At 58.2% G+C, this 53,277-nt stretch carries 45 protein-coding genes, 1 pseudogene and 1 riboswitch; of the genes and pseudogenes, 17 read left to right on the top strand and 29 right to left on the bottom strand.

The features are described 5' to 3' along the window. From GSQ94_RS21400 to rpsL, 4 genes are all read right to left on the bottom strand, one after another. Positions 1-92 (bottom strand): GTP-binding protein (locus tag GSQ94_RS21400; protein WP_216843074.1); only part of this gene is annotated, 92 nt, incomplete at its 3' end. 67 nt (positions 93-159) lie between these two features. After that, positions 160-2,253, bottom strand: coding sequence for an elongation factor G (gene fusA / locus GSQ94_RS11015; protein WP_158943904.1), 2,094 nt, complete (start codon positions 2,251-2,253; stop codon positions 160-162). Between the two features lie 95 nt (positions 2,254-2,348). Then, positions 2,349-2,819: a 30S ribosomal protein S7 gene (gene rpsG / locus GSQ94_RS11010; protein ID WP_158943903.1), complete on the bottom strand. Its 471-nt coding sequence runs from the start codon at positions 2,817-2,819 to the stop codon at positions 2,349-2,351. A gap of 111 nt (positions 2,820-2,930) precedes the next feature. Next, the gene (gene rpsL, locus GSQ94_RS11005; protein WP_014263802.1) at positions 2,931-3,314 is read right to left on the bottom strand and encodes a 30S ribosomal protein S12; all 384 of its coding nucleotides are present in this window, start codon (positions 3,312-3,314) and stop codon (positions 2,931-2,933) included. A 678-nt stretch (positions 3,315-3,992) separates the two neighbouring features. On the opposite strand from rpsL, the gene GSQ94_RS11000 reads away from it, so the two are divergent. Further along, the gene (locus GSQ94_RS11000) at positions 3,993-6,068 is read left to right on the top strand and encodes a S9 family peptidase (protein WP_158943902.1); all 2,076 of its coding nucleotides are present in this window, start codon (positions 3,993-3,995) and stop codon (positions 6,066-6,068) included. A gap of 217 nt (positions 6,069-6,285) precedes the next feature. Beyond that, positions 6,286-8,730 carry a hypothetical protein gene (locus tag GSQ94_RS10995; protein ID WP_158943901.1) on the top strand — a complete coding sequence of 815 codons (2,445 nt, stop codon included), beginning with the start codon at positions 6,286-6,288 and terminating at the stop codon, positions 8,728-8,730. A 392-nt stretch (positions 8,731-9,122) separates the two neighbouring features. On the opposite strand, the gene nusB is transcribed toward GSQ94_RS10995, so the two are convergent. Next, positions 9,123-9,545: a transcription antitermination factor NusB gene (nusB, locus tag GSQ94_RS10990; protein WP_158943900.1), complete on the bottom strand. Its 423-nt coding sequence runs from the start codon at positions 9,543-9,545 to the stop codon at positions 9,123-9,125. After that, entirely contained in the window at positions 9,545-10,426 is an 882-nt protein-coding gene (gene ribH, locus GSQ94_RS21395) for a 6,7-dimethyl-8-ribityllumazine synthase (protein ID WP_158943899.1), read from the bottom strand. The genes nusB and ribH overlap by 1 nt, the downstream gene beginning before the upstream one ends. Positions 10,427-10,477: 51 nt before the next feature. Here ribH and GSQ94_RS10980 point away from each other — a divergent pair, with 51 nt between their 5' ends. From GSQ94_RS10980 to mctP, 3 genes are all read left to right on the top strand, one after another. Then, on the top strand, positions 10,478-11,266 hold the full coding sequence (locus tag GSQ94_RS10980) for an enoyl-CoA hydratase/isomerase family protein (RefSeq protein ID WP_371417495.1): 789 nt from the start codon (positions 10,478-10,480) through the stop codon (positions 11,264-11,266). A 77-nt stretch (positions 11,267-11,343) separates the two neighbouring features. Beyond that, a complete protein-coding gene (locus GSQ94_RS10975) occupies positions 11,344-11,910 on the top strand; it encodes a hypothetical protein (protein WP_254063794.1) in 567 nt (188 codons plus the stop codon). Between the two features lie 99 nt (positions 11,911-12,009). After that, the gene (mctP, locus tag GSQ94_RS10970; RefSeq protein ID WP_305794717.1) at positions 12,010-13,521 is read left to right on the top strand and encodes a monocarboxylate uptake permease MctP; all 1,512 of its coding nucleotides are present in this window, start codon (positions 12,010-12,012) and stop codon (positions 13,519-13,521) included. Between the two features lie 64 nt (positions 13,522-13,585). Here mctP and guaA read toward each other — a convergent pair whose 3' ends face one another. The 5 genes from guaA to leuS form a co-directional block, all read right to left on the bottom strand. Then, the gene (guaA, locus tag GSQ94_RS10965; RefSeq protein WP_158943897.1) at positions 13,586-15,145 is read right to left on the bottom strand and encodes a glutamine-hydrolyzing GMP synthase; all 1,560 of its coding nucleotides are present in this window, start codon (positions 15,143-15,145) and stop codon (positions 13,586-13,588) included. A 141-nt stretch (positions 15,146-15,286) separates the two neighbouring features. Continuing rightward, positions 15,287-15,481 carry a hypothetical protein gene (locus GSQ94_RS10960; RefSeq protein ID WP_158943896.1) on the bottom strand — a complete coding sequence of 65 codons (195 nt, stop codon included), beginning with the start codon at positions 15,479-15,481 and terminating at the stop codon, positions 15,287-15,289. Positions 15,482-15,597: 116 nt separating this feature from the next. Next, on the bottom strand, positions 15,598-15,768 hold the full coding sequence (locus tag GSQ94_RS20975) for a hypothetical protein (RefSeq protein WP_174240920.1): 171 nt from the start codon (positions 15,766-15,768) through the stop codon (positions 15,598-15,600). Between the two features lie 50 nt (positions 15,769-15,818). After that, positions 15,819-16,769, bottom strand: a complete 951-nt coding sequence (locus GSQ94_RS10955; protein ID WP_254063793.1) for a hypothetical protein — start codon at positions 16,767-16,769, stop codon at positions 15,819-15,821. After that, entirely contained in the window at positions 16,769-19,351 is a 2,583-nt protein-coding gene (gene leuS, locus GSQ94_RS10950) for a leucine--tRNA ligase (RefSeq protein WP_254063792.1), read from the bottom strand. Before leuS ends, GSQ94_RS10955 begins: the two co-directional genes overlap by 1 nt. A 126-nt stretch (positions 19,352-19,477) precedes the next feature. Between leuS and GSQ94_RS10945 the strand changes: the two genes are divergently transcribed. The 3 genes from GSQ94_RS10945 (at position 19,478) to GSQ94_RS10935 (ending at position 23,294) form a co-directional block, all read left to right on the top strand. Continuing rightward, on the top strand, positions 19,478-21,070 hold the full coding sequence (locus GSQ94_RS10945) for a carboxylesterase/lipase family protein (RefSeq protein WP_158943894.1): 1,593 nt from the start codon (positions 19,478-19,480) through the stop codon (positions 21,068-21,070). 146 nt (positions 21,071-21,216) lie between these two features. Beyond that, complete coding sequence (locus tag GSQ94_RS10940; protein ID WP_158943893.1) at positions 21,217-21,786, top strand: isoprenylcysteine carboxylmethyltransferase family protein; 570 nt, start codon at positions 21,217-21,219, stop codon at positions 21,784-21,786. A 128-nt stretch (positions 21,787-21,914) separates the two neighbouring features. Further along, positions 21,915-23,294: an FAD-binding protein gene (locus GSQ94_RS10935; RefSeq protein ID WP_158943892.1), complete on the top strand. Its 1,380-nt coding sequence runs from the start codon at positions 21,915-21,917 to the stop codon at positions 23,292-23,294. 14 nt (positions 23,295-23,308) lie between these two features. Here the strand turns inward: GSQ94_RS10935 and GSQ94_RS10930 are convergent, their stop codons facing one another. Further along, entirely contained in the window at positions 23,309-24,178 is an 870-nt protein-coding gene (locus tag GSQ94_RS10930; protein ID WP_158943891.1) for a deoxyribonuclease IV, read from the bottom strand. A 152-nt stretch (positions 24,179-24,330) separates the two neighbouring features. Here GSQ94_RS10930 and GSQ94_RS10925 point away from each other — a divergent pair, with 152 nt between their 5' ends. Beyond that, positions 24,331-24,771 carry a DUF6526 family protein gene (locus tag GSQ94_RS10925; RefSeq protein ID WP_158943890.1) on the top strand — a complete coding sequence of 147 codons (441 nt, stop codon included), beginning with the start codon at positions 24,331-24,333 and terminating at the stop codon, positions 24,769-24,771. Positions 24,772-24,861: 90 nt separating this feature from the next. Here the strand turns inward: GSQ94_RS10925 and GSQ94_RS10920 are convergent, their stop codons facing one another. Further along, positions 24,862-25,491, bottom strand: a complete 630-nt coding sequence (locus GSQ94_RS10920; protein ID WP_158943889.1) for an FMN-dependent NADH-azoreductase — start codon at positions 25,489-25,491, stop codon at positions 24,862-24,864. Between the two features lie 119 nt (positions 25,492-25,610). On the opposite strand from GSQ94_RS10920, the gene GSQ94_RS10915 reads away from it, so the two are divergent. Together GSQ94_RS10915 and GSQ94_RS10910 are read left to right on the top strand one after the other, a co-directional pair. Further along, positions 25,611-26,240, top strand: coding sequence for a TetR/AcrR family transcriptional regulator (locus tag GSQ94_RS10915; protein WP_158943888.1), 630 nt, complete (start codon positions 25,611-25,613; stop codon positions 26,238-26,240). An 848-nt stretch (positions 26,241-27,088) separates the two neighbouring features. Continuing rightward, the gene (locus tag GSQ94_RS10910; protein WP_158943887.1) at positions 27,089-28,264 is read left to right on the top strand and encodes a sulfite reductase flavoprotein subunit alpha; all 1,176 of its coding nucleotides are present in this window, start codon (positions 27,089-27,091) and stop codon (positions 28,262-28,264) included. A gap of 75 nt (positions 28,265-28,339) precedes the next feature. Here the strand turns inward: GSQ94_RS10910 and GSQ94_RS10905 are convergent, their stop codons facing one another. From GSQ94_RS10905 to GSQ94_RS10885, 5 genes are all read right to left on the bottom strand, one after another. Continuing rightward, the gene (locus GSQ94_RS10905) at positions 28,340-30,055 is read right to left on the bottom strand and encodes an AAA family ATPase (RefSeq protein WP_158943886.1); all 1,716 of its coding nucleotides are present in this window, start codon (positions 30,053-30,055) and stop codon (positions 28,340-28,342) included. Next, positions 30,052-34,404: a cobaltochelatase subunit CobN gene (locus tag GSQ94_RS10900; protein WP_158943885.1), complete on the bottom strand. Its 4,353-nt coding sequence runs from the start codon at positions 34,402-34,404 to the stop codon at positions 30,052-30,054. The genes GSQ94_RS10905 and GSQ94_RS10900 overlap by 4 nt, the downstream gene beginning before the upstream one ends. A 115-nt stretch (positions 34,405-34,519) precedes the next feature. Further along, positions 34,520-34,714, bottom strand: a riboswitch (cobalamin riboswitch). Between the two features lie 72 nt (positions 34,715-34,786). Beyond that, complete coding sequence (locus GSQ94_RS10895) at positions 34,787-35,452, bottom strand: 3-oxoacid CoA-transferase subunit B (RefSeq protein ID WP_158943884.1); 666 nt, start codon at positions 35,450-35,452, stop codon at positions 34,787-34,789. Then, positions 35,449-36,153, bottom strand: coding sequence for a CoA transferase subunit A (locus tag GSQ94_RS10890; RefSeq protein ID WP_158943883.1), 705 nt, complete (start codon positions 36,151-36,153; stop codon positions 35,449-35,451). Before GSQ94_RS10890 ends, GSQ94_RS10895 begins: the two co-directional genes overlap by 4 nt. Positions 36,154-36,208: 55 nt before the next feature. Continuing rightward, complete coding sequence (locus GSQ94_RS10885) at positions 36,209-37,312, bottom strand: aldose epimerase family protein (RefSeq protein ID WP_254063791.1); 1,104 nt, start codon at positions 37,310-37,312, stop codon at positions 36,209-36,211. A gap of 165 nt (positions 37,313-37,477) precedes the next feature. Here GSQ94_RS10885 and GSQ94_RS10880 point away from each other — a divergent pair, with 165 nt between their 5' ends. Further along, a complete protein-coding gene (locus GSQ94_RS10880; protein WP_158943882.1) occupies positions 37,478-38,719 on the top strand; it encodes an SGNH/GDSL hydrolase family protein in 1,242 nt (413 codons plus the stop codon). 52 nt (positions 38,720-38,771) lie between these two features. On the opposite strand, the gene GSQ94_RS10875 is transcribed toward GSQ94_RS10880, so the two are convergent. Together GSQ94_RS10875 and ndk are read right to left on the bottom strand one after the other, a co-directional pair. Next, on the bottom strand, positions 38,772-39,389 hold the full coding sequence (locus GSQ94_RS10875) for an HAD family phosphatase (protein ID WP_158943881.1): 618 nt from the start codon (positions 39,387-39,389) through the stop codon (positions 38,772-38,774). A 114-nt stretch (positions 39,390-39,503) separates the two neighbouring features. Beyond that, the gene (ndk, locus tag GSQ94_RS10870; protein ID WP_216843067.1) at positions 39,504-39,923 is read right to left on the bottom strand and encodes a nucleoside-diphosphate kinase; all 420 of its coding nucleotides are present in this window, start codon (positions 39,921-39,923) and stop codon (positions 39,504-39,506) included. A gap of 96 nt (positions 39,924-40,019) precedes the next feature. Here ndk and GSQ94_RS10865 point away from each other — a divergent pair, with 96 nt between their 5' ends. Further along, on the top strand, positions 40,020-40,187 hold the full coding sequence (locus GSQ94_RS10865; protein WP_158943880.1) for a hypothetical protein: 168 nt from the start codon (positions 40,020-40,022) through the stop codon (positions 40,185-40,187). A gap of 71 nt (positions 40,188-40,258) precedes the next feature. Next, a complete protein-coding gene (locus GSQ94_RS10860; protein ID WP_158943879.1) occupies positions 40,259-41,146 on the top strand; it encodes a Nif3-like dinuclear metal center hexameric protein in 888 nt (295 codons plus the stop codon). A gap of 209 nt (positions 41,147-41,355) precedes the next feature. On the opposite strand, the gene egtB is transcribed toward GSQ94_RS10860, so the two are convergent. Together egtB and GSQ94_RS10850 are read right to left on the bottom strand one after the other, a co-directional pair. Next, positions 41,356-42,756: an ergothioneine biosynthesis protein EgtB gene (gene egtB / locus GSQ94_RS10855; RefSeq protein ID WP_158943878.1), complete on the bottom strand. Its 1,401-nt coding sequence runs from the start codon at positions 42,754-42,756 to the stop codon at positions 41,356-41,358. 132 nt (positions 42,757-42,888) lie between these two features. Further along, entirely contained in the window at positions 42,889-43,569 is a 681-nt protein-coding gene (locus GSQ94_RS10850) for a MarC family protein (RefSeq protein WP_158943877.1), read from the bottom strand. 64 nt (positions 43,570-43,633) lie between these two features. On the opposite strand from GSQ94_RS10850, the gene GSQ94_RS10845 reads away from it, so the two are divergent. Further along, positions 43,634-44,575 (top strand): branched-chain amino acid transaminase, encoded by a 942-nt coding sequence (locus tag GSQ94_RS10845; protein WP_158943876.1) that lies wholly within the window; start codon positions 43,634-43,636, stop codon positions 44,573-44,575. Between the two features lie 77 nt (positions 44,576-44,652). Here GSQ94_RS10845 and GSQ94_RS10840 read toward each other — a convergent pair whose 3' ends face one another. The 5 genes from GSQ94_RS10840 to GSQ94_RS10820 form a co-directional block, all read right to left on the bottom strand. After that, positions 44,653-45,909: a cupin domain-containing protein gene (locus GSQ94_RS10840; RefSeq protein ID WP_174240919.1), complete on the bottom strand. Its 1,257-nt coding sequence runs from the start codon at positions 45,907-45,909 to the stop codon at positions 44,653-44,655. A 112-nt stretch (positions 45,910-46,021) separates the two neighbouring features. After that, positions 46,022-47,455, bottom strand: a complete 1,434-nt coding sequence (locus GSQ94_RS10835; RefSeq protein WP_254063790.1) for an alginate export family protein — start codon at positions 47,453-47,455, stop codon at positions 46,022-46,024. 277 nt (positions 47,456-47,732) lie between these two features. After that, a complete protein-coding gene (locus GSQ94_RS10830; protein ID WP_158943875.1) occupies positions 47,733-47,957 on the bottom strand; it encodes a hypothetical protein in 225 nt (74 codons plus the stop codon). Next, a complete protein-coding gene (locus GSQ94_RS21825) occupies positions 47,935-48,534 on the bottom strand; it encodes a hypothetical protein (RefSeq protein WP_371417494.1) in 600 nt (199 codons plus the stop codon). Before GSQ94_RS21825 ends, GSQ94_RS10830 begins: the two co-directional genes overlap by 23 nt. After that, positions 48,429-49,871, bottom strand: coding sequence for a sigma-54 dependent transcriptional regulator (locus tag GSQ94_RS10820; protein ID WP_158943873.1), 1,443 nt, complete (start codon positions 49,869-49,871; stop codon positions 48,429-48,431). The genes GSQ94_RS21825 and GSQ94_RS10820 overlap by 106 nt, the downstream gene beginning before the upstream one ends. A 23-nt stretch (positions 49,872-49,894) precedes the next feature. Between GSQ94_RS10820 and GSQ94_RS10815 the strand changes: the two genes are divergently transcribed. Together GSQ94_RS10815 and GSQ94_RS10810 are read left to right on the top strand one after the other, a co-directional pair. Then, on the top strand, positions 49,895-50,299 hold the full coding sequence (locus GSQ94_RS10815; protein ID WP_158943872.1) for a hypothetical protein: 405 nt from the start codon (positions 49,895-49,897) through the stop codon (positions 50,297-50,299). A 71-nt stretch (positions 50,300-50,370) separates the two neighbouring features. Next, complete coding sequence (locus tag GSQ94_RS10810) at positions 50,371-51,465, top strand: sigma-54-dependent Fis family transcriptional regulator (RefSeq protein ID WP_158943871.1); 1,095 nt, start codon at positions 50,371-50,373, stop codon at positions 51,463-51,465. A 103-nt stretch (positions 51,466-51,568) separates the two neighbouring features. Here the strand turns inward: GSQ94_RS10810 and GSQ94_RS10805 are convergent, their stop codons facing one another. Both GSQ94_RS10805 and GSQ94_RS10800 read right to left on the bottom strand, forming a co-directional pair. Further along, positions 51,569-52,945 (bottom strand): sugar transferase, encoded by a 1,377-nt coding sequence (locus GSQ94_RS10805; protein ID WP_158943869.1) that lies wholly within the window; start codon positions 52,943-52,945, stop codon positions 51,569-51,571. An 18-nt stretch (positions 52,946-52,963) separates the two neighbouring features. Further along, positions 52,964-53,277: pseudogene (locus GSQ94_RS10800) on the bottom strand (hypothetical protein); the annotation flags it as partial.

Below are 53,277 nucleotides of genomic sequence, written 5' to 3'. Positions count from 1 at the left end.
GCCGCCGTCAGCGTCGTCTTGCCATGATCGATGTGCCCAATCGTCCCGATGTTTACGTGCGGCTTTGACCGGTCAAACTTTTCCTTGCCCATGACTCTCTCCGTGTTTCAGTAACTTGTGATCCTGCTTCAAACTTGAACTTCGCCTTGCGGCACCGGACTACTTCGCTTCTTTGCCCTGCACCTTGGCAATGATCTCTTCCGAGACCGAGCGGGGCGCTTCTTCGTACTGCTTGAACTGCATCGAGTAGTTCGCGCGACCCTGCGTGGACGACCGCATATGAGTGGCGTAACCGAACATGGTACTCAGAGGAACAGTGGCCTTGATCGCCTGCGTGCCACCAACCATCTCCATGCCTTCGATACGGCCGCGGCGGCTGTTCAGGTCGCCGATGATCGTTCCCATGTACTCTTCGGGAACAGTCACTTCGACCGACATCACCGGCTCCAGCAGAACCGGCTTGGCCTTGCGGGCAGCTTCCTTGAACGCCATCGATCCGGCGATCTTGAAGGCCATTTCGTTCGAGTCGACATCATGATAGCTGCCGTCATAAAGCGAAACCTTGACGTCCACCATCTCGTAACCGGCCAGAACGCCGCGCTGCATCGCATCCTGAATCCCCTGATCGATCGGCTTGACGTACTCCTTGGGAATCGCGCCACCCTTCGTATCGTTGGTGAACTCGTATCCCTTGCCTGGTTCATTCGGTGAGATACGGATCTTGCAGTGGCCGTAGTTACCCGATCCACCGGTCTGACGGATGTACTTACCCTCAGCATCGGAGTTCGTGCGGATGGTCTCGCGGTAGTTCACCTGCGGCTTACCGACGTTGGCCTCAACCTTGTACTCGCGCATCATGCGGTCAACGATGATCTCAAGATGCAGCTCGCCCATTCCGGCGATGATGGTCTGGCCCGAATCGATATCGGTGCGCACGCGGAACGTAGGATCTTCCTGCGCGAGCTTGGCCAGCGCCATGCCCATCTTCTCCTGGTCAGCCTTGGTCTTCGGCTCCACGGCAACTTCGATAACCGGCGCCGGAAAGTCGATCGACTCAAGCACCACGGGATACTTATCCGTCGTGATGGTGTCGCCCGTAACCAGGTTCTTCAACCCAACCGCTGCGCAGATGTCGCCCGCAAGAATCTCGGTGATCTCTTCGCGCTTGTTGGCGTGCATTTTAAGCAGGCGGCCGATACGCTCCGTCTTGCCGGTACGCGGGTTCAGCACCGAGTCGCCGGTCTTCAACTGTCCCGAGTAGACACGGATAAAGATCAACTGGCCAACAAACGGGTCGGTCATGATCTTGAAGCCAAGCGCCGAGAACGGCTCGTTATCGTCAGCCTTGCGGATTACCTCTTCTTCCATGTTGTCGGGGTTGTGCCCGATCATGGGAGGAATATCCAGCGGGCTGGGCAGATAATCGACAACCGCATCGAGCAGAGTCTGCACGCCCTTGTTCTTGAATGACGAGCCGCAGAGAACCGGGAAGATGTTCATCGCGATGGTCGCCTTGCGGATACCAGCCTTAAGCTGAGCTTCGGTAGGCTCTTGCCCCTCAAGATAGAGGTGCATGATCTCATCATCGGAGTCCGAAACCGCTTCGATCAAAATAGCGCGAGCAGCCTTGGCCGTCTCGAGGAGGTCAGCCGGAATCTCTTCCACCGAGTACTCAGCGCCCATGGTCTCGTCGTGCCAGTAGATAGCCTTCATCGTGACGAGGTCGACTACACCGAGAAACTTCGCCTCAGCGCCAATCTGAATATTGATCGGAATCGCGCGCGCACCCAGACGATCGACAATCGTCGAAGTCGCGTACACCGCATCGGCACCGGCCTTGTCCATCTTGTTGATGAAGCAGATCCGGGGAACCTTGTACTTGTCAGCCTGCCGCCATACCGTCTCGGACTGGGGCTGCACACCGGCAACCGCGTCGAAGCAGGCAACCGCGCCGTCGAGCACGCGGAGCGAACGCTCCACCTCGGCAGTAAAGTCTACGTGGCCGGGCGTGTCGATGATGTTGATGCGGATGTTCTTCCACGTGCAGGTCGTCGCAGCGGAGGTAATCGTAATGCCGCGCTCCTGCTCCTGCTCCATCCAGTCCATGGTCGCAGTCCCCTCGTGCACTTCACCGATACGGTGCGTAATGCCCGTATAGAAGAGAATGCGCTCGGTCGTCGTCGTCTTGCCGGCGTCGATGTGCGCCATGATTCCGATGTTCCGGCAACGATTCAGAGGTGTAGTGCGTGCCACGGTCTATCTCTCATCTGCGAGCGTCTGCTCGCGGTAAAAACTGCGTTGAACCTAAAATCTGTACCTAAACTCTTATGGACGCTGCTGGAAACTAACTACCAGCGGTAGTGCGCGAAGGCCTTGTTGGCCTCGGCCATACGGTGAACGTCTTCCTTCTTCTTCATCGCGGCGCCACGGCCATTGGCAGCATCGAGCAGCTCGGCGGTCAACTTCTCCACCATGCCCTTCTCGCCACGCGCGCGGCCATAGGTCACAAGCCAGCGGATCGCAAGCGACGTGCGGCGCTCCGGCAGAACTTCGATCGGCACCTGGTAGTTCGCACCACCGACACGGCGGCTCTTTACTTCCAGAAGCGGCTTGCAGTTCTCAATCGCCTTCTTGAACAGCTTCAGGGCCTCGTCGCCACCCTTCTGCTCAAGGTTCGTCATGGCGGTGTAGAAGATGCCCTGCGCGGTCGACTTCTTGCCGCCCCACATCATCGAGTTAACAAACTTCGTGACCAGGGTGGAGTTATAGACCGGGTCTGCAGCAACTTCACGCTTTGCGATGTAGCCTTTTCTTGGCATTCTCTTCTTCTTTCTCGTCTTCCTCCAGCGCCGGACTTCTCAAGAGCTGGACTTGGTTAATTTCGACTTGCAACCCGATCTTCCGGATTCGAAAAAAATAGGTTCAAAAACTTATTTAGCTGCTGCCTTCGGACGCTTCGCGCCGTACTTGGAGCGGCTCTGCTTGCGGTTGGCCACGCCGACCGAGTCGAGCGTGCCGCGAACCACGTGGTACCGAACGCCCGGCAGATCCTTCACACGGCCGCCGCGGATCAGCACAATCGAGTGCTCCTGCAGGTTGTGGCCGATGCCCGGGATATAGGTCGTGACCTCGATCCCGTTGGTGAGGCGAACACGCGCAACCTTACGGAGAGCCGAGTTCGGCTTCTTCGGGGTCTGGGTGTACACGCGGGTGCAAACACCACGGCGCTGGGGCGAACCCTGGAGCGCGGGGCTGGCGGTCTTATAACGAGTGGGCGTGCGGCCCTGCTTGACGAGCTGATGGAACGTAGGCACTAGAACTCCTTGTTAATGCGCGCAAAACCAAACTTATGTGAGACGCACAGGTAGGATTGAACCTCGCCTTTTGTGGTACATGCTTCGTACACGCAAAAAATTGAGAACGCTGAAGCGTCTCTGACGAAGATCTTCCCTGCTGCGTCTGTAAACCGATACAACAAACCAGACGTAAACAGTCGACGGTGGTCGAGCGTCTTTCCCTGACTTCAAGGATGAGCCGACTCCGTTTCGCTGTCCCGGCCCGCATAGCCCATCCAGGGTGGAGGGTGTCGCAGGCACGATTGCGAAAGGCCGCAGACCAACGACATTCAGATCCCATGAGTCAAACGAATCACTGATCGAGAATGTCCTGCGGTGAATCTCTTGTATCCAGTATAGCGCAATCTCTCGGCACCGTCTTGCGACAGGCGGCGAATCTAATGATCACGGGGGTTTTTCTCCACCCCTCCGTGCGTCGAGCTTCCCCTACGACACGGTCCGGATACTCGCGGAACCTTCTAACAATATCAATGTGTCGGCAAAACGTCAAATTTTTCGCCCGCTTTCTCCTCAAAAAACGGCAAATTGCACAACCCGGGAGGCACACGCACTCTACTCATGGACTCCATGACATCCCACGACACCCGGTGACGCTCCATGACAAAAGCGCATCGCCTCCCATGCTAGGCTTTTCGCATGGCTTTGGCAGATCTCCGTACGTCCCCGCTCTCCTTTGGTTTCATCGCCCTCACCGCCCTCTCGACCCTTGGAACTGCCGCGCGAGCACACGCGGAGACCGAAACCAGCACTACCCCCATCAAAAACGCACGCATCGGCTCCCTCATCGAGACCCTTGGCCAGACCAGAACCCCAACCTCCGTAGCCATCTCCCCTGACGGCTCTACCGTCGCCTGGTCCGTACGAACCCACGCGCAGACGCAGATCCACCTCTCCAACGTAGAAAATCCCGATCCCGCCAAAGAAAAGATCGTCAGCACCGGCTCAGGTGCCACAGACTGCAGCAGCTCCGACCCCAAGTGGTCCCTGGACGGCGAGTCCCTGGCCTTCGTCTCCAGCTGTACCGCAAAGACCGATCAGCCCGGACAGGACCAGGTCTTCCTCTACTCCAAAACCACCGGCGAATCGAAGCAGCTCACCCATCTCACCGGCGGCATCGACTCCCTTGCCTGGTCGCCCGACGGCAAGTCCGTCGCCTTCCTCTTCGTCGAGAACGCCACCCGCAGCGCTGGAGCCCTCGCTGCCATGAAGCCCTGGTCCGGCGTCATCGGCGAAGACGGCGTAGAGATTCAGCGCGTCGGCGTCGTGCAGCTCGCCAGCGGAGCCTTCTCCCAGGTCACACCCGCGACGCTGCATGTCTACGAGTTCAACTGGTCCCCCGACTCGAAGAGTCTCGCCTTCGTTGCGGCCAATCCCCCGGGCGAGAATAACTGGTGGGTCGCCCAGCTCTACACTGAAGACCTCGCCACCGCTCAGCCCAGGTCGATCCTCGACACCACAAAGATCACCGGCTCCCTCCACGATCTCCAGATCGCCGTTCCCCGCTGGTCCCCCAACGGCAAGCAAATCGCCTTCATCGGCGGCATCATGAGCGACCAGGGATCCACCGGCGGCGATCTCTATCTCATCCCCTCCACCGGCGGCGAGCCAAAAGACGTAACCCCCGGCCGCGCCGCATCAGTCGCCTTCCTCGGCTGGGTCGGCCCCGACATTATCGCCATCGCCGAGCAGGTAGGCGGCAGCAGCCACCTCACCGCCATCGATCTCGCCACCGGCAAGGACATCCCTCAGGCCAGCGTCACCTTTCCCGAGACCATCGGCGCAGGCGATCTCGAGATGAGCGTCTCGCTCTCGCAGGAGCACACCATCGCGATCATTCGCACCTCCTTCGAGCGCGCCCCCGAAGTCTGGGCCGGCCACATCCACGACCTCAAGCAGATCACCCATCTCAACGACAGTCTCAAACCCGCATGGGGCAAGTCCGAAAATCTCGAATGGACCAACGACGGCTTCCAAGTTCAGGGATGGCTCCTCTACCCCGCGAACTACGATCCCGCAAAAAAATATCCTCTCCTCGTCATGGTTCACGGCGGCCCATCGAGCGCCGTCACTCCACGCTGGCCCGGCGCCGGCTATGGCGGTGTGCCCTTCTCCGCGCTCGGCTACTTCGTCTTCATGCCCAATCCGCGCGGTAGCTACGGCCAGGGTGAGAAGTTCACACAAGCCAACGTCAAGGACTTCGGCTACGGCGATCTGCACGACATCCTCGCCGGCATGGACGTCCTCGAAAAGCGCTTCCCCATCGACAAAAACCGTGAAGGCCTCACCGGCTGGAGCTACGGTGGCTTCATGACCATGTTCGGCGTTACCCAAACCACGCGCTTCCGGGCCGCAGTCGCCGGAGCCGGTATCAGCGACTGGAAGAGCTACTACGGCGAAAACTCCATCGATCAATGGATGGTCCCCTTCTTCGGAAAGACCGTCTACGACGATGCCGCCGTCTACGCCAAAAGCTCCGCCATCGAGTACATCAAAAACGTGAAGACGCCCACCCTCGTCGTTGTCGGAGACCGCGACGGCGAGTGCCCCGCTCCGCAGAGCTTTGAGTTCTGGCACGCTCTCCGCGCAGAAGGCGTAAAGACGCAGTTGGTGATATACCCGAACGAGGGACATGGATTCCGTGATCCCGCGCATCGCAGAGACGTTCTCGAGCGGGCCTTCGACTGGTTTGAGACGGAGATGCCCGCAAAGTAAGGACCGCAATTCCAGTCTCGCTCCCCCTACATTTTTTTAGAAAGGGAGCGAGACCGGCACGATGCGAAACGATTGGTTGGATCGTCCAACCAACGTTCGAACAGTATTACGCCCGGAGATTTGCTTCCGGTCTGCGCAGCTTTTACACTATGGGTTCAGCTATTCAGCGGTTGCGGGTAACCGTTCAGCTTGAGTTCTGGTTGGACGGGGAGGTTCAATGCGTCGGTTTGCCACGTTAGTATTCTTGCTTCTTTTTACGATTCCCTTCGGAGTCTCAATCTCAGGTTGTTCGAAGAAGTCACCGGCAGTCTTTTGCGCGGGAGATACCGGCCCGGTCGTCGGTCAGGTGTCGAACATCACCCTGCAACCAAAGATCTTCGGCATCTCGATGAACTTCGCGCAGATCGGTCAGGTCACCACGCCCACCGCGGTTGACTGCAAAGGCACCACCGCAACGGTATCGAGCTACACCTACGCCACCTTTCTCCCCAATGGTCAACCCGATATGACCATCGCCGACGTCCAGCCGACGACAGGCAAGTTGTGCGCCGGCACCTGGAACAGGAACACCGGCGGCGGCATCGCCGACTTCACCACCTGCAACCCCACAAATAAGACAGGCACCGTGTATGTCGTGGCGAACGGCGGCGGAGTCAGCAGCAATCCCCTCCCCATCTTCGTCCACGCCGTCGTGACCAACGTCACTCTCGGGCCGTTATCGACCGATTGCGTCAACGATCCGGCGACCAACTGCAGCCCTGCGGCATTCGATACCCAGACCAACACCTGCGCACAGACCACCAACGGCAACGGCTGCTGCACTGCGCCCGTGGCCACTACCGCAACGGCACTCGCAGATACCGCCTGTGTCTCTCAGGGAGTCACCAGCCAGCTCGCCGCCAGGGTCATCGCAGGTACCGGAACCTCACAGACCAACGTCAGCTGCCAGGTAGGCCATCTCTCCTACGCTCCGCAGACCGCCTCCGTCGTCACCATCGACGAGAACGGTGTCGCTACCGCACAACACTCAGGTTCCACCGTCATCACCGCGAACATTGCGAACGCGGGAAGCTCCGCCGGCTTCTTCTCCACCTGCCCCCCGGTCTCGATTCAGCTTAGCGCCGTCGGCGGAGGTGGCGTCCCTACTAACAGCATCGTCGTCAACCCGAACAACGTGCAGCCCATCACCACGGTCGCGACCGATATCAACGGGACGATCCTCACCGGCCTTACTCTCAACTACGAGTCCACTACCCCGACCACCATTCCCGGCAACTCCGCGGCTTCGGTCACACCGACCCTACCAGGCGCCGCCGCTATCACCGCTGTCTGCCGCCCCCCTACCTGTAACCCATCGCCGTTCAACCAGATCGGCCTCTTCGGCAACGGAAAGGCAATCGCCTCCAATCCTGTCTCCGTCATCGCACCGGGAACCAACAGCACCAATCTCTATATCGCGAGTACAAACTCGCTCTACCTCGTGCCCGTGGACTTTACCCAGCCCCAGCTTGGAAGTCCGGTCCGCCTGCCCTATCAGCCCAACTCGATGGTTATCAGCATCGACGGCAGCACCGTCTACATGGGCAGCTCCTCGGGGCTCATGACCTATAGCGCCACTTCCAACTCCGTAGGGACTCCCAACGTAGCCATCACCGGTCCTGTACTTGCCGTCTCGCCCGACGGCACCAAGCTCGTCGTCACCGATCCCGTTCGCCAGTTCGTCTACCTCTATCTCCCGGCGACGGGCGTCATCCAGACCCAGTACGGCGGCGTAGGCACCCACGCTGTCTTCTCCCCGGACAGCTCGACCGTCTACGTAACCCTGGGCGACTACAACTCCTCCACCGGAGTCACCACTCCGAACAACCAGCTCCTGGTCAACTCCACCTTCATCGGCTGGTACCAGACAACCTCTTCTCAGCCCACCACCGACGTCGCCATCGGCGTCCCCAGCGTAGGAGCCTTCTTCGGCGGCAACCCCACCACCGCCCGCTCCTACTGCTCTGAGACCACCACCGTTGGTGTGCCTGCCACCACCGCGTCCACCACCAGCAACATCTTCTATCCCGATGCCGGTGTCCTCGCTCCACAGACCGACAGGGTCGCTACTACCAACGACGGCCTTCACCTCCTGGGCGCGACCGTAAATCCCGCTCCGGCATTCATCGATCTGGCCATCTCTACGCCGCCCACTGGGACCCCAGGCCTGCCTCACGTCGCGTGTCCCCTGGCTGATGGACAAACTCAAAAATTCGGCGCCACCCCCGTCTTCACCGGCGCTCTTCCCGGCGTCACGGCAACTGCCATCACTGGCGTCCTGCCCACCTCGGACTCGAAGATCGCCTTCGTCACCTATCTCGGCTCCGGCGGAGTCCTCCCAACTTACACCCCGCAGGCCGCTGGCCCTGGGACTCTTGGCAGCATCGCTCTGTCCACCGCGCTGGGAACCCCCATCGCACCCGTCGCCGGGGTAGTCAGCGCCGATAACCAAACCTTCTTCGCCGGAACCTCAGGCGACAACGCCGTCCACCTCATCACCAAACAGACTGACGGCACCTACAAGGACACCACCACGCCCATCGCACCGAAGCTTCCAGACGTGAACGGAAACATCGTCACGCCGAACCTCCTCGTGCAGAAGCCGCGCGTGGCCACCTCCTAAACTCCCCCCTCAGCATCAACAAGAAAGCCCTCTCACTCCGAGAGGGCTTTCTTTGCCCGAAGGAAGCTTTGCCTGTCACTCCCTTTGCTTGTCATTCCCGAAGGGAATCTGCTTCTTACTGTTACCAAAATTCGTCATCTCGACCGAAGCGCAGCGAAGTGGAGAGACCCCCGTATTTCTGCCATCACGCAAATTCCTAAAAGGAAAAGCAACGATGCTTGCAAAGCTGGCGAAAACATCCCTATAGCTTCTCCTGATACTCGGCACTCTTCATTGCCGACTTCGCAACTGCAATCCCGCTAGTTGTCATTCCCAAAGGGAAAATGCAGTTTGCCATTCCACCCATTAGGCAAACTGCCATAACCGTCTAGCCCGCTCCAACCGCAGCCACCCTACGCCAGCCGCTTCTTCAGCAAATCACGCGCAATCGCATCCAGAACGCCGTTGAGGAAATGAATCGACTCCGGCGCAGCATACCGCCTGCCAATCTCAAGCGTCTCGTTGATGATGATCGCAGCAGGCGTCTTCGGAAATCCCAGCATCTCAGCCACCGACGCGCGCAGCAGATTTCGATCCACCACCGGCATCCGCTCCAGCCGCCAGTTCTGCGCATGCGCCTCAATCAGCTTGTCGATCTCTTCATCGCGCGTCGTCGCAATCCGGTAGAGATCCTCGGCGAATCCACGCGTCTCGCTGTCGACATCCTCCACCGAAGCCCAGAAGAGCTTCTGTACCTGATCTGGTGTCTGTTTGCCCAGGTCTCCCTGGAACAGCATCTGCATGGTTAGTTCGCGAGACTTTCTGCGAGTTCCCATTATTTCTTCACCTGGCCATTCTGTGCGGCCAGCTTGCGCTGAATCGACACCATCTCAATCGCGGCACTCGCCGCTTCAAATCCCTTGTTCCCTGCCTTCAGACCCGCGCGATCCAGCGCCTGCTCCAACGTCTCGCAGGTCAGCACGCCAAACGCATGCGGAATCCCGGTCTCCTGTTGCGACTGGCCGATCCCTCGCGCCACCTCGTTATAAATCGCCTCATAGTGAGCCGTCTCTCCGCGCAGCAGGCATCCCAGCGTAATAATCGCGTCGAACTTCTTCGACTCTGCCAGCGTTCGCGCCGCCGAAGGAACCTCCCACGCGCCAGGAACCCGAACCACCTCAACATCGGACCGCGCTGCGCCGCTGCGATGCAATGCATCCAGCGAACCCTGCAGCAGCCGATCGGTAATCACCGTATTCCAGCGCGTCGTCACCACCGCAAACCGCATATTCGCCGCACTCAGGTCGCCCTCGATCGCCTCCACCTGCCCATGCAGCGGATTCTCCGACTGCCAGAATCCCAGCTTCAACTCGGTAGTCAGCTGCACCGTAAACAGGCGGCTGTTCCAGTGCGTCAGCTCAACCTCCGACAGCAAGGTAGCAATCTCCTCCGTCCGGTAGCTCGCCAGCAGCCACTTCTCCACCAGTGTCCGAATGTGATCGAGCTGCGTCACCTCCACCAGCACAGGAGGCACAGCAGGTGCCCTCCCCGTGACAAACTCGATGTTGCCGATCGGCGCAAGAAATGCCGCACCGCGGCCCTGTGCATCCTCCCAGCCCTTCCCCGCTTCAAAGCCCAGGGCGGAAAACAGGCTGCTCATGCGGTCGTACTCAACGCCAGAACCAACCGCGCTGACTAGCGTAATTCCCTTAATCATAGATTCGATTGTATCGTCTGGAGTGCGATGCAAGCTTGATCGAACTGGAGGATGTCAGTGAACTACGAGACGCTGCTGTGCGAGGTCAACGATCAGGTCGCGCAAGTGACCCTGAACCGGCCCCAGGTCCTCCACGCCCTCAACACTCAGGTCTTCAATGAGCTCGAAGCCGTCTTCTCCGCGCTCGCCGTCGACCCCGCCGTCCGCGTCATCCTCCTCACCGGCTCCGGCGAAAAAGCCTTCGCCGCTGGCGCAGACATCAACGAGCTCGCCAACACCGACGCCGCTGCAGGAGAAGCCAAGGCGCGCCGCGGCCAGGGCGTCTTCCGCCTCATCGAAACCTGCGGCAAGCCCGTCATCGCCTGCATCAACGGCTTCGCGCTCGGCGGCGGCTGTGAGCTCGCCATGGCCTGCACCCTTCGCCTCGCCAGCGAGACCGCCCGCCTCGGCCAGCCCGAGGTCAAACTGGGCCTCATCCCCGGCTACGGCGGCTCCCAGCGCCTCCCACGTCTCGTAGGCCAGCCCATGGCGCTCAAACTCCTGCTCACAGGAGACATGATCAACGCCGCCGAAGCCCTCCGCATCGGCCTGGTCGACGAGGTTCTTCCAACTGGCAAGCTCATGGAGCGAGCCCACGCCCTCGCTAAGACCATCGCAGGCATGGCTCCGCTCGCAGTCGCTGCCTGCCTCCAGGCCGTTCGCGAGGGCAGCGAGATCCGCCTCGAAGAGTCCATCGAGCTCGAGGCAAAGATCTTCGGCCGGCTCTCTGGAACCGAGGACAAGCAAGAGGGCACCCGGGCCTTTCTCGAGAAACGCCCCCCCGTCTGGACAGGCCGATAGCCACCCTGTCTTGGAAGACTGGTATCGAGATCCTCGGTCTTTGCAGGTAATCACAGGGAACTTTGGTCTTTTGATCGATGCCTCACCTTGGTATGCTGGTGATCGTGCCTAAGTCTTCGCCGCTCTGTCCCGCCCTCCTGCTTGCGTTAGCCCTCTCTGGCTGCTCCCGCCCCGCCGCACCCAACCTCGCCGAAACCAAGGCCCTCGCCGCCGAGCAGCAGCAGGAGACCAACCTCGCCCGCGAGCAGATGGAGCTCATCCCCCCACCCTCGAAGACCCGCTACATGGCCGTCAAAAGCCTCAACCTCTGGGAGAATCCCTACCTCACCGTCCAGGGCGGCATGGCAACCCTGCACGTCGTCGTCGCCGACGCCAACAAGAGCGATATGGGCCTCGGCGGAATGCTGCGTCCCATCGGCGCGCGCCGTCGCGACCTCAACGTCCGCGTAGCCGACCTCCCCACCGCGCTCAACTCCATCCCCGAGAGCTCCTGGCCCTACGGTCGCGTCATCGCAGTAGAAGAGGCGCACGAGATCCCCGTCAGCGCACGCCCCGAGGTCCGCAGAAACATGGAGACCGTGATCAAAACCCTCAACGACCTCGGCGTCGTCGTCTACGAGTGGACCGAAAACGGACGAAGCTAGTCCCTGCCTCCTCATCGCCACAACCCATCTCGCACACTCCAACTGCGCTAAGATGCTCCTACCTCTGAGCGCTGCAAATCTTCAGAACTGGGGAATCGATTGCAACTGCATACGACGGCATTAGTGGTCTTCTGCTTCTTCTTTCTGCTCGTAACCCTGGCCGGATTCTGGGCCGCGCGCTGGCGAAGGCCCAAAGCAGGCATGGCCTCCCTCGAGGAGTGGGGTCTCGCAGGCCGCAGCTTCGGCACCTGGATCACCTGGTTCCTCATCGGCGGCGACCTCTACACCGCCTATACCGTCATCGCTGTCCCGGCAGCGCTCTACGGCGCCGGCGCCATCGGATTCTTCGCCGTACCCTACGCCGTCATCGCCTACCCTTACATGATGCTCGTCCTGCCCCGGCTCTGGACCGTATGCCACCGCCACGGTTACATAACCTTCGCGGACTTCGTTGGCGGCCGCTACGGCAACCGCTGGCTCACCATTGCCATCGCCCTCACCGGCGTCCTCGCCCTCATGCCCTACATCGCCCTCCAGCTCGTCGGCATCCGCGTCGTCATCGGTGCCATGGGTATTCACGGCGAGTGGCCCCTGGCCGCAGCCTTCGTTATCCTCGCCGCCTACACCTACTCCAGCGGACTCCGCGCCCCCGCCGTCATCGCCATCGTCAAGGACGTGATGCTCTACATCATGGTCCTCGCCGCCCTCATCTACATCCCTCACAAACTCGGCGGCTACGCGCGCGTCTTCGAGCTCGCCAATCAGCTCCTCGCCCACCACACGCCCACCGCCACCATCCATCTCAAGCAGGGCCAGTTCCTCGGCTACTCCACCCTCGCCGTCGGCTCAGCCATCGCGCTAATGCTCTACCCCCACACCGCCACCGCGGTCCTCAGCGCGCAATCTGCCAACGTAGTCCGTCGCAACGCAGCCATGCTGCCTGCCTATAGCTTCCTTCTCGGCCTCATCGCCCTGCTCGGCTACCTCGCACTGGCCGCAGGCGTCGTCACCAAGGACCCCAACCAGGCCGTCCCGCTGCTCTTCCTTAAGATGTTCCCCGAGTGGTTCGCCGGCTTCTGTCTCGCCGCCATCGCCATCGGCGCGCTGGTTCCGGCAGCCATCATGTCCATCGCCGCCTCCAACCTCTTCACCCGCAACCTCTACGGCGCGCTCCTCCGCCGCAAGATGCTCCCCGAAGAAGAGTCGCGCATGGCCAAGCTCGTCTCCCTCGTCGTGAAGTTCGGCGCACTGCTCTTCGTCCTCAAGCTCCCCGCACCCTACGCCATCGAGATGCAGCTCCTCGGCGGCATCTGGATGGCCCAGCTCTTCCCATCGGTCGTAGTAGGCGTCTTCGCCCGCTGGTTCAACCCCTGGGCTCTTCTCATCGGTTGGGCAGCAGGCATGTCCAGCGGCACGGCAATGGCAGTAGCGTTAGGCCTCAAGAGTTCGGTCTACCCGCTGCACCTCTTCGGAAGCACCTATCCCATGTACGCAGCAGTGCCCGCGCTGCTTCTGAATCTGGCCGTCTCCGCCGTGCTAACGGTACTATTCCGCGCAATCAAGCTAGACCCAGGAACCGACGTCACCGAAGCCTCAGCCTACGTAGGCTAGAAAAAGGTATACAAGTCACGAAGTGACCGCTGCCCGCGCAGGGCGCCCGTCCGGCAGGACAGCCCTACTCCCACTCAATCGTCCCCGGCGGCTTCGACGTAATGTCGTACACCACCCGGTTGATCCCCCGCACCTCGCTCACAATCCTGCTCGAAATGGTCCGTAGCACCTCATAAGGCAGTGGAGCCCAATCCGCCGTCATCCCATCCTCGCTCTCCACCGCCCGCACCGCGCAAGTATTCGCGTAAGTCCGCTGATCCCCCATCACACCAACAGACTTCACCGGCAGCAGCACCGCAAAGCTCTGCCAAACCTTCCGATACAGCCCAGCCTTCTTGATCTCATCCACCACAATCTGGTCGGCCTCCTGCAGAATCGCCACCCGCTCCGCCGTCACCTCGCCCAGAATCCTCACTGCAAGCCCCGGTCCCGGAAACGGCTGCCGCTCAATAATGTCGTCAGGCATCCCCAGGTCCCGCCCAATCCGCCGAACCTCGTCCTTGAACAGATCCCGCAGCGGCTCAATCAGCTTCAACTTCATATCCGCAGGCAGCCCGCCCACATTGTGATGGCTCTTGATCGTATGACTCGGCCCATGCACGCTGCTCGACTCGATCACATCCGGATACAGCGTCCCCTGCACCAGCCAGGCGATCTCCTCCCCTGAACTTTTTTCGGCCTCGAAGATCTTCTTCGCCTCATCATCGAACACCGCAATAAACTCGTTCCCAATCACCTTCCGCTTCTGCTCCGGATCAGTGACGCCCGCAAGCTTCGCCAGGAATCTTTCACTCGAATCCACAGCCACCACGTTCAGCCCCAGCTGCTCGCGCATCGTCGTCTGCACCTTCAGAAACTCGTCCTTGCGCAGCACGCCGTTGTTCACAAAAATGCACGTCAGCCGCTCGCCAATCGCCTTCGCCACCAGCACTGCGGCCACGCTCGAATCCACACCGCCACTCAATCCGCAGATCGCATGTCCCGTCCCCACCTGCGCCCGCACCCGCTCCACCGTCGACTGAATAAAATGCTCCGGCGTCCAGTCCTGCTCCGCCCCACAGATATCCAGGCAGAAGTTCTTCAGCAGCTCCATCCCCTGCCTGGTATGCGCAACCTCTGGATGAAACTGCACCGCCCAGATCTTCCTCGCCTCGTCCGCAATCCCCGCCACCGCATTGGACGTCTTCGCCGTCAGCTCAAACCCCTCCGGCAGCTCTTCCGCATGGTCGGCATGCGACATCCACACATCCATCGTTCCCGGCAGTCCACGGAACAACGGCGTCTCCGCCACGACTGTCACCTCGGCATGGCCGTACTCACGCGCCGCTGCACCGACTACCTTACCCCCCAGGTGATGCACGATATATTGCAGCCCGTAGCAGATCCCGAGCACTGGCACGCCCATCGCCAACACACCCGCATCGGCCTCAGGAGCGTCCGCGTCATACACGGAGCAAGGCCCCCCCGAAAGAATCACGCCCTTTGGGTTCAGCGCCTTTACCTTCTCCGGCGGAGTCGTACACGGCAGCACGACAGAAAAAACATTGAACTCGCGAATACGCCGCGCAATCAGCTGCGTATACTGCGACCCAAAATCCAGAATGACGATCGTTGAGGTATCCACCTACCAAGTGTAAACGTTGGTCGCGTCAGGAATCCGTCGACCATCGGGAGGCCCACGGCGAAGCCGGTATACAAGTCACGAAGTGACCGCCGCCCGCGCAGGGCAAGACCAATCTTGTATATAAAAAGGAAAGCCGATGTCTCAGTAAACCCCAGGCCGCCGACGATAGTGAGAGTTCTTCAGTCGCACGCTCTCCATCCCGCTCACCACGCCGATACCCAGCAGGATGGCCGCAATGGCGACGATGTACGACTCAGGAATATGACTCAAATAGGCCAGGTAAGAAACACCGGCGATCAGCACGAGGTATCCGGCAACATAGAGGACGGAAGACATTGTCTCTCTCCAGTGGGGGAAATGAAGTGGGCCCGTAAAAGTAGGATGCCCAATCTTCACCAGCCAGACAAAAAACTTTAGTACCCTCTTAGTTTCATCGGCCCGTCTTTCCTGCTCTAACTCGGATCCTTGTGCCGCGTACTCTGCACACCCGTCACGATCCCAACCCCAAGCATGATCACCGCAATCGCCACAATGTAATGCTGCGGAATATGCATCAGGTGAGCCAGATACGCCACACCCGCAATCAGAATCAAATACCCAATCGCATAGATCCCAAACGACATAATCACCCTCCCGCAAAATAGCTGATTCCAATGGGATGCAGAATCAGCTCCTAACCGCGAGAGAAATCTTTGCCGTCCTCATACGCCCGCCACAGTTGCAGATAAGCCACCTGCCGGGCCACATGGAAGAAGTCAGATCCAAGAAAATAAAGGATCGTCACGCCCGTCCACCACCAGAACAGAAACTCAGGCGTCGTCACACTCTCAAACGGCAGCGGAGTCGCAGAAAACACCATCGCCAGCACAATCAGCGCGATCTTTACAATCCCCATCACCAGGTTGATCTCCACCAGCTTCGACTTCAACGGCCCCAGCCGAAACGCAGCCACAAAGCTTCCCCTCACGCCTAACCCACGCAGCATCGCCAATAGCGGAGCCACCGACAGCGCCCAGCTCAGCACCGCCCACAGTGTAAACAACCCCAGCGTCCCCACAATCACCAGCGAAAAATATCCCACCAGGTTCGGCTCTCCGCCCCCCGCCATCGGCCCGGTCACCGTCCACTCCGCCACCCGCTCCATGCACCAGAACCACACCGCAAAACTCCCCAGCAGCGCCACCACGCGCACCGCCTGCAGCACGATCAGCGTCCCCACCCGCGACTGCAGCCGCCCATCCGCACGCCGCAGCACCAGCGTCCGCCCAACCGACGACACCACCACCCACGCCACCACCAGCAGTGGAGCCAGCCACAGCGCCACATTCAACACCTCCGGCACCAGCAACGCCATCGCCTTCGCCAGCGTCTGAGTGGAAGCCATCGGATCCAGCACCGTCATACTCTTCAGCGCCCCATAGTCCAGCGGAGTAGCCTGCAGAATCCTCAGCCCCTCATACCGCAGCAACAGCAGCGCAGGCACCCCGTAAGCCCAACGCCAAAGCACCTCCAGCGCCGTCAGCAAAGGCCGCCGCCAGCACTCCGTCAGCGTATGCACAAACGACTGCGTCCCCCGCACCGTCCCAGCCGCAACCACCACTCCATCCTGCGGAATCTGCTCCACTACTTCACCACGAGATTCACAAGCTTACCCGGCACCACGATCACCTTCACCACCATCTTGCCTTCAATCCGCGCGATCACCTTAGGATCAGCCAAAGCCGCGGCCTTCACCGTAGCCTCATCGCTCCCCACCGGCACCTTCACCACCGTCACCAGCTTGCCGTTCACCTGCACTGGAATCTCAGCCTCCGCCTCGCGCGCAAGCTCCTCATCCACCACCGGCCATGCCGTGCGAAACACCACGCCCTCGCCGCCAAGCTGCTCCCACATCTCCGCCGCAAAGAACGGCGCAAACGGAGCCAGCATCAAGATCAACCCGCGAAACACCTCTGCCACAGCCGCAGGAGATACCTCTCCCGCATCCATCGCCGCCTCGTTCGCCGTAATCTCATTCACCAGAATCATGATCGAAGAGATCGAAGTATTGAAGTGCCACCGACCATCGAAGTCCTGCGTGATCTTCGCAATCGTCTGATGCAACCGCCGCAGCAAAGCCTGATCCTTCGGCCCCGTCGCAACTCCCTTCGCGCGAGCAACACTGGAAAACTTCATCGTCAACCGGTAGACCTTACTCAAAAACCGCGAGATCCCCGCAACACCCTCTTCCTGCCACTCCAGGTCACGATCCGGCGGAGCTGCAAACAGCGAATACATCCTCGTCGCATCCGCCCCATACCGCTCGATCATCAAGTCCGGGCTCACCACATTGCCCTTCGACTTCGACATCTTCGCCCCGTCTTTGATCACCATCCCTTGCGTAAACAGCCGCTCCGCAGGCTCATCGTTCTTGACCAAACCAAGATCCCGCATCACCTTCGTCCAGAACCGCGAGTAGATCAAATGCAGAATCGCATGCTCCACCCCGCCGATGTACTGATCGATCGGAAACCAGTAGTTCGCCTTGTCGCTGTCAAACGGAGCAGCAGAGTTCTTCGCATCCGTATACCGGTAGAAGTACCAGCTCGAATCGACGAACGTATCCATCGTGTCCGTCTCTCGTCGCGCCACGCCACCGCACTTCGGGCACTTCGCATTCACAAACTCCGGCACCCGCCCCAGCGGCGACCCGTTCGTCTGCGTAATATCGATCTGCTCCGGCAGCAAAATCGGCAGCTCGCTCTCAGCCACCGGCAACGGCTCTCCCGGCGAGCACTTATCGCAATACACCATCGGAATTGGCGTCCCCCAATACCTCTGCCGGCTGACGCCCCAGTCCTTCAACCGATACGTAACCGTAGGAGTACCAAATCCCTTCGCCTTCGCAAACGCAGCCATCTCCTCCTGCGCCGCCACGCATCCCAGTCCGGTCCACTCGCCGGAATCAATCAGTACCGCCTCTTTTTCCGCGAGATAGGGCAGCACCAGATCATTTGCATCAGAGCCCGCGGCGCTTTTTGTATCAACCACAGGAGCAATGACCCGCCGCACCGGCAGCCCATACTTCTGCGCAAACTCGAAGTCTCGCTCATCATGCGCCGGCACGCTCATAATCGCGCCCGTCCCATAGTCCGCCAGAATATAATTCGCCACCCAGATCGGCACTCGCTCCCCGTTGAACGGATTCACCGCAAACCGCCCCGTAAACACCCCGTGCTTTTCAATCGCACCCAGCGCATCGGTCTCGCGAGCCTTCTTCTGCTGCTCCAGCAACTCCTCGATCTGCACCCGCAGCGCATCGTCCTCCAGCGCAAACGCCTTCGACACCGCATGCTCCGGCGCAAGCTGCACCGACGTCGCCCCAAAGATCGTATCCACCCGCGTCGTAAACACGGTGATCTTCAAAGGCGTCGCATCTGAACCTTGAGAACTGACAACAGCGAAATCAACATGCGCCCCTTCGCTTCGCCCAATCCAGTTCCGCTGCATGGTCCGGACCTTCTCCGGCCAACCCTGCAGCTTCTCCAGCCCGTCCAGCAGCTCATCCGCATACTTCGTAATCCGCAAAAACCACTGCGTCAGATCTCGCTGTTCAACAACTGTATCCTCATGCCTCCAGCAGCGCCCGCCAATCACCTGCTCATTGGCCAGCACAGTCTGGCAATCCGGACACCAGTTCACCTTGCTCTTCTTCCGGTACGCCAGCCCCTTCTCGAACATCTTCAAAAAGAACCACTGGTTCCACCGGTAATAGTCCGGCAGACAAGTCGTCACCTCGGTCGCCCAGTCGTAGCTATAGCCCATCCGCTGCATCTGCTTCCGCATCGCCGCAATGTTCGAGAGCGTCCACTCCCGCGGCGGCACGCCATTCTTCAGCGCCGCATTCTCAGCCGGCAACCCAAACGCATCCCATCCCATCGGGTGCAGCACGTTGAACCCGCGCATCCACATATGCCGCGCCAGCGCATCACCAATCGCATAGTTCCGCACATGCCCCATGTGCAGCTTCCCGCTCGGATACGGCAACATCTCCAGGCAGTAGTACTTTGGCTTCCCCGAGTCATGCCCCTCCGCCGCATACAACGACGCATCCGCATCCCACAAGGCCTGCCACTTCGGCTCAATCTCAGCCGGGCTGTACCGCTGCGGCTGGTTCAACTCCGCAGCAGAAGAATTTTCGTCAATACTCGCGGTTTTCCCGCTCATTTCGCTCGTTCGTGTCTCTGGCATACTCCTCTCATTGTACCCGTCCGCACCCCGCCCAACCTCGCACCCACCAGCGCGCCAACACCCACTCCAAAGCCCGTGATAATTTGGCAGCGGAGAAGTTTCATGCCCTGGTGCCCCTCGAAGGTCTTTCTGTCTGCTGCAATCCTGTTATCTTCCGCCGCAGCACACGCTGCAAACCCGCTGCGCGTCAAAACCGACAAGGGCAAAGTACAAGGAGCCCTCACCACCGACCAGAAGGTGATCGCCTTCAAAGGAATCCCCTTCGCCGCACCTCCCATCGGCGGCCTCCGCTGGCAGTCGCCGCAACCCGCCGCCAAATGGAGCGGCACTCGCTCCGCAAAAGACTTCGGTCCTCACTGCATCCAGTCCTCGGGCTACGACGACATGACCTTTCACGACCCCGGCCCCAGCGAAGACTGCCTCACCCTCAACGTCTGGACCCCCGCCAACGCCCGCCCCGGCACCCTGCCCGTCATGGTCTGGATCTACGGCGGCGGCTACCGCGCAGGCAGTACCTCCGAGAACCGTCAGGACGGGCAGTTCCTCGCCCACCGCAACGTCATAGTCGTCTCCATGAACTATCGCCTCGGCATCTTCGGCTTCTTCGTGCATCCCGAGCTCACTGCTGAGTCGCCCCACCACGCCTCCGGTAACTACGGCCTCCTCGACCAGGCCGCCGCCATCGCCTGGGTCAAACAAAACATCAAAGCCTTCGGAGGTGACCCAAATAACATCACCATCTTCGGCGAGTCCGCAGGCTCCTTCTCCGTCAGCTCTCAGATGGCCTCTCCCCTCACTAAAGACCTCATCTCCAAAGCCATCGGCGAGAGCGGCGGAGCCTTCCGCGGTCTCGGCTATCAGACCCGCGAGGCCCGCGAAACAACCGACTCCCAATTCGCTCAGTCTGCCTACGGCACCACCAGCCTCGCCGCCCTCCGCAAGCTCTCCGTCGACGATATCCTCAAAGGCGCCACCGCCAAAAGCGATCCTCCCCCGCCGCACTTCGAGCCCGACGTAGACGGCTACTTCCTGCCCGACTCCGTGCCCAACATCTTCGCCGCTGGCAAGCAGGCCCACATCCCGCTCCTCGCGGGTTGGAATGCCGACGAAGACCGCGGCACCGTCATCTTCGCTCACACCAAACCGACCGCCGCATCCTTCACCTCTCTGGCAAAGCTCGAGTTTGGCCCCGACGCCGAGAAGTTTCTCTCCGTCTACCCCGCCACCACCGACGAAGAGGCCCAGCGCTCCGCAGGCGACTACGCTGGCGCGCGCTTCATCACCTTCTCCACCTGGCGCTGGCTCGAAGCCCACGTCGATACCGGAAAATCCCCCGTCTATCGCTACTCTCTCGACCTCGGCTCCCCCGGCGACAAGTACCACGCCGCCGCACTCGGGGCCTTCCACTCCGACGATATCGAGTACGTCTTCAGCACCCTCGACTCCCGCAACGTAGCCGTCTGGCGCCCCGAAGACCGCAAGCTCTCCGACCAGATCGGCGCCTACTGGACCAACTTCGCACGCACTGGCGACCCCAACGGCCCGGGCCTCCCCGTCTGGCCCACCTACAACGCACCCGGAAACTGGCAGGTCATGCACCTCGACGCAAACTCCCAAGCCCGCCCCGACGATCATCGCGACCGCTTCCTCTTCCTCAACCAGGCCTGGACAAACCCCAAATCCACCGCACAATAGTGTCAGAGCTCCATCAACAACAGCCGCCCCAAACCAACCCGGCCATACCCTATCGCGAGGAATCAGACGGCAACAATCGAACAGCATAGTGCATAAGAGAGCACGGTCAGGTAAAGTCACGCCATCGACAGATCTCTGAGGACGCCATGAGCCTATCGAAACTGTACGTCGTACTTTATTGGATATGGGTCTCGTCCGAGCTTCTGCTTCAGGTCGTGACACGTACCAGTCGTCGCAGCGGCACGGTTCAGGATCGCGGCTCGTTGCCGCTCTTGCTGATCGCAATCTTCGGCTCCATCTGGGCGGCAATGTGGTGCAGCAGTTTACAAACGTACGCGATGCCGGATGGGGCGCATTGGTCCAGGGTGGCCGCGTTGGTATTGATGCTGGCGGGACTGGCGATTCGTTGGACCGCAGTCTTGACCCTCGGGCTTTCCTTCAGTACAAACGTCGCCATCCACTCGACACAGACCCTGCGCACGACGGGCTTGTTTCGATGGGCACGGCATCCTTCGTACACAGGCATGCTGCTGATCTTCGCCGCAATTGGAATCTTTGAGCGCAACTGGATAAGCCTCGCGATCATGTTGGTCTTTCCCACCGCCGCCCTGATCTATCGGATCCATGTTGAAGAAATAGCGTTGACGAAGGCATTCGGCGCGACGTATGTGGAGTACAGCAGCAAGACGAGCCGTCTTCTACCGGGAATCTATTGAGGGAATGGGCCACTCGCAGCTCATCCACCTGAAAGTAATCACAGTGCTCGCCCAAAGATTCGTAATTGTGTCGCGCATGCCGGATCTCTAATATGATTCACGAACCGAAACCGAAGCGAGCGTACACAATGGACAAAAGACAATTCCTCAAGGGCTCCTGCTCTATCCTTACCGGAACCATGCTCTCCCGCTTCGTCTCCGCCGAAACCGCCCAGCAGACTCTCGAACAAGCAGCCCACCAGACCGCCCCCCGCACTAACTGGGCCGGTAACCTCACCTTCCACACCGACACCCTCTACCAGCCCAAGACCACCGAAGAGGTTCAGCACATCGTCAAGAGCTGCGACAAGCTTCGCGCCCTCGGCCGCGGCCACTCCTTCAACGCCATCGCCGACAGCACCCACGCGCAGATCTCCCTCAAGCAACTCGACTCTATCGACATCGACGCCAAGGCCCGCACCGTCACCGTCGGCGCAGGCGTCACCTACGGCAAGCTCGCCCCCATCCTCGACGCGCAGGGCTTCGCCGTCCACAACCTCGCCTCGCTCCCTCACGTCTCCGTCATCGGAGCATGCGCCACCGCCACCCACGGCTCCGGCAGCAACAACGGCAACCTCGCAACCATCGTCTCTGCCCTCGAGTTCGTCACCGCCGACGGCTCCCTCCACACCCTCTCCCGCGCCAAAGACGGCGACCGCTTTCTAGGCGCAGTCGTCAACCTCGGCGGCCTCGGCATAGTCACCAAAACCACGCTCGATATCATTCCCACCTTCCAGGTCGCGCAGGTCGTCTACGAGAACCTCTCCTTCTCGCAACTGGAAAAGCACCTCGACGAAATCTTCCTCAGCGGCTACAGCGTCAGCCTCTTCACCACATGGGAGAACCATCGCGCCAACCAGGTCTGGATCAAGCGCCGCCTCGAACCCGGCATCACCTCCGTCGCCTTCGCGCCAGAGTTCTTCGGCGCAAAACAAGCCACGCAAAAACTCCACCCCGTCCCCGGTCACGTCGCCGAAGCCTGCACCGAACAGCTCGGAGTCCCAGGCCCCTGGTACGAGCGCCTTCCCCACTTCAAACTCAACTTCGTCCCCAGCAGCGGCGCCGAAATCCAAACCGAGTACTTCGTCCCCCGCGAGCACGCCTACGAGGCCATCCTCGCCGTCGAAGAGCTCCACGACAAGATCACCCCGCACCTCTTCATCACCGAGCTCCGCACCATCGCCGCCGACAACCTCTGGCTCAGCATGGCCTACCAGCGCCCCTCCCTCGCCATCCACTTCACCTGGAAGCCCGAGTGGGACGCCGTCCAACAGATCCTACCCCTCATCGAAGCCAGGCTCGCGCCCTTCAATCCCCGCCCCCACTGGGCCAAAGTCTTCACCATCCCACCGGCAACCATCCAGGCCAGCTACGCCAAAATGCCCGACTACAAAACCCTCCTCAACCACCACGACCCACAAGGAAAATTCCGCAACCAGTTCCTCGACACCACCCTCTTCAGCGCCTGACCATAAGCACCGATCTACCCCGCAGCCAGCGTCCGCAACACGCCAACATTCCTCGCCTCATCCCCCGGCGCATCCACCGGCGTCTCCGCGATAAACGCCGCATGCGCAAACCGCTCATCATGCAGCAGCCGCCGAAACACCTCAGCCCCAATCGTCCCCTCGCCGATATGCTCATGCCGGTCCAGCTTCGACCCCATCGCCGCCTTCGCATCGTTGCAGTGCCACACCTTCACCGCATCGAACCCCACCGTATCCCCCACCAGCTTCATCGTCTCCACATATCCATCCGGAGACACAATGTCATACCCCGCCACATGCACATGGCAAGTATCCAGACACACCCCTACCGGAGCACAAGGCTTCAGCGTCTCCACCAGCTCCGCCACCTGCTCCAGCTTCCCACCCAGCGAAAACTCCGCCCCCGCCGTATTCTCAATCAAAATTTTAAAATTCTTCCCCTGCCACGGCACCCCATCAATTGCCTTCTCAATCGACTCCGCCGCCAGCCGCAACCCCTCCTCCCGCGTTAGCCCCTTCCAACTTCCCGGATGCAGCACCAGGTACTCCGCCCCCAACGCCAGCGCCCTCTCCACCTCTCCGCGAAACGCCGCCACACCATTCACCCGCACGCTCTCCGTCTGGCTGCACAGATTAATCAGATAACTCGCATGCACCGACACCGGCCCCACATCATGCTTCGCCCTCAGCTCCGTCATCTTCTTCGCGTCCTCCGGCTTCACCGCCGCCGCCTTCCACTGCCGCGGACTGGAAGAAAAAATCTGAAACGTATTCGCCCCCGCCGCCACAGCCCGTTCCACCGCAGTCCAGGTTCCCCCCGCCGTCCCTACATGCACGCCAATCCGCTTCGTCGCTGTCTTTGCCATCCCTCAAGGCTACCTCACCCTTTCCTCGTATGTAAGAAAGGTATAAAAGTCACGAAGTGACCGCGCCGCGCGTAGCGGACCCGTCCGGCAGGACACGCCTCCTTCGGTGCTATGCTGACCCCGCCATCATTTCGCACCAACGAGGACGCCCCATGCCTGCCACGCAGACCTTCAAGAGCCACACCCGCTACTACCCTCTCTTCCACTTCATCATCGTTCCGCTTCTTCTGCTCAACTTCATCTTCTCCATCTACATCACCATCCACAGCTGGCCCGGTTGGCAACACACTCATCTCTGGGGAATCGTCATGGCCCTCGTCCTCTTCATGATCGCCGGTGTCGCCCGCGGATCCGCCATCAAAGCCCAGGACCGCGTCATCCGCCTCGAAGAGCGCCTTCGTCTCGCCGCCCTCCTCCCCGCCGCCGACCGCGCCCACATCGACGAGTTCACCGTCCCCCAGCTCATCGCCCTCCGCTTCGCCTCCGACGCCGAGCTCCCCGACCTCGCCCACCGCGCCCTCACCAAAAACATGGCGCCCAAGGCCATCAAAGAAGCCATCGTCACCTGGCGCCCCGACCACCACCGCGTCTAGCCCACACCAAAAGAAAAGAGGCGGCCAGATAAGCCGCCTCTTCCCACCAGCACCTTCAATCAATCAATATTTATCCACAAACGAATCCGCCTAAGCCGTCACAAACTGCGAACGAATCGTCTCGAAGTGCGGCTGCAGGAACGTCGCGCGATCGATCTTTCCATACATCAACGCCGATGCGCCGCCAGCTGACAGGAAGTTCGTATCCGTCACGCCAAGAAACCCGAACACCGTCCGCAGGTAAGGCTCCACAAAGTTGTACGAAGCCATCACCGTTCCAGCGTCATAAGCTCCGCCCGAAGCCACCAGGAACGTAGCCTTCTTCCCTGCCAGCAAGCCCTTCGGCGAGCCGTCGGCATAACTGAACGTCTCATTGACTCGCGCAATCTGGTCGATCCAAAGTTTCAGCACCGCAGGCACCGAGAAGTTATGCATCGGCACGCCCAGAACATACTCATCCGCCGCCCTCAGCTCCGCAAGCAGCGTCTCCGAAGTTGCAAGCGCCTCCTTCTGCTCCGCCGTACGGGCATCCTTCGAGGTATACGCAGCACCGACCCACGCTGCATCGATCGTCTTTAAACTGCTGGCTGTCAGGTCGCGAAACACTACCGTACCGCTCGGATTCGCCGTCTTCCAGCTCTCAACATATTCACTGGTCAACCCGCGAGAGACGGAGGTTTCAACAAAGGGGCTGGAGTTCAAAACAAGTAAAGTGGGCATAGCAAGATCTCCTATACGACATATGACGTCTAAACCACTACTGTCGATTCATAAAATACGACATGCGTCGTTTAGATCGAAGATCTCATCCAATCTCTAGTAAAGTGGAGCCACCTGTCATGTCAGAGTCCGCAGCCAACCTGGCCGAAATCCCGGAGTTCCTCCCGGAGAAGTCGGTAGACCCGCGTATCCTGCGAACTCGCAACCTCCTCCAGCAAGCCCTCGTCAAGCTCATGAAAGAGAAAGAGTTCGACGCCATCTCCGTCCAGGACATCGCCGAGTCTGCCACCATAAACCGCGCCACCTTCTACGACCACTACCCCGACAAGTTCGCCCTGCTCGAGTGCACCATTGGCACCCGCTTCAACCATCTCCTCGCCGAGCGTGGCGTCACCTTCAACGGCACCTGCACCTCCGCGCTCAAGGCCATCGTCCTCGGCGTATGCGACTTCATCGCGTTCTCAGAGCCCCCCTGCTCCACGAAAGCCGGCCAGATGGAGCCTCACACGGAGTCAGCCATCATCGCCGTAGTCCGCCGCATGCTCCTTGATGGCCTCGCGAATCACCCCTCCTCTCCTGCCCCCATCTCCCCCCGGATGATCGCCACTACCGCCAGCTGGGCCATCTACGGCGCCGCCAAAGAGTGGGCTCAAACCCCCAACCGCCGCCCCTCCAGCGAAATCGTCGAAACCGTAGTCACCCTGATCTCCCCAATCCTCGCCTTAGTCGCCCCCACCCCGCTTCACTAAACGTCACTGCAGCCGGCCAGCAACAGCTCAGCTGCCTCTGCCGCCACTGCCGTTGCTTGTCCTTTTGGTTGTCATCCCCGAAGGGGACCTGCGATTGTAGTTGGACTCGCCGTGGCGGTTGCGTTGCGGTTGCGGTTGCCGTTGCTGTTGCTGTTGCAGTTGCCCTTGCAGTTGCCTGTCCTTTTTGGCTGTCATCCCGTAGGGATCTGCGGTTGCCGTTGCTGTTGCAGTTGCCCTTGCAGTTGCTTGTCCTTTGGTTGCCTGGCAGTTGCTTGTCCTTTTGGTTGTCATCCCGGAGGGATCTGCGGTTGTCTTTGTCTTTCTTTAGTATTCCCGTTGCATGCCCACTCGGTCATCATCCCGTAGGGATCACGGTCCAATCCTCACACTAATCACAAAACCAACACTGCCCGAAATCCAGGCTGTCAAGGCCCAAACCCCAATAAGCACCTCATTCTAAAAGGAATAAGCAGGGCGCATCAGTTCCCCCAGCCCTTCTATAATGGAATCCAGGGGAAACAATGGAATCCAGGGGAAACCTTCCCTCACAAAACCCAAACAGCCACAAATCACACAAAACAAGTATTTTGCGCACAAATCATCTGCAATCAATATTTTACAGACGCACCCCACCCCTAAACCCATAGAAATAAGAGGCTTAGCCCCAAAATACCCGGCAGGGGGGAGGGGGGAGGGAGCTTGCACTCAAAAACCGTGCGGCAAAGCACCACATCTCCACCACAGAACTGCAGCCAATCGCCACCGATTGCCCGCAAAAAGAACTCCCCCGGCGCCACTTTTCGCCCAAACTCACTCCATTTTGAGCCGATGCGTTTTACCATAGAAAAATGACCGAAGTGGAAGATCAAAAAGACCAGCAGACGACCGGACACGCGTCCAAGTACACCCGCAACAACCCCTACTTCTCCACCGTGACCTACAACCGCCTGCTCACCGGCGAAGGCTCCGAGAAGGAGACCCGCCACGTCGAGCTCACCATCGAAGAGGGCATGACCTACACCCCGGGTGACGCCGTCGGAATCATCCCCGAAAACCGCGCCATCGCCGTAGCCGAGGTCCTCGAAGCCCTCCACTTCACCGGCCGCGAGCGCGTCCTCGACCACTACAAGGTCGAGATCAGCCTCGAAGAGGCACTCCGCAGCCGTCTCGGCATCGGAAAGCTCTCCCGTGGCTCCGTAGGCCAGTACGCCAAGCTCGCTCCCACCATCGAAGGCCTCAAGGTCCTCGTCGGACCAGACAACAAGGCTCGCGCCGAGGAGTACTGCTGGGGACGCGAGTTCGTCGACCTCGCCACCGACTTCCCCAAAGTAGTCACCGAGCCGCAGCAGCTCTTCAACGTCCTCCAGCGCCTCACCCCCCGCATGTACTCCATCGCCTCCAGTCAGGCCATGCACCCCGACAACGTCCAGACCACGGTCCGCGTCGTCCGCTACGAGGCCCACAGCCGTGACCGCCAGGGGGTGGCCTCCGGACATCTCGGCGACCGCGCCGGCGAAGGCACGAAGATGCCAATCTTCCTTCACTCCAACAACAACTTCCGCCTCCCGGAAGACACCACCATGCCCGTCATCATGATCGGCCCCGGCACCGGGATCGCACCCTTCCGCGCCTTCCTCGAAGAGCGTCAAGCCACCGGCCAAAAAGGCGACAACTGGCTCTTCTTCGGCGAGCAGCGCGAAGCCATGGACTACCTCTACAAGGACCAGTTTCAGGCTATGCATAAGGATGGGGTACTCACCCGTCTCGACACAGCCTTCTCCCGCGACCAGGCCCGTAAGATCTACGTTCAGGACCGCATGCAGGAGCGCGCCAAAGAGCTCTACGAGTGGCTGGAGCGGGGTGCCTACTTCTACGTCTGCGGCGATGCCACCCGCATGGCCAAGGACGTCGAGACAGCCCTTCTCGACGCCATCGCCAGGGGCTCCAACGGCACCCTCGACCACGCCGCCGAATATCTGGCAGGCATGAAAAAACAGAAGCGCTACCAGCGCGACGTCTACTAGCATTCAAGATGTTCCTGGATCTGTAAAAGAAGGAACACTACAGCCCTGATCTTAGCCCGCATTCGAGGCCTGGAATCAGGGCTGTCTTGCGCCGTTCCTGATCAGAAGAGGAAAGTCATACCCCGCCTCAAGAGTCGCCAGGCTTATACATTCAGCCTGCATTACCTCGGCAAGCTCCTTAGCTCTTCCAAGCGCGTTATCGCTCGACTCCGTATCGACAACCAGCGCCGCGCAGGAGATCCTCCTGGCAGCCTGTAACGCATCGCCCCACGCATCCTCGCTGTAAACCGGAACATTCGCCCGCCCATCGGTGATCAACAACAGAAGAGTCTCAGGAGTCACCAGATGATTTGCCAGCTCAAGAGCATGAGCAAGCGGGGTCCGTCCGCCTGTAGGCAGATACTCCATGGCAGCCGTGACCGCAGCAACATCGCTCGTGGGCTCCACTAGAATCTCGGCGGATTCGCCACGGAATACGATCACCGCCACCTCGTCGCGCCGCCGCAATGAGCCCTCCATCAGACCCGCCACAGCCCCCTTGACTGCCCGCATCCTCTCCCGCGTAGCATGCGATCCGCTCGAGTCCACGACGAACAGGTACCGCGACCCAACCAGCGGCTCCCGTACCTTCTCATACAGGTCCTGAAGACGCGGCCTCGGCTGACCCGTCCGCGCAACCGCCTCCAGCACGGAAGCACGCGAGTCCAACTCCATCGGTTGCTCACTCCTTCTGCTCCTGACTACTGGCCCCGGAGCCTGCCCTTTGCGCGCCTCGTTCGCTCCGCTTCTACCATCCTCAACCGTCCAACGCAGCTCTGGCGTCTTGAGGGACACTGCGGAGAATCGCTGCTCACCCCCCTCCCCGGGCGCTTTGCTCTCCCCACGCTTCGCCAAGTCAGGCAGCGAAGGAGGAGAGGTCTGCTGCTGAGAACGGGGAGACTGGGGTGGCCGGCTCGCACGATGACCAAGCGCAAGCGCCAACACCGCATCAACGTGATCTTTTGTGACCTCTCTACAACCAAGGAGTGCGGCTTGCGCACAGCTGGCACGAGCAATCGCCAGATCTGCTCGAAGGGAGACGACTGCACGCTCACAGACGATCGTGCTGATAAGGTCCAGCATCTCCGTAGAACACTGCACCGACGGAAGCATCTCCCTGGCAGCGATAACTCGCGACCGCAGATACTGCTGCTCCTCCGTCCACTTGGCGGCAAAACCAGCGGCATCGGTGTCGTAGGCCATACGCCTCTCAACCACCTCCCGCCGCTCCGTCACGATGCCGGGGGCAGTGATATCCACCATAAGCGCAAAGCGATCCAGCAACTGTGGCCGCAGCGATCCTTCTTCAGGATTCATGCTTCCCATCAACACAAAGCGAGCTTCCTGTACGGAGCTAAAACCCTCACGCTCCACAGTCGAGACGCCGGTAGCAGCCGCGTCCAGCAACGCATCCGCAAGATGATCGGGCAAGAGATTAACTTCATCGACGTACAGAACACCGTTATTGGCCTCTGCTAACAATCCCGGCTTGAGCGCCGGCTCGCCCTTCAACGTACTACCTAGATCCATTCCCCCAAGGAGACGATCTTCCGTCACTCCGATGGGCATATTGATAAAGCGGCTCGGCTTCGGCAACAACTCGGCAAGTGCTCGCGCGGTCGTAGTCTTTCCGGCACCCTTATCCCCACGCAAAAGAACTCCCAGCCGCCAGTCCACAGCCGCTAGCAGCAGCGCCATCTTCAACTGCTCTTGACCAACGATGGCAGCAAACGGATAAGCTGGTCGACTCATACCGCGCTCCTTCTAGCCTCACCACGAGCTTCCAACAGACTTTCACTTTCGAGCAAAACCCCGCGCAACGCTTCGAGCGTCTCCTGCTTCGGATCCTCCCACAGCCCGCGCTCATTCGCTTCAAGCAGCCGTTCAGCAATCGCATTCAACGCCCAGGGATTGGATTGCTTCAGGAACTCCTGAGTATTGGCATCAAGCGCATACTCCTGCGCCAGCCCTTCATAGACAAAATCCGGAGCGATATGCGCCGTCGCATCAAAGCCAAAGATATAGTCGACAGTCGAGGTCAACTCCAGTCCACCTTTGTAGCCATGCCGCTTGATACTCTCGATCCACTTCGGATTGATCACACGAGAGCGATAGACGCGTAACGCCTCCTCACGCAGATCGCGCACGCGAACAGCATCCGGCCGGGAGCTATCACCAAAGTAGGCTTTGGGCTGCACCCCCGTAAGAGCCCGTATCGTCGCCACCATCCCCCCATGGAACTGAAAGTAATCGTCCGAATCAAAGATGTCGTGCTCACGATTATCCTGGTTATGCAACGCGACCTGCACACTCTTCAGTCGCTCCCCAAAGATTCCCCTCGCATCGACTCCATTAGCATCTCTGCCATAGGCGTATCCTCCCCATTCAAGAAAGACCTGCGCGATATCTCCGTCACTCTTCCAGTGTTGGGTCTCCATCAAAGCCTGAATACCCGCGCCATAGGTGCCGGGCTTCGCGCCAAAGATTCTGAACCGTGCGGACGCTTCTGCCTCTTCTGCCCCTTGATCACGATTCTTTTCTAGATCGCTCAGATAGTGCTTCCTCGGAAAGTTCATCTCGAGCGGTTCATCCTGTTGGATGACAAGCGCGACAGCATCATCAATCATGTCGATCAAGTGAGGAAACGCATCGCGAAAGAACCCGCTGATTCGAAGTGTGACATCGATGCGCGGCCGCCCAAGCTTCTCGAGAGGAATCAGAGTGATGCCCTCGGGTCGCCGCGACTGCTTATTCCACACCGGCTGCACCCCTAAAAGCGCAAGCACCTCACTCACATCGTCTCCGTGAGTTCTCATCTGCGAGGTGCCCCACGCACTCAATCCGACGGTTTCGGGATACTGCTTCTCCTCCGTGCGATATCGCTCAATTGCCTCGCGCGCAAGTTGTTGCCCTACACGCCAAGCAGCCTCCGATGGCAACGCCCTCGGATCGACCGCATAAAAGTTTCGCCCTGTAGGAAGAATATGTGCCATCCCTCGGGTCGGCGCCCCAGCGGGGCCTGCAGGAATGTAGCGGCCTTCGAGCGCATCGAGAACATGCTCCACCTCATCACCGGCGCGCTCCAGATTTGGAACAATCTGCTGGCAGGCAAACGTCAATGCCTCGGACACCTCCTTCGAAGCAGAGCCAACAAGAGAGTTCTGCAGATCCTCCAACAAACTAACCCTGAAGCCAAGCTCTTCAAGCCTCGCATAAAGGCTCAACGCCGCACGATCAAGCACCTCGAGCACATCAGCGTGGGTGTAGCAAATCGTCTCCAAAAGCAGAATCGCTTCATCAAATTTCTTCCCAGGCGCATTCAGAAGCTCTTGATAATCAAATCCGAGATTGCGAGCGAGTGCGTCCAACAGGCTTGGCGAGTCAACATTCACCAGGCGCGTCATGGAGCGCAGCATCTCAGGCAATGGAGGCATATTTCCCAGAATGTGCAAGCCGTCACGAATCTGGGCCATGCCTAGCTCGCAGAGATATCCATCGATGTCTTCGATCAGGTGCGCAACCTCACTGCCGCTCATCTCCGCCAGCGTTCCCGGCACTCCTTCCGGAGTAAGCTCATCCTCCCAATCATGTTTATGGTCCCCATGATCGCGCGACAGCATGTTCTTCAGATCGAGATCCGTCTTCAGGTTTGCATCCTGAATCAACTCCCATATCTGCTGTTGAATAAAAGGCAGCTTCGACGGGTCCAGTTTCTCAACCGCGTAGTACTCATTCACCAGTTGATTGAGCGCCGCAAGCGGCCCATAAGTCTCTGCGCTCGTCATAGGAGGCGTCAGGTGATCCACAATCACCGCATGGCCTCTGCGCTTGGACTGACTCCCTTCTCCTGGATCATTAATGATGAAGGGATAAATAAGCGGCATGTCTTCCAACAGCAGATCCGGAAAACACTCTCCAGATAGTCCCACAGATTTTCCAGGCAGCCACTCCAGCGTGCCGTGCTTCCCAACATGCACGATCGCATCGGCACCCCATCCCCCATCTTCGACCGACGTCGCCAGCCATTGGTAAAACGCAGTGTAGTGATGCGTCGGCGGAAGATCTGGAGTGTGGTAGATAGCGTCTGGATTGAGCCCATAGCCTCGCGGCGGCTGAATCGCAATCAAAGCGTTCTCCAGATGCATCGCGGCAAACAGATAATCGCTCTCCGCGCTCCACGGCTCAAAGTCCATCGAAGCAATCTTCGTTGCCACCTCACTCATCAGTTTTTTATCTATCTTCGGAGAAGACGATCGCAGGGTGTAACCACGGTCGCCCGGTTGCCCCCACATATCTTTCATTCGCTTCTGTGGTGCTTCGGGAAAGCGTTCGAACCGCCCCCGGTAAACCGCGCGTGAGTAACGGTGTGCTCGCTCTTCATCGAGAGGATGGGCCTCGTCATAGGTTCCACGCGATAGAAGCTCATGAATCAGATCATCAGCCGACTCCGGCAAAGCCCCTATCGAATACCGGCGCCCCTTCATGGCGCGCAGCAGATTTAGCAGACTTGCTGGCGAATCAAGACCAACAGCGTTTCCGACCTGTGCCGCTTTAGTCGACGAATTCGTTAGAACAAAAGCAACCCGCTTGTAAGCATTGGGCAGAGTCTGCAGCTTCGCAAGCCGAGCCGCAATCCCAGCAACACGATCCACGCGCTCATGATGCGGCACGTAGAGATCTCCACTCTGAGCATTTCCTCGCTCCTTGAACGAAACAGGAACCGAGATGATTCGTCCGTCAAACTCCGGCAGCGCAACGTTGATCGCAGTCTCCAGTGCATTCAATCCCCGCCGCGACACCTCCCAGTTTCCTCTTGGCATCCCACTGGAGATCGCCTGAACCACTGGAACTCCCAATCGCTCCATCACCGAAATGTTTTCGCCGGCCAGTGTCACCTCTCCGGTATTGATCTCCCCCATCGCAAAAGACAACGTGGTCACAATAACGTTGGCCCGGCCTTCCACAAGGCGTAGCACTGCGGGGAAACCACCCTCGAGCGCCTTCATGCTTGAGGTAAAGATGCAGAGCGCGTTCAGCCCACGAGACTCCAAGGCCTCGGCAAGCGCGTCAACGAACGCGGTATTCCCGCTCAGAAGATGAGCACGATAGAAGAGAACAGCAGCGGTCGGTTTCTTTGAATCAGCGCGCTGTAACCAGTCCTCATACTCTGCATGCTCCAAATCCTGCATGTAGATTCCATGTTCAGCCGGAGCAGCAGGCTTCTCGTAGCCGTGTCCGGTAAGCAGCAGCCGATCGGACAGAAACTTTAAACACTCCGCGATATTTTGCGTGCCGCCACTCTGAAGATAAGTCGTCACTGACGCAACTACGTCCGCATCGACCGTGCCCGCACTCAGGAACTCGGGATCCATCTCGCCCGTACCGCTCACCACGATCAGAGATCGGTTCTGCGTGACGCACATGGCGCGAAGGAGGGCAAACCCCGCCACTGACTTCAGCGGCCCATGCAATCGCAGCACAACTACGCGGGCACGCGCCAAAGCTCCTTCCATCAATGCAGTCATCTGCTCCTCGCTCCTCAGCCCATTCAGCGAGTAGGGGAACACATCGATATCTGCGGGCAGTTGCGCGCGAGCATGCTGCAAGGTCACCAGATCCGTGTCGGCGTGCGTCAATAAAGCGATTCCCTGGATCTTCTTCGCAGGCAAGCTCTCGGCTGCAATCAACGCCGGAGCTGCGGGTCTCGCATCCCAGTCGTAGAAGTTGAAGACATACTCCAGCAGCTCTTCAGGCGGCTGCAGAAAGCGATCCGCCTCCAGCATCGCATCGATATACGCGAATATCTGTATCACCTGCCAGGGGCTGTTGACTGAATGAAACCACACCGCCCGCCCGTCAAACACCAGGCTCGCAACATTCGATAGCACGCACGGCCCGAGACATCCCGCCTTGGTCAGATGGACTGTATTGCGCATCTTGCGGCGCGTCCACTCTTCCTTGTACGTTTCGACTGGGACCTGGGCATAACCGCGTTCTGTCCTGCCGCAGCAGCATCCGCTGAAACAATAGGAGAGGTGGGCGCGCCGCTGCACGATATTCACCGGTCGGCCATCTGCCCGCACTACTCGTTGACGATGCATTTCACTCAAAGGCCACTCTCTCTTCCTGACGTCGAAGCAGTCGGTCGAAGAAAGCGAACCCTAAATGAAATCGTTAAAAAAATAGCGGTCATGCATCTTCCTGTTCTCCGCAGAAGTCTGCCGGTTGCTCTCGGGTAGGTCTCCTGGCTTGGAGGTTGCAGGGTATCCCTGCACGCCGCTTTACCTTCCCCGGCAATCGCCGAGTGGTACGTCAAAGCAGCTTTCCTCACTTACAGTGGCGGAACCGCGCCGGTGTTTCACCGGACTTCCCTGTTATGCCCTGATGGGCACCCGAGACAGATTTCGTTATATCACAATAAAATCGTCGGAATCTCGCCCTCCCAGCCGTCACGCAGGTAGCTCCATGCAGCCAAGTGCTGTCTTACGCGGACACACCGACCGTCATCACACGCAGATCTGGTGAAACCAGCAGCTTTGCCTCAGTCCGCGCCTGCACCTCTGCCGCATCCAGCCCTTCGGCTACCTCGGTCAACATTAATCCGTCAGCGGTCACACGAATCCAGCAAAGCTCCGTCACAATATCATGCACAACGCTGCGCCCAGTCAACGGCAGAGAACACTCTTTCAGAATCCGGGAAGCTCCCTCTTTCGTCTGATGCTCCATAGCGACGATGACTCGACGCGCTCCCGCAACCAGGTCCATCGCGCCCCCCATCCCCTTCACCATCTTCCCAGGAATCGTCCAGTTCGCAAGATTGCCATGCTCATCCACCTGCATCGCCCCGAGGATGCTCATATCCATATGGCCGCCTCGGATCATGGCAAACGACTCCTCGCTTGCAAAAAACGAACACCCCGGAAGCTCCGTCACCGGCTGCTTGCCCGCGTTGATCAGGTCCGGATCGGCACACTCATCTGTCGGCGGCCCACCCACGCCGAGCATTCCATTCTCCGACTGAAACATCACATCAATCCCCGCAGGGACATACCCTGCGATCATCGTCGGAAGCCCAATACCAAGATTCACATAAAATCCGTCGCGAAACTCCCGCGCAATCCTTCGTGCTATCCGCTCTTTGCCTGTCACGCCGCACCTCCGGACTGGATGAACTTCGACTCGATCGGCTTGCGGTACACCGCGCCCACCACGACACGATTCACATAGATCCCGGGCGTAATAATGTGATCCGGATCAAGCTCACCAGGTTCGACTAACTCCTCAACCTCTGCAATCGTAAGCTTCGCCGCGGTCGCCATCGCCGGATTAAAGTTCCGCGCCGTCTTCCGATACACGAGATTCCCCAGCCGGTCTCCCTTCCACGCCTTGATCAAGGCGACGTCTGCATGCAAGGCATGTTCCAGCACATAAGTCCTATCGTCGATCTTGCGCGTTTCCTTACCCTCTGCCACCACCGTCCCCAGCCCCGTCGGCACATAGAACGCTGGAATTCCAGCGCCACCGGCGCGGATTCGCTCCGCCAGCGTTCCCTGCGGAATCAGCGTAAGGTCGAGCTCCTTCTTCAACACCAAAGCCTCCAGCCGCCTGTTCTCCCCCACGTAACTTCCTACGTGCGAAGCGATCATCTCCGCCTCAAGCATCAGACCCATACCAAAGCCGTCGACGCCCATGTTGTTGCTGATCGTATGCAACCCCGTCACGCGAAGCTTTACCAGGGCAGCTATCAGGTTCTCTGGAATACCACAGAGGCCAAAGCCCCCAAGCATCACTGTCGAACCGGAGCGGATATCTGCAACCGCTTCCTCTGCAGTCTTAGCTACTTTGTTCATGGAAGAAGATCCCTGCGCGGCGGAACAGGACACGCCGCGCCGTTTCGTTGCAGATTTACTTTGCGTGCGTTGAGAAGGTAAAGCTTGTAGTGCTATGACGCACCTCGCCTGGCTTCAACTCGGTCGTCGGAAAGGCAGGATGATTCGGCGAATCGGGAAAGTGCTGCGTCTCGAGACACAATCCGGTGTTCTTCGCATTGCTCTGCTGCGCATTGCCATATGCCGCACCATTCAGTGAATTGCCGGTGTAAAACTGGACTCCCGGCTCAGTGGTCGTTACGGTCAGGACGCGGCCGCTCGCAGGATCGTAGACTCGAGCCGCAGTCTTTACTTCACCATTCTTGCCGCGTAGTACCCAGTTGTGGTCATAGCCGCCACCAATCTTCAGCTGTTCATTGTCTTCATTGATCCGCTCGCCAATAACCGTAGACTTACGAAAATCAAACGGTGTGCCCTCTACGGAAGCCAGCTCCCCCGTAGGTATCTGGCCCGCATTCACCGGCGTGTACTGGTCCGCCGGAATCATAATCTGCTCATCGAGAATGGTCTTCTTCGGATCGCCTGAAAGGTTGAAGTACGAGTGATTCGTGAGATTAAGCACCGTGTCTTTATCAGTCGAGGAACTATAGTCGATGCGCAGCGCCCCATGATGCACGGTATATCGAACATGTACCGTCAGCGTTCCTGGATATCCTTGGTCGCCGTCTTTGCTTACCAGTGTCATCTCCACGCCCTCCGCGATAGCGCGCGCCTGCCATACCAGCCGGTCAAAGCCCACCGTGCCGCCATGCAGCGAGTTGGCGCCATTATTGGTCGGAATCTGATACTCATGTCCGTCAAGGGAAAACTTTCCCAACGCAATCCGGTTCCCATACCGCCCCACGATCGCGCCGAAGTAAGTAGACTTGTCCGCAACGTAGCCATCCAGGGCGCTGTAGCCAAGCACTACATCGGCCATCTTGCCATCACGGTCCGGCGTCTTGATCGAGACCACGCGAGCGCCGAAGGTCATGACACTGGCTTCAATTCCTTCGCCCTTCAAGGTGTAAAGATCCACCGCCGCACCATCTGGTGTTGTCCCAAATGGAGTCTTCGTTACAGAGCCGTGTGCTGCCATCGCAGTTGTCATGCTAAGCAGCATAATCTTTAGCCATCTCATCGTCATTCTCCCTGATCATTTTTCTGCCGGACATACCTTTTGCAGCATGCTTTGCTGGAGATGATCCTTCGCTCCAGCAGCCCTCGCCACTATACGTGAACCCTTCCTCCTCCGCGAAACGCGGGGTAAGATAGACCCGTCAAAGCAATCGGAAGAAAGAAGATCATGACCAGGCAAAACCGAACCCTCCTCCTCACCTCGCTTACACTCCTCTGCCTTGGCATACTCCACAAAAATTCAGCCGCCGCAGCAACACCATCCGACCACTGGGTTGGGACATGGGCAGCCTCACCCATGGCAGCCCCAAATCCGGGAGCGAAGTTCGGAGCAGAAGGAACCGCAGGCACAACCCTGCGGGAGATCGTCCACATATCGCTCGGCGGAAGCTCGGTACGTGTCACCCTCACCAACGAGTTCGGCCTTGATGCGCTTACCATCGACGCTGCGCAACTCGCACTGAGCTCAGGCTCCGGCACCATCGCCGCAGGCACAGGAACCCCACTCACCTTCTCAGGACGCCCCTCCGTCATCATTCCGCCCGGTGCTTTGATCGTCAGCGATCCGATCTCCCTCAAGGTCGCCGCCACCTCCGATCTGGCAGTAAGCCTCTTTCTTCCCGATCAGCCAGTCAATCAACTGACTTTTCATTCTTTTGCGAATCAGACCAACTACCTCGTCTCCGGAAATCTCGTCGCAGCCACGTCTTTGGACAACCCGCAAAAGTTCTTCAGCTGGGACTTCCTCAAAGGCGTGGACGTCCTCACCGACAGCAAAGGCGCCTCCATCGTTACCTTTGGCGACAGCATCACCGACGGAGCCCGCGGCACTCAAGACGCCAATGCGCGGTGGCCCGACGTCCTCGCTCGTCGCCTGCAAGCCAACAAAAAGACCGCAAACCTCGGCGTTCTCAACGAAGGCATCGGCGGCAACCGCATCCTCCACGACACCACCGGCCCCTCAGCCTTGGCCCGCTTTGACCGCGATGTGCTCGCTCAGGCTTCCGTGAAATATCTCGTCATCCTCGAGAGCATCAACGACATCGGCCACGCAACCGACCCCGTCAAACCCTACGACGTCGTCACCGCTGCGGACCTCATCGCAGGCCTCAGCCAACTAGCCACCCGCGCCCACACCCACGGCATCAAGGTGATCGGCGCGACCCTTACCCCCTTCGTCGGCGCCAAATATCAATCCGCAGACGGCGAAGCCATGCGCCAGGCCATCAATCAGTGGATCCGAACCACCAACCAACTCGACGGGGTCATCGACTTCGATAAGCTGACGACCGACCCAACCCATCCGGGAATGTTCTTACCCCTGGACGACTCCGGCGACCACCTCCACCCAGGCGACGCGGGCTATAAAGCGATGGGCGAATCCATCGATCTGAATCTCTTTACCAAATAACCGGCCATCGAAGAGGCGAGAGCGAAAGCTCTCGCCCCTTCCATCCCCCTCGTTACTTCACCGCCAGCCGCTCCCACGGTTGAAGGATCTTCACAGACGCCATCCCCGCCGCCGTAGCTGCCTGAATCCCCATCTCCGTATCCTCAAAAACGAGGCACTCTTCCGGCTTCACTCCCAGCCGTTGCGCAGCCACTAGAAACGGCTCAGGATCAGGTTTGCTCCGCACATAATCTCCCGCACACACCAACGTTTCGAACTTACCCAGAAGTCCCAGCACCTCCAGCGAAGCCGTCACCGAATCCCGCGTACTTCCCGAAACCACTGCAAACGGGATGTGTCCATGGCTGAAGTCGATATGCTCCAACACCTCCGGCACCGCCTTCAACTCCGGAAGAATCTCGAAGTAAAGTGCCTCTTTCCGCCTCTCCACCTCGTCTACAGGCATCGACAAGCCCTCCCGCACATTCAGCGTGGAGATAATCTCCGCTACCGGCATGCCTCCCCAAGCATAAAACGTCTGCTCCTCAAACTCACAGTTCCACTCCGCCAAAACCCTCTTCCACGCCACGTAGTGCAGTGGCATCGAGTCCACAATCGTCCCATCGCAATCGAACAGATAAGCCTTGAACGGGCCCTCAGGCAGCTTCAACCCTGGCTCTGCAACTCCCATGACATCTCCTTTTTCGCTGTGCCCCGAACCACTCTTGCAATTCAAAAAAGAGGCGGCCGGCCGACCAGAAACTCCGATCGAACCGGCCGCCCATGTTCCTCACGACCAAACAAACTACTTGAGTTCGTGACCTGCAAAGAAGTATCCGATCTCAAACGCCGCAGTGTCTTCGGCATCCGATCCGTGAATCGCATTCTCCCCAATCGAGGACGCGAACTTCTTGCGGATGGTCCCTTCTTCAGCCTGCGCCGGGTTGGTCGCGCCCATCAGCTTACGCAGATCGGCGATCGCATTATCCTTCTCGAGCACCATCGGGAAGATGGGACCACTCGACATGAACTCCGTGAGCTCGCCAAAGAACGGACGTGCTGCGTGAACGTAGTAGAAACCCTCGGCCTGAGCCTTCGAAATCGAAAGCCGTTTGATCGAGACAATCTTAAAGCCTGCCTTTTCAATCTCGGCGAGGATAGCTGCGGAGTAGCCCTTACGAACCGCGTCCGGCTTGATGATGCTGAATGTGCGCTGTGACAACATATTTCTCCTAGGTGAGTCTCTAATACTTAGTGTAGAACAAGGCCAGCAAATCGCGCCTTTCACCCTGGCCGCTACTTCTTTCTGGAGCACGGACGCATGCGGATCTTCCAAAAGACAGCGTGGATATGGTTTCTCGGTTTCGTCGCGTGGCTGGCCGACGCACTCCTCAGCCTGCGCTCCCACAACCTGCTTCACGCCCGCCTCGCCCTCATGGTCGCCATCGTCTTCTTCACCGCAGGACTCTTTTACCGCCGTCAAACCTGAAAAGTGTGCCCTCGCGGGCAGCTCCCGGCTAAAGTCATAACTGAACTTCAATCTCACTGAGTCAGGCCCCGATGACCGTCAAACAGACCCTGCTGATCATGCTTCTAGTCCTCACAAAGCCTTCATTCGCCCAGACGCTTCGTGCAGGCGAGACCATCACTCGCATTCAGCATCGCTACGCTGCACAACCCCCTGCTAACACCGTCGATACGATTAAAGTCGGCGATCCAAATACTCCTGTAACCGGCATCGTTACAACTTTTTTGGACACGATGGATGTTTTGCGGGAGGCAGTCCGACGTGGCGACAACCTCATCATCACCCACGAACCCACCTTCTATAACCACCTGGACGAGACAAAATTCTTTACCGACGATCCCGTCTACAAAGAAAAGCTGGCGTTCATCGTGCAGAATCACCTCGTAGTCTTTCGACTGCACGATGAGATTCATGCTGACAAAACCGATCACATTCTGGCCGGCATCTATGAAGCACTCGGCTGGCAGTCGTATCCACATCCGGATCGCCCCCGCGGCCAATACTTCGTTACCATCCCCCGGACGACCCTCGCCGACCTCATCAAAACCCTGCAGACAAAATTTCAGATCCAGACACTCAGAGTCGAGGGTGATCCAAATCTTTCCATCACTCACGTCGCGTTTCTTCCGGGATCTTCTGGCCTGGAAAAACAGGTCTTCGCCCTGCGGCAGCCGGACGTCGAAGTCCTGGTCGCAGGCGAGGCCAGCGAATGGGAGACAGTCGAGTACGTTCGCGATGCAGTCGCTCAGGGCAGGCATAAAGCGCTCATACTGCTCGGTCATGAGGTCTCCGAAGAACCAGGAATGGAGCAATGCGCCAAGGAGTTGCGAGAACTGTTTCCCGGTATGCGGGTCGACCACATCAAAGCTGGTCAGCCACTCTGGAACCCTAAACATGGCCCAGCCGCAAAGAAGCCCTGAGCCGTCAAACCTCTACTCCAGAAAATCTCATGATGATCTCTGGTCGGTATCATCGCGGCGATCTTAGGAGGCCTCATGGATCGTTGAATGTTTCTCAGCACCTTCCTTGTCGCAGGTAGGGACGCGATGCTTTCGGGCTCCACCAGCGGGAAAGCCTCCGCCAAAGTAGCTTGACGGAGGGCCTCAGCGAATAACCCTGTAGGAAGTAACTACTTCAGCGCATCTTGAGCGAGACGGAGCCCTGAGAACTGCCAGCGAGTCGAGGGCGAGAAGAAGTTACGATACGTCGCACGGATGTGAGTCGCCGGCGTAACGCAGGAGCCTCCCCGAAGTATGACCTGCGAAGACATGAACTTGCCGTTATACTCGCCGAGCGCGCCCGGCAAAGGCTTGTAGCCGGGGTAACCCGTATAGCCACTCGCAGTCCACTCCCATACGTCACCAAACATCTGCTGAAGACCGCTGAGCGCAGGGGCTGGCGTAGGGTGAAGATTGCCGGTCTCAAGAAGGTTCGCCTGAACCTCCGGGACAGTAGCGAGTTCCTCCGACCCTTGATTCGGATACGTCAAAAGCGCAGGCTGCGAATCGACCTCTTTTTTGAGCAGACCAAGCTGACTGGCAGCGTGCTCCCACTCAAACTCCGTGGGCAGACGATATCCCGCCCAGCGCGCATAGGCATCGGCCTCGAAGAAGCTGAGGTGGCACACCGGGGTCTCGCTCAGATCGTCCAGCGAACGAAAGCCATTCATCGTGTAGATTGACCAACCCGAATTCGTAGCTTCATCACGGCGCCAGTAAAGAGGAGCCTGCCAGCCCTCCGAGCGATTCGTAGTCCACCCCTCAGAGAGCCACAGCTCCGGACGGTTGTAAGCATTCTGGTCGATAAAGGCGAGATATTCGGCACACGTAACCAGGCGATTCGCAAGTCGGTAGGGTGCAAGATAAACCGGATGCCGCGGCGTCTCGTTATCGAACGCAAACGCGGAGACTGATTGAAGCGGGTCCGTCTTGTCCAGCTGGAAGCCAACTTCGCTGAGACCACCTGCATAGTCGATCCAGTCTAAAGGCGGCGCAATGGTGTCGAACTTCTGCCGCGCCGAAGACTCAAGATACGGCGGATGCAGCGGATTCGTGAAAAGCGCATGCTTCACATCGGTCGCGATAAGCTCCTGGTGCTGCTGCTCATGCTCAAGACCAAGCGCAATGCGCCGCGCCGCTTCATCCTCAAGCGGATGCTGCATCAATGCCACCATGGCATCGTCAACATGCGTTCGGTAAGCCAGGATCGCGTCAAGGGGAGGTCTAGAGAAAGACGCGCGCAGCTTCTTCTCCGGCATATCCCCAAGAGAGTTGTAATAACTATTGAACAGCCAGTGAAAGTCGGGATGGAAGCTCTGATAGCCTGCGGCAAACTCTCGCAGAACAAAGGTCTCAAAGAACCAGCTCGTATGAGCCAGATGCCACTTCACGGGACTGGTCTCGGAAGAGGATTGAACCATCATGTCTTCAGGAGATAAGGGACTGCAAAGGCTACGGCTCGCCTGGCGGACCGTCTTGTAACGGACCAGCAGCGAAGCGGCGACGGCGGTGGCTTCTGCGGTGGAGGGCATAATCTTCTCGCTTGGTGAAGAGATGGCGAACAGAAATGTGATGCTTCGTTTGACATCAAAGTTGCTGAAAAGTTACCAGCCTGAGATCAGCTCAGGCACAAATACCCATATAGAAACAGCATCAAAATCCGTTCAGAGCTTGTTGATGACACCCAGATCGATCATGCCGTTTATGAAATATTGCACTGCAAGCGCTACCAGAAGAAGCCCCATAATGCGAACCAGAATGCGAACGCCGGTATCCCCCAGAGCGCGGGCTACTCGGTCCGAATTGCCGAGAACCAGGTAGCAAATCGCTGCCGTAATAAAGATCGCCAGCAAAATAATCGCGACCTTCTGCCAGCTCGACTGTGCCTGTCCCACCAGCACCATAACACTGGTAATGGAACCCGGACCCGCCAGCATGGGAATGCCAAGAGGAACAATCCCGGCATCCTCTTTCTGCGCTGCCTCCGTAGTCTCCTCAGTAGACTCCTGGGTCGGAGAGCGTTTGGCCTCAAGCATATCCAGCCCGATCAAAAGAAGAATGACGCCGCCCGCAATCTCGAAGGCCGGAAGGGTAATGCCGAACATCCTGAAGATGTACTGTCCCGCAATGGCGAACCCGCTCAGCACCACCATCGCCGTAACCGAGGCCTTCCACGCCATCTTTCGCCGACGCTGCTCATCCGCTCCCGCTGTCACCGCAAGAAAGGTGGGCAGCGCAGCGAACGGATCGACGAGGAAGAAGATGGAGCTGAGCGCCAGCACAGAGAACTGCACGTACGCCGAGTGCTCCAGCCCCGCGAGACTAACGACATGGGGATTGAACATCACTCTCTATTCTCCCATGCCGGGCAGCCGTTATAATGGTGCCTCAGCCTTCAGGAGCGTACGAATGCCCATACAAACCACCACAAACATCTGGCACAACGGCAGCCTCATCCCCTGGGACAAAGCCCAGATCCACGTCATGTCGCACGTCGTCCACTACGGCTCCTCCGTCTTCGAGGGCATCCGCTGCTACGCCCAGCCCAACGCAGCCGGCATCTTCCGCCTTCCAGAGCACATGGCGCGTCTGGTCGACTCCGCCAAAATCTACCGCATGCCGCTCCCCTACACCGTCGAGCAGCTCTCAACCGCGGTCATCGACGTCGTCGAAGCCAACGGCGTCGCCCCCTGCTACATTCGCCCAATCGCCTTTCGCGGCTATGGCGAACTCGGCGTCAATCCCCTCAAGTCGCCTGTCGAGGTCTACGTCGCAAACTACCCCTGGGGCAAGTACGTCCCCGGAACCTCTGGTGCAGACGTCTGCGTCTCAAGCTGGGCCCGCCTTGCTCCGAACACGATGCCCACGCTCGCCAAAGCCGGCGCCAACTACATGAACTCGCAGCTCATCCGCATGGAGGCCGAGATCAACGGCTACTCCGAGGGTATCGGCCTCGACACCAACGGCTATCTCTCCGAAGGTTCGGGCGAGAACCTCTTCCTCGTCCGCGGCGGAGTCCTCTACACCACGCCGCTCGCGAACTCCGTGCTCAACGGCATCACCCGCAGCTCCATCCTCACCTTGGCGAAGCAGCTCGGCATTGAAGTTGTCGAGCAGGCGCTTCCCCGCGAGATGCTCTACATCTGCGATGAAGCCTTCTTCACCGGTACCGCCGCAGAGGTCACCCACCTCCGCTCGGTCGATCGCATCATGGTCGGAGACGGCACCATGGGCCCGATCACCAAGGCACTGCACGATGAGTTCTTCGGCATCGTCAACGGCACCCTCCCCGATCGTCACAACTGGCTCACACCGGTCAACGTGAAAGTCGCAGAGCCTGTCGGCGTATAAGGAACTAAAAAAGTTACCAATAAGAAAAGAGGCAGCCGCGATGGCTGCCTCTTTTCTTTAGACCGAGAACAACTCCATTACTCCGGAGTGATAACCATCTCTTTCTTCTGAATCTTCGACAGAAAGTCTTCCCCTACCTGAATATGCTCATCGACAAGTCGCAGCGGCGTGTGAGCAAGCCACTCAGCCAACGAAATATCCTCGTAGAACGGCGTCGGAAACACCTCGACAAATACCAGGTCTTCGTCGCCGGTGTTCTCAATGTAGTGCGGCATCGAAATATCGATGTAGCCCACATCTCCGCCTTGAAAATCCATCGTGCGAGCAAGTCCGCCGGCAGCAAACACCGTCATGCGGCCCTTCCCTTTCACGTAGTACTGCCATTCGTCCGCATTCGGATGCCAGTGCAGTTCGCGAAGGCCGCCAGGCTTCAGTGTGACAATCGCAGACGCAATATCGGTCGCGGGAAAGTTCTTACGGTCGATGATCTTTACCTCACCGCCCTTGGAGACTTTGGTTGGCTGCATCTTGCTTGGTTCGAAGTCGAACGGATGCGGCACCGGCCCATTCACGGCCTCTACCTGCTTTTTCTCTTCTGCCAGCGGACGCGGCAACTCACGCGGAAAGATGAACAACTCCTTCTTTGGCACCTGGTCGAAGGTCGACTCCGGCACGTCGAAATTTTTTGCCAAAACCTCCTTCGGCGTATGGTGCATCCACTCCGTCAAAAGAAAGGTTCCGAACTCGTTGAAGTTTCCGTCTTTGAACACGAGGAGAAACTTGCACCCATCTGGCCCAAGCCCCTGGATCGAGTGAGGAATGCCTCCTGGAAACAGCCACAGGTCGCCCTCCTTGACGTCGTTCACATAGCCTCGCCCTTGCTGATCGACCGCCGTAATGCGGGCAGAGCCATACAACATCAACGCCCACTCGGAGGCCACATGCCAGTGCAGTTCGCGTATGCCGCCAGAGATCAAACGCATCTCCACGCCAGCCATCGTCTTCGAAATCGGCAGATCGCGAACCGTCACCTGTCGCGTCCACCCACCAGCTTCAATCCGTTTATGCGCTAGGGAGAAGGAGTATTTGAAGGGCTGTTGTCCACCGGCATCCGTCGTCGGCGGCCATGCTGAATCGGGGTTCTGTTCATCGAGCACAGTATTCGGCGGAGGACCGGGCTGGCTCTCATTGATGCCAGTATGCGTGTCGGTCGGATAGATCTTGCTCTGCTGCCCTTGGGCGACCTGCATCCCCGCTGCAGCCACAAACATCGCCGAACTGGCCTCAAGAAATCTGCGCCGGCTCACCTTGGATTGATCTTTTTCCTCTTGCATTTTACACTTCCTCTCTGCTGCTAGTTCATCTTAGCGACTTGGAACGAGTCGCGGTCGAAGCTCCAAAAGTTTACGAAAACATTAGATCTTCCAACTCTTTTTGTCGCCCCCGCTAAGGCGTAGTGCTCTTGTGATCGACCTTGAATCGGTAGGTAAGTCCAAAGTACGCAAGAGTCAGCGGCGCTCCATGGGAGTTCTCACGCAAGAGCGTCCCAGAAGACAGATGCCCGACGCCAACATTCACAACCAGGTTATCGTGAATGACATACTTGCCCGAGGCGTCGAACTCGTGACCGAGATCCCCACTGCGAAATCCAGCCGTCGGCGCCTTGATCGTTGTGCCTGCGCTTCCACTGTATACATTGTCGAATCTCGTAGCTACCTGCAGCGACTCCTCCTGGAATAGCAGCGACAGATGCTTCACCGGAGTCAGATCAAGATTGAGCCGCTCCTGCTTGATATTCTGAAATCCAAACAGGTCGGTCAAGCCGAAGGCGTTGTGGTTGCTTGGGTATTGCTGGTCGAAGGTGCCCATGCGAAACGGATTTGTATGCGGATTGCCAGAGGCGTAGTCATACTCCGCCCGCAGACGAGGCTTCCATGGAATGTGCGTCGTACTATAGCCAGCTTTCACATAGGCTGCCCCCGCATCGATTGACTCGTTCGAATAGCTACCCCTCTGCAGCGCACCAAGAGCGTCGAAGTCGAATCCCCCGAAGTCGCCGGCAACCTCGACACCTGGTGTCACCGTCGTCTGGGACCCGAAAACTCCCTGCGCTCCCTGCACACGCGGAAAAGCCTTGACGTAAACGAACGGCTGGATCACCGCGTGGGGCACCCACGTCCCAATCGTCCCGACCGCTCCGTGGAAGGTCAGCCCAGCGCCATGCTTATCAAGCGAAGAGGCATGAACCGCGACTACCGAGGTGCTGAAGATATCGATACGGTTCTTATCTCCATATCGCCCAAGAAACCCATCCCAGGTGCGGCTGTTGTTGGTCCAGTCGCTGATACCTACCAGCCGCTCGCCACCGTACTTCAACTCCTGCCGCCCGGCGAAGATCTTTGCCTGCTTTAGGTGGAATTCAAGATACGCCAGCCGGTCATCGAAGACATCCCTCTGATTAGCTGCAACGTACTTCAACGGCAGTCCGAGAGCATGAGTGTCTATGAACTGGATATATCCGGTGAGCCACTTGGTAGGCCGTATCTCCAATCCGCCGTAAACGCGAGTTAGAAGATAGGACTGCCCGTTGCCTGAGATGTAATTATCCGAGGACTGATTCTCAAATCGTCCACGAAGCTGAAAATCGATCGTGGCCCACTTCGGCACGGCGCTCAACTTCAATGGTTGTACCTTGCCCTGAAGCTGTGGGTACTCGATGTAGTGTGTCGCCGTCTCCTGCGCCTGGGCTTGCCATCCAATCGATGCCCCCGCCATAAGCAACACATAGGTCAACATCTTTGCCTTGCCGCCAACCATTACATTGCAAACGAACGACCGAACCCGTTGACTACTGTCCCCACATGCAAATTTCAAGTTCATATTCTCCTGGCTTCGGGTGCACATCTTAGATATCAACAATTTGCTATGCCACGAAAAGATACGCGATAGGATAAACATCGGTCAAACATGGTTATGCTACACACCCTTGACGATACAAACCTCAACCTGAAGATTGATGTGAGTACCGAATTGGGATCGCCAAGCACCCCAACTCACATCCAGGCCACCAACTAGCAAGATGATGTTCTCAGTCTCCTTCAGATTGCGTGGCAGCTCTTCCGGATCTCGTTCAATTTTTCAATAGAGTGCTTTTAGCTCAAAAATAAATCTCAAATTTGTGGCGTACTTTTGCTCCTTGAATTAGCGACGGTCGAACGACCACGCCAGCCACGCATTCCACCACGAACTCACCACCAAAAAACCACGCCAAAAGAGACCTCTTTTCTAAAAAGGGGTCAAAAAACAAGGCAAAACTGGCACCCTCACCAGTTCCACCACGCAATATTTTTATTGAAAGATCAAACGGAGGTTTTGGGTACATTCCTCATGCCAAGGACATGGAAGTCCTTAAGGCCGCCTTTGAGAACGTAAACCAGCGCATTGTTTCCATTCGGGTCGGTCGGCCTCAGGAAGAAGCCCGACTCGAGCACAAAGTCCCTCGTATTACTGATAATTCCTTCGATCATCTCTCCATCATAGAAATACACACGCACCCACAAACCCTGCACGATTGGCGCATGCTCATGAAAATGAAGAGCCCTGTGGCGGAGATCGCCATCGAAGGTCTTGACGAAAAAAACGGCTTTCGCGTCTTTAGTCGGAACATCCTCAACAGCGTCTGAGTCCAACAGCTTCAAACGTATGGAATCCAGCGGGTAGACGGGGTCATTACGCAGCAACTGTTCAATAGAGCCCAGTTCCCGGGCCTCAGCAAGCCCGCGGACTGCATGATGCTCATAACGGACGACAACTCGATATGCCTCAGGCTGCTCTTTTTCGGCAGCTTTTGACCTTACGATGCGTGGTTGTTCCGCGGCGACAGGTCGTACTGCTTGATCTTGTACAGAAGCGCCTTGTAGCTGATTTGTAGATCGTTTGCCGCGGCCTTCCGATTCCATCCAGTTCCCTCCAGTACCTGTGCAATTGCCGTCGACTCCGCATCTCCCTTGAGATTGCGGACCATCGCCTTGAGCCCGGCTCCATTCGGAGCCTCCTGGGCTACCGTTATTGCTGCCCCCCCCTGATAAACCGTGGAAGGAGATAGCTCATCGACGATAGACTTCTCTTCGCCAAGCACTAGATAGCGGTTGATTACATTCTCCAGCTCACGCAAATTCCCCGGCCAGGAGTGTTCAGCCAGTGCGTTCAGTAGGTTTTGCGAAAAGGGCAGCGCCTCACGGCCATATCTCTTGGCACCCTTCCGCATAAAGTACTCGGACAATACAGGAATCTCCTCGCGACGCTCCCGTAACGGGGGGATGCTGAGGGTAAAACCGTTAAGCCGGTAATACAAATCCTCACGGAAGGTCTTGTTGGCCATCGCCTCTTTCATATTGATGTTAGTGGCGGCAATGACGCGTACATCCACCTTCATCGGAGACCTGCTTCCAAGGCGTGAGAACGTCCCATCCTGCAATACCTGCAACAGCTTGGCCTGAAGAATGGCAGGCATCTCGCCGATCTCATCGAGGAAGATCGTCCCGCCAGTGCACACCTCGAACTTTCCGGGCTTGGTCTTCACTGCCCCGGTAAACGCGCCCTGCTCATATCCGAACAGTTCACTTTCCAGCAGGTCGGCTGGAACCGCAGCACAATTGACCTTTAGAAAGATGTTCTGGCTACGAGCCGACATCTTATGGGTGTAAAGAGCCAGAATCTCTTTCCCTGTGCCGCTCTCGCCAAGAATCAGCAGAGGGATATCCGCACGAGCTACCAGGGCAGCCTGGGCCTCCAAGTCGCGCATCCTTTTGCTTGACCGCACGAAGGAGTGTGTCTCGTTCAGTGGAATCTCCTTCAATGCGTCGGCAACTGGAACCTTCTTCTCCGCAGACGCGAGGTGCTCCTCGATGGCCTGTTCTACGTCACTTCCGGTAAACGGCTTCATAACGATGGCTCGAACGCCAAGCCGAATCACCATCTCAAGATCACGCAGTTCAGCCGAGCAGGATAGGACGATCACTGCAAGATTGGGCTTTGAGCACCGAATGTGGGTCAGCAGTGGCAGCGGATCGCGATTGGTATGAAGCGCCAGTAGGAGAAGGTCCGGCTGTTCTGCCTTCTCCAGTCGGTCCAGTAGGGTCTGCTCATCCGAAAACAGGCTAAGCGAATACTGAGAGCCCAGCGTCGACCTTAGATAGTCGAGAACAGCAAGATCCGGCTCCAGAATAAGGATTTGAGCACGGGAGCGAGCATTCGACTTCAAGGCAGAGACGGGATACGAAAGCGCAGCTGACATACAAAGTACCTCAAAGTACGAGTTTGAGCCCTTCTGCCCAACCCCGCGGTGATCCTGAACCGGTTACTCCCGAATCAGGCTGTACTCCATCCAAACAATTGCTGTATGGACGTCAACCCAATCCATCCATGACAAGCAATTTCAGTTCTCTTTTCCAAACGTTTGCACAAAATGTTACGAACTTTGCTGACAAAAGAGATAAAGGTTTACCACTCTTCTACCAAGTAGGCCTAGCTTACATTGTCCGAACACTGGTGAAACGAAAAAAAAGTAAACTTTTTTTTGCAGGTTACTTTGGTGAAACAAAGCGTGGTGACCTCAAAATCCAAGGTAAAACCATCATTTCAGTCCAATTTGAGCTGCATGTCGTATATCAGTCTTTGCTATGGCCCTCTCCAAATTGCCAGCATTTTTTCCCTTTTGCCTAAAGATGGCGCTTGACGTGCAGTGTGAACAGTATTGCAAGTTTGCGGTTTCCGCCCAACGCCGATAGGAAAAAATGACCTTGGATCATCACGCCGAATCCGCCGCCTCTCTGAATCTGCCGCCTCTTGAGATCTTTTTTGGCAAGACAGCCATCATGCAGGCTGTGCGAAACAAACTGGAAAGAGTGGCCGAAACCGACGTCCCGGTTCTAATCCAGGGCGAAAGTGGAACTGGCAAAGAGATCTGTGTCCGACTGCTGCACGCTTTTTCCCTGCGGGCCAAAGGCTCCCTGGTCAAGGTAAGCTGTCCGGCCATTCCTCACTCCCTCCTCGAAACGGAGCTTTTTGGTTATGAAAAAGGCGCCTTTACCGGAGCCATGTCCACCAAGCTTGGGCGCGTAGAACAATCGCACCACGGCACCCTGTTTCTGGATGAGGTTGGAAGTCTCGACCTCGGAGTCCAATCCAAGCTCCTTCAGGTACTGCAGGATGGAACTTTCGTTCGGGTAGGCGGTCATGAACCCAGGAGCATCGTTACCAGGCTCGTATCGGCTTCCAACACAGATCTTCGCAATCAGGTTGAGGACGGAACCTTCAGGTTGGACTTCCTCTTCCGCATCAATGCCGTCACGATCAACCTGCCACCACTTCGTCAACGCATCGCCGACCTGCCCATCCTGATCGATTACTTCATCGATCACTACGCAAAGATCTTCCATAACACACCGGAGTTACTCTCCAAGAGCGCTGTCCGCCTGATGCAGAACTACCATTGGCCGGGAAACATTCGTCAGTTGGAGAATCTCATCCGCAGCTATGTGCTGATTGGAAGCGAGGAAGCTCTCGTTGCGGAGCTTATGCCGGAAACTCCTCGTGGCGGAATCACAACCGACATCGATCTCAGCGAACCAGTTTCCTTGAAAAACATCACCAAGAAGGCCACTCAGGATCTCGAGCGGCAGATCATACTCAAGGTGCTTCAGGAGAACAGTTGGAATCGCCAGAAGACGGCAAAGTGGCTTCAGATTAGCTACAGATCGCTCCTCTATAAGCTAAGCGAGGTCGGCATGCCTGAGGTGCCACCCCGGCCTCTGCGCATGCCCCACTTGGTCAAGAAGGAAGAGCGAACCCTGAAGCCGGCTCTTTCCTCGCGCACGCGAATCTACTGAATTTTTGTAGGTATCAGGCTCGATGAATCGTGGAAGCACACGAAGCTGTTCTCCTACGATGCGGTCGCTTATAGTCTCGTAGATAAAAGTCAACAACGGGAACTTACTGCGCACCCTGCCGCCGAATGATCGTCTTGACCGTCTCGAACATGATCAGCAGATCGAGTCCAAGCGTCATGTGCTTGATGTAGTAGAGATCGAACTCCAGCTTCTCGCGGCTCTCGGCCAACGTCGCTCCGTAACCGTATCGCACCTGCGCCCAGCCCGTAAGACCGGGACGAATCATGTGGCGAAGGTTGAAGTACGGTATCTGTTCTGTAAGCCACGGCACAAACTCGGGCCGCTCAGGACGAGGTCCTACAAACCCCATATCGCCACGCAGCACGTTCCAGAGCTGAGGCACCTCGTCCAGACGCGTCTTGCGCATGAACATGCCCACGCGGGTCACGCGAGGATCATTCTTGGTCGCCCACTTTGCTCCCGAGACCTCTGCGTCAGTCCGCATCGTGCGAAATTTGTAGACTGTAAAATTTTTCCCCGCAAGACCTACCCGCGTCTGCCGAAAGAAGATCGGCCCCGGCGACGACAGGCGAACCAGCAGCACCACGATCGGGAAAAACGGCAGGAACAAAAGCAAACCAACCGCGGCGGTCAATGTCGATACGATCCGTCGCGCGATCTGTTGGGATGGCTTTACTCGAAATCCTTCGCTGTAGATAAAACTGCTGGGGTGAAGCCCGTCCAGATGAAGCTTGCCTGTAAGTCGCTCCAGCAAAGCTCCGGCATCTTCAATGACCACTCCGTTAAACCGCAGTTTGAGCAACTCGCGAACCGGAAACTCACCTCGACGGTCTTCGATCGCAACGATCACGCGATCGACGGGCGGCTTTACCCCGGAGAATCTCTCCAAAGCAGCGTGAATGGCCTCTTTACGCTGATCTCTATCAGCCACCACGCCATCCCACCCCTGGACCTCCATCCCAGCATCCTTGCGCGTCTCAAGCAGATTTACGATCGTCTGCGCACGCTCCCCCGCACCCAAGACATAGACGCGCTCCCGGAACATCTCCCTTCCGATGATCCATTCATAAGCACTTCGCCACGCCACCAAGGCAAGGGTGAGAAAGATGAGACCAAGCAACAAAACATAGTGAGCTATATCTGCAGCGGGAAAGAGGTAGATGATAGCCGAGAGCAGAAACGATAAAAACCCGAGAACCAGTAGAAGCCGAAAATAGATCTCCCAGCCTGCGGAGATACGTTGCGGTTCGTACAAATCGAAGTAATAGGAGCAGAGAAGAGTCAGAATCGTCAGGGCGGCGATCTTCAGAGCCCCGTTCTCATAGTTCAGAACAAGATAGGTGTCCGGCCCCAGCAGCAGCACCGTCGCCAGCAGGAAGCTACCACTTACAATCAGCGCTTCACACAGCAGAAGAACGATGGTACGCGTAGGGTAGTACACGTTAAAAAGCCGGATCATCTGATCAATCGCTCCCTCTTACGGTTTGGCGGCGTCGTATCCATAGTAGCTGCCGACCTGGGGTGTCTCCTGCACTGCATTTAATACAAACCCAAGAATATTTGAGGCTTTCAGCTCACTCTGCGCGCGCTGTGCCACCGGGAATTTAGTCACTCCACCCCGCGCCACCAGGAGAACGCCGTCGCAGGAACGTGCCAGATTGACGGCATCGGAGACGGGAAGCACAGGAGACGAGTCAACGATGATCCAGTCGAAGTGCGGTGATGCCAGTCGAATGAGCTCCCCGAACCGCGAACTTCCAGAAAGATCGGCCGCCTTATCCCCGCCATTGC

Origin of the sequence: Granulicella sp. S190, from assembly GCF_009766095.1 — a bacterium.
In the GTDB taxonomy this organism is placed as follows: domain Bacteria; phylum Acidobacteriota; class Terriglobia; order Terriglobales; family Acidobacteriaceae; genus Edaphobacter.
The sequence above is the reverse complement of the archived record's forward strand: the minus strand, read 5'-3'. Positions and strand labels throughout refer to the sequence as shown.

Excerpts from the sequence above, each read along its gene's own strand:
- rpsG (WP_158943903.1), bottom strand. The coding sequence starts at position 2,819 with ATGCCAAGAAAAGGCTACATCGCAAAGCGTGAAGTTGCTGCAGACCCG.
- GSQ94_RS11000 (WP_158943902.1), top strand. The coding sequence starts at position 3,993 with ATGGCTTTGGCAGATCTCCGTACGTCCCCGCTCTCCTTTGGTTTCATC.
- GSQ94_RS10995 (WP_158943901.1), top strand. The coding sequence starts at position 6,286 with ATGCGTCGGTTTGCCACGTTAGTATTCTTGCTTCTTTTTACGATTCCC.
- nusB (WP_158943900.1), bottom strand. The coding sequence starts at position 9,545 with ATGGGAACTCGCAGAAAGTCTCGCGAACTAACCATGCAGATGCTGTTC.
- ribH (WP_158943899.1), bottom strand. The coding sequence starts at position 10,426 with ATGATTAAGGGAATTACGCTAGTCAGCGCGGTTGGTTCTGGCGTTGAG.
- GSQ94_RS10980 (WP_371417495.1), top strand. The coding sequence starts at position 10,478 with ATGTCAGTGAACTACGAGACGCTGCTGTGCGAGGTCAACGATCAGGTC.
- GSQ94_RS10975 (WP_254063794.1), top strand. The coding sequence starts at position 11,344 with ATGCCTCACCTTGGTATGCTGGTGATCGTGCCTAAGTCTTCGCCGCTC.
- GSQ94_RS10960 (WP_158943896.1), bottom strand. The coding sequence starts at position 15,481 with ATGTCTTCCGTCCTCTATGTTGCCGGATACCTCGTGCTGATCGCCGGT.
- GSQ94_RS20975 (WP_174240920.1), bottom strand. The coding sequence starts at position 15,768 with ATGTCGTTTGGGATCTATGCGATTGGGTATTTGATTCTGATTGCGGGT.
- leuS (WP_254063792.1), bottom strand. The coding sequence starts at position 19,351 with ATGAGCGGGAAAACCGCGAGTATTGACGAAAATTCTTCTGCTGCGGAG.
- GSQ94_RS10945 (WP_158943894.1), top strand. The coding sequence starts at position 19,478 with ATGCCCTGGTGCCCCTCGAAGGTCTTTCTGTCTGCTGCAATCCTGTTA.
- GSQ94_RS10940 (WP_158943893.1), top strand. The coding sequence starts at position 21,217 with ATGAGCCTATCGAAACTGTACGTCGTACTTTATTGGATATGGGTCTCG.
- GSQ94_RS10935 (WP_158943892.1), top strand. The coding sequence starts at position 21,915 with ATGGACAAAAGACAATTCCTCAAGGGCTCCTGCTCTATCCTTACCGGA.
- GSQ94_RS10930 (WP_158943891.1), bottom strand. The coding sequence starts at position 24,178 with ATGGCAAAGACAGCGACGAAGCGGATTGGCGTGCATGTAGGGACGGCG.
- GSQ94_RS10925 (WP_158943890.1), top strand. The coding sequence starts at position 24,331 with ATGCCTGCCACGCAGACCTTCAAGAGCCACACCCGCTACTACCCTCTC.
- GSQ94_RS10920 (WP_158943889.1), bottom strand. The coding sequence starts at position 25,491 with ATGCCCACTTTACTTGTTTTGAACTCCAGCCCCTTTGTTGAAACCTCC.
- GSQ94_RS10915 (WP_158943888.1), top strand. The coding sequence starts at position 25,611 with ATGTCAGAGTCCGCAGCCAACCTGGCCGAAATCCCGGAGTTCCTCCCG.
- GSQ94_RS10910 (WP_158943887.1), top strand. The coding sequence starts at position 27,089 with ATGACCGAAGTGGAAGATCAAAAAGACCAGCAGACGACCGGACACGCG.
- GSQ94_RS10905 (WP_158943886.1), bottom strand. The coding sequence starts at position 30,055 with ATGAGTCGACCAGCTTATCCGTTTGCTGCCATCGTTGGTCAAGAGCAG.
- GSQ94_RS10900 (WP_158943885.1), bottom strand. The coding sequence starts at position 34,404 with ATGCATCGTCAACGAGTAGTGCGGGCAGATGGCCGACCGGTGAATATC.
- GSQ94_RS10890 (WP_158943883.1), bottom strand. The coding sequence starts at position 36,153 with ATGAACAAAGTAGCTAAGACTGCAGAGGAAGCGGTTGCAGATATCCGC.
- GSQ94_RS10885 (WP_254063791.1), bottom strand. The coding sequence starts at position 37,312 with ATGAGATGGCTAAAGATTATGCTGCTTAGCATGACAACTGCGATGGCA.
- GSQ94_RS10880 (WP_158943882.1), top strand. The coding sequence starts at position 37,478 with ATGACCAGGCAAAACCGAACCCTCCTCCTCACCTCGCTTACACTCCTC.
- GSQ94_RS10875 (WP_158943881.1), bottom strand. The coding sequence starts at position 39,389 with ATGGGAGTTGCAGAGCCAGGGTTGAAGCTGCCTGAGGGCCCGTTCAAG.
- ndk (WP_216843067.1), bottom strand. The coding sequence starts at position 39,923 with ATGTTGTCACAGCGCACATTCAGCATCATCAAGCCGGACGCGGTTCGT.
- GSQ94_RS10865 (WP_158943880.1), top strand. The coding sequence starts at position 40,020 with ATGCGGATCTTCCAAAAGACAGCGTGGATATGGTTTCTCGGTTTCGTC.
- GSQ94_RS10860 (WP_158943879.1), top strand. The coding sequence starts at position 40,259 with ATGACCGTCAAACAGACCCTGCTGATCATGCTTCTAGTCCTCACAAAG.
- egtB (WP_158943878.1), bottom strand. The coding sequence starts at position 42,756 with ATGCCCTCCACCGCAGAAGCCACCGCCGTCGCCGCTTCGCTGCTGGTC.
- GSQ94_RS10850 (WP_158943877.1), bottom strand. The coding sequence starts at position 43,569 with ATGTTCAATCCCCATGTCGTTAGTCTCGCGGGGCTGGAGCACTCGGCG.
- GSQ94_RS10845 (WP_158943876.1), top strand. The coding sequence starts at position 43,634 with ATGCCCATACAAACCACCACAAACATCTGGCACAACGGCAGCCTCATC.
- GSQ94_RS10840 (WP_174240919.1), bottom strand. The coding sequence starts at position 45,909 with ATGCAAGAGGAAAAAGATCAATCCAAGGTGAGCCGGCGCAGATTTCTT.
- GSQ94_RS10835 (WP_254063790.1), bottom strand. The coding sequence starts at position 47,455 with ATGAACTTGAAATTTGCATGTGGGGACAGTAGTCAACGGGTTCGGTCG.
- GSQ94_RS10830 (WP_158943875.1), bottom strand. The coding sequence starts at position 47,957 with ATGTACCCAAAACCTCCGTTTGATCTTTCAATAAAAATATTGCGTGGT.
- GSQ94_RS21825 (WP_371417494.1), bottom strand. The coding sequence starts at position 48,534 with ATGGAATCGGAAGGCCGCGGCAAACGATCTACAAATCAGCTACAAGGC.
- GSQ94_RS10820 (WP_158943873.1), bottom strand. The coding sequence starts at position 49,871 with ATGTCAGCTGCGCTTTCGTATCCCGTCTCTGCCTTGAAGTCGAATGCT.
- GSQ94_RS10810 (WP_158943871.1), top strand. The coding sequence starts at position 50,371 with ATGACCTTGGATCATCACGCCGAATCCGCCGCCTCTCTGAATCTGCCG.
- GSQ94_RS10805 (WP_158943869.1), bottom strand. The coding sequence starts at position 52,945 with ATGATCCGGCTTTTTAACGTGTACTACCCTACGCGTACCATCGTTCTT.